Consider the following 49,259-nt stretch of genomic DNA (forward strand, 5'->3'; position numbering starts at 1 on the left):
GCGGCTTTCCTTACATCTCTGTCAGTGGACTCCGTATAGGGTCCGAGCTGTGCCAGTGTTAATGTTTTGCCGTCGAACTCGATTTGTGCTGATGCGACAAGTTTGGCGTATTCAGAAGTCAGCTTATTCTCTTGTTGAAGAAGTGGAAGAACTTCCGGTGAAAATGACTTGATGGCATTATCAGCCAATGCAAATAGTTGTGATCCCCATTTTTCCTCAAGTTCCTTCCGGAAAGGCGTAACGATCAAATCCTTATAGAAGGCGGTCCCAAGCTCTTGAAATTCTGGTCCGATTTCATCGAAATACTCCCGTTCATTTTGATAAAACGCATCGTTTGTATCGATGGATGAACGGATATACGCCAAGTTCGCCTGTGTGGAGTAATTGCTTCCGATTGCATTCATCTTTTCAATAATTTCATTTTGCTCTTCAAAGGAGCTTGCGGAGCGGAAGTGCTCCAGTAACTCATTGAACTCCTTTTTAATACTGCTCATGTCTGGTCTTTTGTACTCGAACTCTTCAAATTTAAGCATCCTCATACCCCCACTAATTAATGTGAATAAAATTCACTATCTTCATTGTTCATGAATCAATCAGAAAATGCAAAAGTTAAGTAGATGATTGATTAAGTTTTTTTGAAAAGACATTTATTGAATGATGTACACTAGTTTGTTGTAATATGATAAGGACTAACTTATATGTAAGGGTGAGCAAATTGGAAATTATTGAATATAGTATGGGAGAACTGATTGATCCGACGGGCATACTGTCAGGAAGACGCTTTGAATTCCGTGTATATGTAAAGTTCGATGAGGAAGATGAACTTTATACTGAGCAGGGGACTGGAATCAGAGTCATCTACGCAATAGATGGGGACGAAGCGAAAATTGTATCGTATAATTTGTTCGACCGGGCGACCGATGAAATACTTGATTTTAGTCTTGAAGACGACGAGGAAGCCATATTATCCGCTTTTTGTGAAGAACATGTAGAAGAATGAAAAGCGGAGCCGATATGTTGGCTCCGCTTTTTATAGGATATAGACAATCAGAATTTAAAACGGTTCACTTCTTTTTGCAAGTTTTCGGCCAATCCGGCGAGTGTTTGGGAGCTGGTTGAAATTTCTTCGTTAACCGCCAGTTGTTCTTCGGTAGCTGCACTTGTTTCTTGTGCTGTGAAAGAGGCGGATTCGGCAAGTTTCCGGACTTGTTGTGATGAATTTGCAATTGTATCAGTCATGGATCGGATTTGCTCGATTGCCTCCGACACAGTTGTGACATTGTCGTTCACTGCATTGACAGAGTGCTCTATCTCAATGAAAGTTTGTAATGAATGAGCTGTGGCGGATAAACCGTCCTTAACACTGTTGCTACCTGAATTGATGGCATCTACGGCTTTTTTAGTTGCATCTTGTATAGAATGGATCATGACGCCGATATCAGCGGCGGATGATTTGGACTGTTCTGCCAGATTTCTTACTTCATCAGCAACCACCGCAAAACCTTTCCCATGCTCTCCGGCGCGCGCTGCCTCGATTGCTGCATTCAGTGCGAGTAAATTCGTTTGTTCCGAAATAGCGGTGATCAGCGAAGTGACTTGCTGAATTTCCGCAGACTGCTTTGCCATTGATTGAATAATTACAGCTGCCTCTTGAATAATCGTATCCGTATGTGACATTTGCCCCGACAAGCTTTCGACAGTAGAAGAGCCTGCATCTACATGGGCGATAACTGTTTCCATAGCCTTCAGCATAGTTGTGTTGCTGTCTGCAATTTGATTTACATCACCCGTCAATTGGATAACAGAATTGACCGTATCATTAACGAGTTCGGATTGCTCCTCGCTATCCTTCATATTCTTTTCGGAAGCAGAAGCGACCATTTCAGATGAAGCCAAACTCTCCTCTGAACTGGCTGATAATTGTTCCGCCTGAGCCGCTAGTTGATGGGATGAAAAGCGGATTTGTTCTAAGAGATTTTTTAAATCATCAGTCATTTTGTTGAAAGCTGCTGCCATAATCCCGACTTCATCTTTACTCCGTATTGTAATATGCTCTATGGACAAATCTCCAGCAGCTATTTGCTTCATTGCCGCGGTCATTCTTTTCACAGGGTTACCAATGCTTTGACTGATCCTATAGGCAACAAGGAGTGAAATCAAAACGGCTGCACCAATGAAAATGAATGTCAGAAGATGAATGAAATTTATCATTGTCGATAGTTCATCTCTGGAATTTTGCATCCCAATCTTTTGGTTTTCTTTTAATTGCTCTGCCTTTTCCATCAATTGTAAATTCACGCTGTTTGCTTCCCTTAATAGGTTGCGATTTTGCGTGTCATTTGCCCTCATAAGACTGTAGCTCAGCTTATCTACCATTTCGCTGAACTCCATATGTAAATCTCTGATTTCCTCAACAACTTCACTGTTTTGCCCACTTTTAAAAGCATCATCCAACTGATTTATCAAATCGGTTGCATTTGCAGTAGATTCATCCCTTTGATGAACGAATTCGGAAGTTTTAAAAAGAACGTAACTGCTAATGGCAATATATCTCTCTTTTTGCGCACTGATCAGTTCATCCGATAAATTCACTTTACGAGCTCGATCTTCAATCAATAAGGAGTATTCATCGTTTATTTTCTTTGTGGCAAAGAAAGATGCTCCCCCCATAACGAGCATAATGGCAAGTAAAACAGAGAATCCTGCCCAAATCTTTTTTGAAATTGAAAAACTCATGTCCTTAGTCCCCCTAAAATACATTCTCTCAGACCTTATAACCTATTATACTAGTTTGAGAAAATAATACTATATAAAGATTATAAAAATTAAGCGCTTTCAAATATTTAATTTGAAAAACGCAATATTTTTCATAATGTAAATATTTAAAGCGTCGAATCATATTATGTGTTTTTTATTGAAAAATAGTAGATAATGTGTAGAGTAGATAGGTAAGGAATACTGATGAAGTTTTTCCTATTCATCCTAAAGTCAAAGAAAATTGGAGTGTGTTTATAGATGAACAATGAAATCGTCGATATTACGATTATTGGTGGGGGACCAACAGGGTTATTTGCTTCTTTCTATGCGGGGATGCGTGAAATGTCGGTCAAAATCATTGATAGCCTTCCGCAGCTTGGTGGTCAGCTGATTGAGTTATACCCGGATAAATATATTTACGATGTTGGGGGCTTTCCCAAAATATTGGCGAAAGATTTAGTTGCAAATCTTGTTACACAGGCACACTATGCCAAGCCGGAAATCTTACTTGGAGAAACTGCAATTTCAGCTACTCGCGATGGGGACCATTTTATCTTGAAAACGGATAAAGGTACACATTTGACGCGCACAATCCTTTTGACTGCTGGAATTGGTGCATTCCAACCTCGTAAAATCGGATTGGCTGAAGAGGTCGATTTCGAGGAAAAGACATTACATTACGGAATTAAAGATCTATCTCTTTTCAAAGATAAAGAAGTGCTTGTATGTGGCGGCGGCGATTCTGCTGTTGACTGGGCTTTGATGCTGGAAGATATTGCATCTACTGTGTCGCTTGTCCATAGACGCGAACGGTTTACGGCTCATGAAACGAGTGTGAACCAATTGATGTCTTCGAAAGTGAACGTACTAACTTCACGTGCCGTGAAGTCGATTGTAGGAGAAGATGGCGTTGTAAGAGAAGTTGTTATTGCACAAAAGGACAGTCAGGAAGAGACATTGTCTGTCGATCATGTCATTGTCAACTATGGCAATATTTCTTCTCTAGGAGCTATTAAAGAATGGGGACTTGAAATGGATCGCAACTCAATCATTGTCAATTCCCGGATGGAAACGAATATAGAAGGAATCTATGCAGCAGGCGATGTTACAAGTTATGACGGCAAAGTGAAGCTCATCGCTGTCGGTTTAGGGGAAGCGCCAACTGCGATCAATCATGCAAAAGCCTTCATCGATCCGAAAGCAAGGCTTCAACCGTTGCACAGTACAAGCGTCTTCAATTAAAAAAAAGCTCCGGGTGCCAAAGTCGACAGGCACCCGGAGCTTTTTCATAATCCAGCTCCGGGCGCCAGAGTCTCGGGTCATAAGTCAAAGCAACTGTGTGGCAAAGAGCGCCACTCCGTATCTTCGCATTATGCCTGTCGATTCTAGTCAGGCGCCCTGCGCTTTTTCTATTATAATGAAAACGAAATAGCTATTATGATCAGCACCGGTACAAAAATGATCAGGTAACCAATTGGATTTCCAAAATTCATTGTCCAACCGATTCCGAACCTTTTTTCTACAAAGATAGATGGATCATTTTTATTCACATAGAAGACGCCGGCTTTCCAATATACGTCATCGTCAGAGTCAGTGACGCCAGTGATTGCTTCTTCCTCAATCTCCGGCTGAATACGGGAACCTCCTTGGCCAACTTTAAATGCGTAAATTGCGGTTGCCAGCAGTAGAATGACCAGAAACCCTAAAGGCGCTGCCAGCATGAGAAATGGACCACCTATATCCCCGTGAATCGTTGTCAGTTGAAGGAATCCAATTAAAATAGTCATTAACAACGATGTCAAAAACATAAACCAGCTTGTATATTTCCTGAAAGACATTTGTTGGATGCGTGACGAATTCCTTCTAGCGGCATTCAGTTTAACACCGGATTTCTTCGTAAAGACATTAAATGCCACCATCATCCCTTGTGTAACGAGTAAAATGAGTAATAGAGCGATGACGGAAAAAGGGCTTTTCTCGGTGAATGCATCCGGTTGTCCGCTTGGCCCCCAATGGGTTGGAATCTGATCCGGCATTGCAGGATAGTGGATCGCCGTATATGCTATCAGACCTATTGTTACAACAACCGGCAAAGCGAAGATGATCGACGGTAGCATTTCGTCATTAGATTGTCTCGTTAAATCGGCCACCCGAACCATCTTAAGGTTCTCTCCCCATTTCATCTCACGCTTTCTTTTTGTCGTTTGGATATGAAAATATAAGTAGAGAACCATACTTGAAATAAGAAGCACGAGCTGAATGATCAACCCCATGACTCCAATTTGCTCCTCGCCTAAATGCTCATTAAGTCCCCTCAATGTAAAGATCAGTAAGCCGACCAAGCCTAATATAACAATAATAGATGAATAGATCTTTTTATAGTTGGCCAGGTTCTTATCGCCACTATGTCCTTCCGGTATAGTTACCCCAAAAGCAATCGTTTTCTTTAAAAGGAAGGGGATAGAGGCTTGGATAATTGTAATGAATAGAATGATTGCAAAGAAAATAGCAACGAGCATTTTCATCCCTCCGAAATCTCTGTAATAATTGAATTTACGATTGACGAAATTTGGTCTTTATCCATCCCATAAACGATAGATTCCGCTATAAGAGGCTTCACCATTTGTTTAATATACTCAATTTGCAATTCGTTCGGTCCGGTGCTTGGTATAATATTAACGACGGCTCCAGACTTCGGAATGATTTGAATTATATTTTTCCGTTCAAGTTCGTGATAAGCCTTATTCACTGTATGCATGTTGACACCAAGATCTGATGCCAAGGAACGGACAGATGGCAAACTGTCGGAAGGTTTCATAGTACCGGTAGCAATCAATTCCATTAATTGATTGACCAATTGAGTATAAATCGGAATTTCGGAAGTTGGTTCGATTTGAATGAACAAAGTCAGCCCTCCAATCTGTTCTAATGACATTATAACAAAATAAAATTATAAAGGATAGAAAAACCCTTGAATAATTCATTCAAGGGTGAGTTCTCATAATTCAGCTACGGTAACGAATTGATAGCCTTCGTTTTCTAAATAGGTAAGAACTGCATCAAGGCCATCTGCGGTCGATTGATGGATATCGTGCATAAGAACGATGCTTCCATCCTTTGTATGCTCTTTCACATTTTGAAGCAACTTCTGAGGGTTGCGATGCTTCCAATCAAGTGTGTCGACGTCCCATAATACGATCTGTAAATTCGACTGTGCACGTACCTTATCATTTACTGCGCCATATGGCGGTCTGAACGCCTCGATTTTTTCGCCGGTAACCTTTTCGATAATCGCTGATGTATTATTGATTTCTTTAATGATCCGTTCGGTGTCTAATTTTGTTAAATCAGCGTGATTCCATGTATGGTTCCCTAATTCGTGACCTGCTTCTTGTATTTCTTTGACAATCTCAGGATAATACTCAACCCGGCTTCCTAACATGAAAAATGTTGCTTTCGCATTATGTTTTTCAAGTGTCTCCAAGATTTGTCTTGTCACCTTTGGATCTGGACCATCATCGAATGTTAACGCCACTTTTTTACTGGATGGTACAGTTTCATTGGAGTCCGAGGAACTCTCATTTTGGATTGGATCTTCTGATTCAGCGTCGACATCATCGGTCGTATCGTTCTTTTCTGCACCCGTGGAGTCCGTTTCTTCTGTGGAATTCTCAATCTTAGTATCATCAGTCTTATCATCAACTTGTTTAAATACGTCTACTAAAAGATGTTCTATTTTAGCAGTAGGAATAGAAATGATAGGAGGGCCGATTTCGCTATCCGCAATCGTATGTTCATCAAAGTAAAAGATCATCGACTCATCAGTGATCGCATAGTTTCTAAAGTTTTTCCAAAGCGGTTTTGTATATAATTCGACGTCTTTAGATAGAAGATGATCTTGCAAAGTACTATCATCTTCGATCGCTTTTTGAACGATAGCAGATAGTTCATTCAATCGATGGCTGTTACCATCGAGTAAATCGAAAATTGTATAGCTTTCTCCTGTTTCTGGATTTAGATGGAAGGAACGTATTTCTGTTTGTCCTTTTGGCGAATCACTGAAATTACTATTGTTAACGAGAACAAAAGAATAATTTCCTGATGAATGAGTAAGTGTTTCATAGGAGATATTCAATTCACCTTTTGTTTTCTCATCAAATGTTTTTTTACTATTCATGATTTCTGAATACCCTTTTTGGGCATTCGTTATGTAATCAGTGATTTTTTCATTAAAAGTGCTATGTGTACTTTGGGGATATTGAATGGCAAATGGTGCAATATCGTCATTCGATGTTTTTGTTATGATTTTAATCCCTGGATAATTCGAGTCTATCTCTTCGGTCTCCAATGGAGGAGCGGATGGTCTTTCATCAGGAGATGAGGCAGTATGTTTGTCGGGTGATAAAATCAAAAGAATCGCGGCACCAGTCAATAGAATGATTGTTAAAGAAAATGTGATGTCGATCCAGATGGACCGTGTTTTGTGGCGTTTATTTTTCATATTACGGAGCTCCCTCTATATTTTGTTCTAAACATGTATTTCCGGTGAAAGCCTATCTATTTTGTTAGACGGGGATAGTATGGAGATAGTTTCAGATTCTCAAAAAAAATGTCGAAACTTATATATCCATAGTATACACCATCATTGTTAAGAAACAATTAGATGGGTAAAAAAGGATTATGATTATATGAAATATTTTTTGAGAATTGGATGGAAGATAATTCGATTAATCTCTTTTGCGTTGTGAAGTTTTGTGATATAATGTCTGATGCCCGGATCTTGCAAATACGGGTGAGCTGTTAAGTGTTTACAATCGAATATTGTAAAACCGATCAAGCTGTTAATTCTACTGCAAAGAAAACAAACAGAAGGTGGTCGAAGAAATGGAAAAAGGAGCATATCGGGTATTGTTGTACTATAAATACGTACACATTGAAGACCCAGACACATTTGCTGCCGAACATTTGGCATTTTGTAAGGAACTTGGATTAAAAGGACGTATTCTTGTGGGGGCGGAAGGCATCAATGGTACATGTTCAGGTACAGTTGAACAGACTGATGCTTACATGGATATGATGCATAACGATGAACGCTTCAAAGACCTTTGGTTCAAAATCGATGAGGCGGATGGACATGCGTTTAAGAAAATGCATGTACGTCATAGAAAAGAAATCGTAAACTTAAGCCTTGAAGAGGACATCAATCCATTGGAATTGACTGGTCAATATTTGAAGCCTGAAGAATTCCTAAAAGCGATGCAAGATGAAAACACAGTCGTATTTGATACGAGAAACGATTATGAATATGATCTTGGACATTTCAGAGGAGCAATTCGTCCGGATATTGAGAACTTCCGTGATCTTCCTGAATGGGTCCGTGATAATAAAGAACTGTTTGAAGGCAAAAAAGTTCTGGCATACTGCACAGGTGGAATCCGTTGTGAGAAATTCACAGGTTGGATGAAACGTGAAGGATTTGATGACGTTGCTCATTTACAAGGTGGAATTGTCACTTATGGTAAAGATCCGGTTGCCAAAGGTCAGCTATGGGATGGTCAATGTTACGTATTCGACGAAAGGATTGCTGTTCCTGTGAATCAGGTTGAGCATGTTGTCGTCGGTAAAGATCATTTCGACGGAACGCCTTGCGAGCGCTATGTAAACTGTGCGAATCCTGAATGTAATAAAAAAATCCTAAGCTCTGAAGAAAACGAACGTTTGTATATGAGAAGCTGTTCGGACGAGTGCCGTACACATCCGCGCAACCGTTATTTTGTTGAAATGAATATGACGGTGGAAGAATTCGATGCGCGTATGGAAGAGATTGAACGTCGTCGAAACGAAGAAAAAGTAGCAAACTAATAAAAACGTCAGCGTATTATAAACGCTGACGTTTTTATTTTTTGTATTGGTGTCGATAAGAGAAGTAATAGGCAAGTAAGCCGGAAATTTGAAAAGAGCCGATGGATAGTGATACGAAGAGTGTCTGTATACATATGAAGGAAAAATAAAAATTGCCGCACTATATTTAAAATGGATGCCGGCAATCGGTAAATGGTATACTACTATCATTGAAACGATATTGGAGGAACTGGATGTATGGAATGGAAAAACATTTATCGTGGATTCCTAATGGGAATCAGCGACTTGATTCCTGGAGTGAGCGGGGGAACGATTGCGTTCATTCTTGGTATATACGATCGGTTATTAACGGCAATCAGTGGGTTTTTCAGCCGCGACTGGAAAAAGCATATTGGATTTTTACTGCCGCTAGGTATCGGAATCGGCTTAACATTATTGCTTTTCAGTAAAGTGATCGACTTTCTATTGAAAAATTATCCGCAGCCGACACAATTTTTCTTTCTAGGTTTGATCATTGGTGTAATCCCGTTTATTTCAAAACAGGCGGGTGTAAAAAAGAACTTTAAATTGGGACATTTTATTTTATTGCTCATTGTTGGAGCAGCATTAGCTTCGACCGCTTTCATAAAACCTGCTGATTCATCAGTCATTACATCATTAACTATGCAAAATACGTTGGGACTGTTTTTTGCTGGCTGGTTAGGCAGTATGGCGATGCTGCTGCCCGGAGTAAGCGGATCATTCATCCTGCTTCTGCTTGGTGTCTATTCCACAGCCATCAATGCACTGTCGACATTGAATATACCAATCATCATTGTAATTGGTGCGGGGGTAATTGTCGGTTTCATCGTCAGCAGTAGGGTAATCCATTTTCTATTGGAACGTTTCACCCATGCCACTTTCGCTGCTATTATAGGTTTGATCATTGGTTCAGTGTTCGTCATCTATCCGGGGATTCCAGAAAGCGGTACTCCGTTTGTGATGAGCGTCATCGCACTCATCACAGGTTTGATTGTCGCAAATATATTTAATGCTGCAAGCCCGTCATCTAAATAAAAGCAGTAATGATGACGATCCAGTAAATATGAAGACTTATGACGAAGACATATACAGCCACTGCGGCCACGATAAAGTATCTCAGATATTTGGACGGCTTACAAAAATGCATGAGAGTGAACAGAAGTGCTGGTAGACTTATCTTTACAAAATAGAAGATTACGATGTTTGCTTCGTATATATAGCGCATGATCGGGTTCGATTCTGAAATATGCCCATAACGGATTCCAAAATCAGTAAAAACCGCATCGATCAAGCATAAACAAAATAGAAGAAAACATGTGTTCAATAATCGGTCTTTAGAGGTTGGAAGAGTTTTAGTCGTCTCCATCTCACCACTCCTAGTCATATAAGCTTTGTAACTGTTAGGATATGGAGGAAGGGAAGAATTTATTCTAGCTTGGATAAATTTTCGAATTGAACATATTGAATAGAAAAACGCCAACGACAGGGTCCCTAGGGGAAGCCTGTGTTGGCGTTTTTAAGTTCATATTATTTTACCGTTTCTTGTACTAAAACATCACTCATCGGAATGCCGAGTGCTTCCGCAACGCCTTCTCCGTAAGCTGGATCGGCAAGGTAGCAGTGGTGGATATGTCTGCATTTGATTTCCTTCGGTGCGTCGCCAAGGTTGCGAGCAGTATTTCCGAACAGTCTTTCTTTCTGATCATCGTCCAACAGGTTGAACAATTTACCAGGTTGTGTGAAGTAATCATCGTCATCTTCACGGAAATCCCAATTAGTTGCATCTCCGTATATTTTTAGTGGCGGCTCTCTAAAGTCCGGTTGCTCTTTCCATTCCCCGAAGCTGTTCGGTTCATAAGAAGTTCTGCTTCCATGGTTACCATCTACGCGCATCGCTCCATCGCGGTGGAAGCTATGGAATGGGCATTTTGGTGCGTTGACAGGGATTTGGTGATGATTGACACCAAGACGATAACGCTGCGCATCACCATACGAGAACAATCTTGCCTGTAGCATTTTATCCGGGGAGAAACCGATACCTGGCACGATGGCTGCAGGAGTGAAAGCAGCCTGTTCAACTTCTGCAAAGTAGTTCTCCGGATTGCGATTCAACTCAAACTCTCCAACTTCAATGAGAGGGAAGTCACCTTTATACCAAACTTTCGTTAAATCAAATGGATTGTAAGGCATATTTAGAGCTTGTTCTTCTGTCATTACTTGGATATACATCTTCCATTTTGGGAAGTTGCCATCATCAATGTTGTCCAATAGATCGCGTTGGTGTGTTTCACGATCAGTACCGATCAATTCCGTTGCTTGTTCGTCTGTAAGGTTATCGATGCCTTGCTGGGAGCGGAAATGGAACTTGACCCAAACGCGCTCGTTATCAGCATTGATCATGCTGTACGTATGGCTTCCGAAACCATGCATATGTCGATATGATTTTGGGATTCCACGGTCGCTCATAATAATTGTCACTTGGTGCAATGCTTCAGGAAGGGAAGTCCAAAAATCCCAGTTGTTTGTTGCGCTTCTCATATTCGTACGTGGATCACGTTTAACTGCGTGATTCAAGTCAGGAAATTGAAGAGGATCTCTAAAGAAGAAGACGGGCGTATTGTTTCCAACTAAATCCCAGTTTCCTTCCTCTGTATAAAATTTAAGGGCGAAGCCACGGATATCTCGTTCTGCATCAGCTGCACCACGTTCACCGGCAACTGTTGAAAAGCGAGCAAACATTTCTGTTTGTTTTCCAACTTCGGAGAATAATTTTGCCCTTGTGTATTTTGTAATATCATTCGTTACAGTAAATGTTCCGTAAGCGCCAGATCCTTTTGCGTGCATACGGCGTTCTGGAATAACTTCGCGATCGAAATGAGCCAATTTCTCAATTAGCCATACATCCTGTAAGAGAACGGGACCTCTTGGGCCTGCTGTTATTGAGTTCTGGTTGTCGACTACGGGAGCACCTGCTGCTGTAGTCAACCGTCTTTGAGAATGATTATCATTGTTTGTCATTGATAATGCCTCCTTGATTAATAGTCTTTATATCTTCCATAATTACTATAGCATATGTATTTTAGGAATTCTACTGTTAATTATAATCATTATCGATAAATAATTGATATCGTATTATTAAGGTTATTTTTAGCAGAATAAATCAAATAGGTAGAAATTATTGAAGATATGAAAAAGCTGTTCTGTGATTGGCAGTAAAAAAACGGATTGCCTCATTGCGCAATAATCGCACATGGACAATCCGTTTTATCAAACTATGAATTAAAAGGGCAGTATAAGTAGATAACCGAGGGAAAGGAAAACCAAGGAGGATACTGTAGTGCCGATAACGGCAAAAAACAGATACCTTTTTACTTCGATTTCAGCACTCCCGGATAAATAACAAATTAAATGCCTCATGCCAGGAATGAAATAACCAAGTGTAATTGCCCAAGAACCGTACTTATCAAACCAACGATCGACAAGTTGCATTCTCTTTGGGGGTAGACTAATCCATTTTCCATATTTCATTAATAAAGGTTTTCCAATCTTTCGCCCAAGTATATAGGTGAAAACCGTTCCGGACATGACACCTAAAATGGTCGTGATGAATGCAATGAAGAAATTGAAAGTGCCAATTGCTGATAAATGCCCAATGAATGCTACTACAAATTCATCGGGTAATGGCAAACCGAAAATACCAAGTGCTAAAAAGAAGTAAACCGCAAAATATCCGTAGTGTAAAACAAATTCGTTGAACTGCAACATTTCAATTCCTCGCTCTTTTGAAGAAGATTTCCCTAGTCTTAGCTGCGGGGAGCAAGCTTCCATTCTCCAACTGACTGCCCCAATTTCACCTCAGTGTTCGTCGGGATGGTTGGTTTGAAAGAAAGATTTTTCTCTAGTAATAATATGACGGTCGAACCGAAGGAAAAGTATCCGAATTGCTCACCTTTCCTGCATTCCGTAGAAGAATCGAGAATGTGGATGCTATTGACATTGAGCGCACCTACTTTAATCATCGCCATTCTACCATTCATAGTGGAAATTTCGGAAATAAGCCGGTAGTTCGTCGCAAAAGGTTGATTACCTAAACGTAATCCTAGATTGTTCACCGGAAACGAAGTTGTTCCAAGTGCGTAGCGGGCTAACGACGTTCCATCATATGGATAATGAAAATGATGATAATGGCTCGGTGAAAGGTAAAACACATAAAAGAAACCGCCTTCGTACTGATTTGCTCTCTTTTCATCTCCCAAAATTTGTTTTATACTATATAGATGATCTTTAATATAGAAAGTCTGTCCCGCTTCGATTGTGCCCGACGCACTGACATATCCGTCAACAGGGGATATAAGTGTGTTTGGTTGCGAATCTATCGTCCGTGAACCTTTTTTTAAGTTCCGCGTAAAATAGGCTTGAAGGCTTCTATAATGATCTATCGGAAATTCAGCTTCTTCCTCATTAATGCGATAAGTGCTGGCAAAAGGCTTGATCAGTTTCCGGCTAAGGCGGGAGCTTGTGATGGACTTTAGCAATGATGAAGATACAGGATGTCCGGTCAGTTCTACAAAGTACTTAAATACAGCTTTTTTCATTAAATCAGTCTCCAATGCTTTATAATAAATACCCATACTAGATGGAGGGAATACGATGTTCTTATCAAGATACTTTGATTATACTAAAATTAAAGGCCAATTGGCGAATGCAATTACATTAACTAACCTTAGCTTTGGGATCATAGCAATTATCCTTATTTCACGTGAACTCAGTCATATGAGTTTAGTCTTCATTTTTCTAGCTGCACTTTTCGACCGTTTTGACGGCATGGCGGCACGACATTTCCACTCCGAATCCATGTTTGGCAAGGAATTGGATTCATTAAGTGATTTAGTATCATTTGGCGTTGCACCTGCGCTTTTGATTTACATGACGGATTTGTCGGAAATGCTATGGGTCGGAATTGCTGCAACTGTATTCTACATCCTTGCGGGGGCCGTTCGTCTCGCGCGTTATAATGTCAAGGAATTTGACGGAGCTTTTTACGGTGTACCTATTACAGTAGCAGGCGTACTCTTAACATTATGCTACTTCCTGAGCCCATACATCGGACCACAGTTTTTTGTCATCATCATGATCATCCTCGGCTTAGCAATGGTAAGCAACATCCGAATTGCTAAAGTTTGATTTATTAATGGAAATTGCAGTAGCTTGCATTAGGATTGGAGCGGAAAGCGTCCGCCTGAAGTGGAAATCCGGTTTGTGATTTATTAATTTTATATTATAACATCTTTACATGGTTAATTTGTTTTTGTATAATAAATCTTGTCTTAAATGGAGACGTACCCAAGAGGCTGAAGGGGGCTGACTCGAAATCAGCTAGGGCGTTCACGCGTCGCGGGGGTTCAAATCCTCTCGTCTCCGTATACTTTAAAGCTCTCAACTGCAATTTATTGCATTGAGAGCTTTTTTAGTACTTTCCTTTGGTGACTTGGACAAATGTCTGTTATTCTATAAGAAAGCATTTGTTGAAAGGATGAGTACATTGTCAGGTCCTGCATTGAAACAGTTGCAAGCACATCGGGCCATCCATGAAGGCGGATTATCCGGTGCAGTCAGCAAAACAGAATTACTAATCGAAACATTACAAAAAGGTGATATGAAATTGGCGGATCGAGCGGCTGATGAATTGATCGAATACTGGAAGTCCAGAGTAATCAGCCACGCCGACGCAGAAGAACAAGGACTCTATAAAGACATCAGGACCGAAAACCCTGAACTGGAAGAAGCCATTGTCCAATTAACTCGAGATCATGATTTACTAAGAATCATTGTGAAAGACATCGAAGAGCTCCGTGAAACGGAAAAGATCAGTCCGACAGTTTTACAGAAGTTCTATGCATTATTAGTTGTCAATGAAATACATAGCCGCGACGAGGAACGACTGCTGCTAGAGTAGAAAAAGAGAAAAGCGCCGCAGTTTGGTGCTTTTTTCTATGATTAAATAGATGAGGTGATTCCGATAGAAAAAACAGTTTCCGTCTTATCCACCTATTTTGGATTTTCTTCTTTTCGCATTGGCCAGGAACAGGCAATCAACAATGTGTTGGAAGGGAAAGATACACTTTGCGTTATGCCGACAGGTGGCGGGAAGTCGATTTGTTATCAAGTACCAGCTCTGGTCATGGAGGGGACTGTCCTAGTTATTTCCCCGTTAATATCTCTGATGAAGGACCAGGTGGACGCGCTCCATCAAATCGGCATACCGGCAGCATATATTAATAGCACATTATCAACGGAAGAATACTTCGGTACGATGGAAAATGCAATTGAAGGCAGATATCAGTTGCTATATGTTGCCCCCGAACGTTTTGAATCCCAATCCTTCATTCAACAATTAAACCGAATGGACATCCCGATGATTGCAATTGATGAAGCCCATTGTATTTCTCAGTGGGGACATGATTTCAGACCGAGCTACCGGATGTTGAATCGAGTAATTGATTCATTCGGAAGAAGGCCTGTCGTATTGGCGTTGACTGCAACAGCGACACCTGCTGTTCGTGACGATATTTGCAATCAATTGCGCATTGAAAGTGAACATACCGTCATGACGGGATTCGAGCGAAGTAATCTTACCTTTTCCGTTATTAAAGGACAAGACAGGGAAAAGTTTGTGAAAGATTATGTGAAGAAAAATGAAGGCGAGGCTGGGATTATTTATGCGGCTACCCGTAAAGCCGTAGACCAGGTTCATGCGATGCTGGAACGTACAGGGGTGAAAGCGGCGAAATATCATGCCGGCCTTTCAGACGTCTTACGGCAATCGGAACAGGACCGATTCTTAATGGATGAAGCAACTGTCATGGTAGCGACAAATGCATTTGGAATGGGAATCGATAAAAGTAATATTCGATACGTTATCCATTATCAAATGCCGAAGAATATGGAAAGTTATTATCAGGAAGCGGGGCGTGCCGGAAGGGATGGACTTGATAGTGAATGTACACTTTTATTTTCATCTCAAGATGTAATCACGCAGCGTTTTCTGATCGATCAGTCACAGGACAGTCAAAGAATTCCGGCTGAACTTGAAAAACTACAATCGATGATCGATTATTGCCATACAGAATCCTGTCTGCAAAAATTCATTATCTCTTATTTTGGTGAAAATGATGTTCAGGATTGCAGTCGTTGTGCAAATTGCACGGATACGAGAGAACGTTTTGAAGTGACCGTTGACGTTCAAAAAGTATTATCATGTGTCATCCGGATGGGGCAACGTTTCGGCAAGACAATGATAGCACAAGTTCTGACGGGCTCCCGCAATAAGAAAGTGATGGAATTCGGTTTTGATAAATTGACGACCTATGGATTGATGAAAGAGCGAAATGCCAAAGATGTGTCCGATTTTATCGAATTCATCATTTCTGAAAATTATTTAGGAGTCGAAAATGGTCAATTTCCAATTATATACGTAACCGAACAAGGGAAAGACGTACTGACTGGTGTTGTGAAAGTGTATCGAAAAGGGACTGTTGAAACAAAACAGATTGCGAAGGACGATCCGTTGTTCAATCAACTGCGCGCCCTTCGTATGAAACTTGCTCAAGATGCAGGTGTCCCTCCATTTGTCGTCTTTTCAGACAAGACTTTACGAGATATGGCTGCGAAAATGCCTGTTACGGAAGAAGCGTTTTTGGAAGTGAACGGTGTAGGGGCTGCGAAGTTGGAAAGATACGGCGAAGTTTTCATGGATGAAATCAAGTCATATTCCGCACAGTTGGCTTAATCTATAAAGCAGGTGGAGGAATTGTTTTAAATTCCTCCACCTGCTTTTTGAAAATGGTTCAATCAAGATCACTCTGTCAATTGCAGACTTCTTTTCATTCCTAGAATCGTATAAAGTGCTACAAACAATAGAATAATGCCTGTGAGCATGAATCCTCCTTTGAACGTCAAATCCAAATAACCGATTAAGCTGGAACCGGCAACAACGCCAATTGAGAAGAATGCATAAAAATAGCCATAAGCCTTCCCGCGAAACTCGGGAGAAGATGAATCAATGAGCAAAGAATTGATGGACGGGAAGAGGAATGAAAAACCGACTCCGTAAAGTCCCATTGCTATATAAAGGTGCAATAATTCCGAAACTTGGCTTAGGATCAACATACTAACGCCCATCATAGAAATTCCGAAAGCTAACGTGATCATCGGACGGACCTTGTCAAAGATCCGGTTGACCGGCAAAAGGAAAATTAGTATGGCAACGACACCAAATGTGCTAAGCAACATGCCGGTTGTTTTTGTATCAAAACCAAGCGTTTCAACTTTCAAAGGAAGGACTAAAGCCAATACCCCTTGAGAAAACATTAGAAAGAAGGCACCTGCAAATGCCCGCACCATACCGGGGTGTTGGAAAAGATACCGCACTCTGAAATGCTTACCTTGTTTGGAATGGTGCTTTTTCACGTATGTAAATGAACGTAACATGAAGAAAGCCGAAATGGCTAAGATGAACATAATCACACCATTCACCGACATAATAAACGGCGTGCTCGTTTTTGTAGCGACAATACCGCTATATGCAGGTCCTACAATTGCTGCCAAGCCGACGAATGCACCTGAAATTGCAACACTCCTGCCCCTTTTCGATTCTTCTGCACGGTTTGCCAGAAATGTGAAAGCTGCCGGAACAATAAGTCCTTCCATGAAACCATGTACAAACCGGATGCCAAGAAGGGAAATGGGTCCAATGGCCAGTGTGTAAAGAAGAAGTGACGCTCCTGAGGCGAATAGGCCAACCAAAAGAATGATGAAAGGTCCTTTTCGATCTGTCAAAAAACCTGAAATGACGTTCCCGATCGTATTGGAAAACGAATACATACCAACAGCCAAACCGGTCATGAAAGAAGAAGCACCTAAAGAAAAAGCAAAGGGACTCATGATCGGCAACTGTGAAAATAAATCAAAGAACGAAAAAAAGACGATTAAATAGACGAAAACACGCATGCAATATCCTCATTTCAATTCAAAATCAATCTGATTCTACTTTACCATTTATATCGAAATTGGCAAAAGGACAGATTGTGAACAAAAGAATAATTAGCAATATCATAGTAGAAACGATAAAATGTAGGAATACTTTTACGAAAGGGATGGTGGCAAAAATGGACTCGAAAATTAAAATAGGGATCGTTGGCTACGGAAATTTGGGAAAGGGAGTCGAATCTGCAATTTCTCAAAATGATGATATGGAACTTTTAGGCGTTTTCACTAGAAGAACTCCTTCTGAACTAAGTGTGAAAAGTGGCGTTCCTGTATTGTCGTTAAATGATATTCATAGTTATGAGAATGATATCGACGTGTTAATCCTATGCGGGGGTTCAAAAAATGATTTGCCGGAACAAGGACCGGAGCTTTCTAAATCATTCAATACAGTTGATAGCTTTGATACACATGCAAAAATTCCTGAGTATTTTGATGCTGTAGATGCATCAGCAAAACCGAATGGGAAAACGGCAATCATATCGGTCGGCTGGGATCCGGGTTTATTTTCCATCAATCGTCTATATGGTGAATCAATTCTTCCGAATGGAGCAACGTATACATTTTGGGGGAAAGGGTTAAGTCAAGGCCACTCTGATGCTGTTAGGAGAATCAATGGTGTAAAAGGGGCAGTGCAGTATACCATCCCTGTTGAAGCTGCGGTTGATAAAGTGAGAAATGGATCACTGCCACAGCTGACAACGAGAGAAAAACATACACGGGAATGTTTTGTCGTTTTAGAAGAAGGAGCTGATGCAACCACCGTGGAGCAAGCTATCGTGACGATGCCTGACTACTTTTCAGATTATGATACGACAGTCCATTTTATAAGCGAGGCTCAATTAAAAGAAGAACATAGTGCTATGCCGCATGGCGGTTTCGTCATTCGAAGCGGAAAATCTGGGGAAGACAGCAATCAAGTGATGGAATTCGCACTGAAATTGGAAAGCAATCCCGAATTTACATCAAGCGTTCTAGTTGCATATGCAAGGGCTGCTTACAAAATGAATAAAAACGGTGAAGTCGGTGCTAAAACGGTCTTTGATGTCGCGCCGGGATTACTATCTCCAAAAAGTAGCCAACAGCTTCGCAAAGAAATTTTATGAAATTCTTTCAAATAAATATTCTTTCATTTATACTGAAAATGTAGTTTATTTAGGAGGGCGAAATGAATGGCGAAAATGGATGACACACTATTAATGTTGAAAGACTTGACGGACGCGAAAGGGATAGCTGGCAATGAACGTGAACCCCGGGAAGTCATGAAGAAATATATCGAGCCGTTTGCGGATGAAATCGATTACGACGGACTCGGTTCTTTGATTGCCAAAAAAACTGGGGAATCCGAAGGGCCAAAAGTGATGGTGACAGGCCATTTGGACGAAGTCGGTTTCATGGTGTCTAAGATTGACGACAAAGGCTTCATCTCCTTCCAAACTGTCGGAGGATGGTGGTCCCAAGTCATGCTTGCTCAACGCGTGACGATCGTAACACGCAGTGGGGATACTGTAACAGGTGTTATCGGTTCAAAACCTCCACATATCTTGACTCCGGAAGCTCGTAAAAAGCCGGTTGATATTAAAGATATGTTCATCGACATTGGGGCTACTTCTAAAGAAGAAGCAATGGAATGGGGAGTCAAGCCGGGCGATATGGTCGTTCCGCACTTTGAATTCACAGTTATGAACAATGACAAATATTTACTTGCAAAAGCGTGGGACAACCGAATTGGCTGCGCAATCGCGATTGATGTCATGAAAGCATTGAAAGATGAAAAACACCCGAATATTGTTTTTGGTGTCGGCGCAGTTCAAGAAGAAATCGGATTGCGAGGAGCAAAAACCGTTGCCGCTAAAGTAAAACCGGATATCGGCTTTGCGGTCGATGTAGGTGTTGCAGGCGACACTCCAGGAGTAACAGCTAAGGAATCGTCGAGCAAAATGGGCGATGGCCCGCAAATCCTTCTTTACGATGCTTCAATGGTGTCCCATAAAGGCTTGCGCGATCTTGTCGTTGACACAGCTGAAGAACATGGCATTCCTTATCAATTTGATGTTATCCCAGGTGGCGGAACCGACGCTGGATCCATTCATGTGAGCGGAAATGGTGTTCCATCCCTAGCAATTTGCATTGCAACACGCTATATCCATTCACATGCAGCAATGTTGCATAGAGACGATTACGAAAATGCAGTAAAACTGATCGTTGAAGTCATTAAAAAGCTTGACCGTGAAACTGTAAACCGTATTACATTTGAATAATCTATACTTGCTAAACCGTACCCTGAATAAAAGGTGTACGGTTTTTTTGTTTAGCAATCTCCATATTGGTGAAATGTATAGTTGATTGAAGCGGAAGGCGGCGACTCCTGCGGGAACAGCATGAGCTGAAGACCCCGCAACGAAGCGAAGCGGAGTGAGGAGGCTGAGGCCATGCCCGCGGAAAGCGTCCGCCTGGAGCGGAAATCAACGGTGTTATTTAAAGTTCAATGTTTTTTAGTTAAATTCATATTAATTCATTTGACTTTATATTTATGCATGAATATACTTATCCTAACATCACATTATGAAGAATGGAGATGACTGATATGGTGAAAATGCATTTATCGGCAGTGAATATCGGACGCAATATAGAGGATCAATTAAAAGGTCGAGACATGTTAACGTTACTTGACTATTCGAGCGAAGAGATTGCTTATTTATTGCATAAGGCGATCATTATGAAAAAGGACGCTCAAGCAGGTAAAATGCCCCCCATTTTGCCGGGAAAAACACTCGGCATGATTTTTGAAAAACATTCTACAAGAACAAGGATTTCGTTTGAAGTAGGGATGACTCAACTTGGTGGCCACCCGATGTTCATGAATGCGAAAGATTTACAGATTGGTCGCGGGGAATCGATTTATGATACCGGAAATGTATTGTCCGAATACTTGGATGGGGTCATGATTCGTGCTAAGTCGCATGAAACCGTGCAAGAACTAGCGAAGCATTCATCCATTCCGATCATTAATGGATTAACGGATCTTTTCCATCCGTGCCAAGCGCTTGCAGATTTATTGACAATGATTGAAGTGAAAGGATCTGTTGCCGGAAAGAAGCTTGCGTATGTAGGTGATGGCAATAACGTGGCGCATTCATTAGTTATCGGAGCAGCCAATATGGGGATGCATGTAGCAGTTGCGACTCCCGTCGGATTTGAATTTAACAAAGACCTTTTTAGGATGGCACAAAAAATTGCTAAGGCAAACGGGGGATCCGTTATGCAGACGAACAATCCCGTTGAAGCTGTTGAAAATGCCGATGCGATTTATACGGATGTCTGGACGAGCATGGGACAGGAAGAAGAAGCCGCACTTCGTTTAGAAGCTTTTAAAGAATTTCAAATCAATGACAAACTGGTCAGCCATGCGAAAAATGACTATATGTTCTTACATTGTCTGCCTGCCCATCGCGAAGAAGAAGTTACAGCTTCCATCATCGACGGCCCGAATTCATATGTATTCCAACAGGCAGGCAACCGTTTGCACGCGCAGAAAGCGGTATTAGCTGCACTTTTATAAAACAAAATAAAAAAGCCGCCCAAGATGGGTGGCTTTTCAATTCATCCAATTTAAGCTCTTGAGAATGCCTGAGCAAGTTCACCGGTGATTTTAGATTTTTCCTGCTCGTCCGCGCTGGACCAAAGTTTTTCGAAAAACACACCGAGTCCGGGCAATAAATGCTCTTCACCGCGCTGTAATGCATCCTCCACGACGTTGCGAATATCATCCGCCGAGTTATTCGTCATGTTTGCCGTAATTGCATCACGTATTTGGAAATTCATAATATCATCCTCCTGCATTCATTTTGTACACAATGATCGCCAACTATACGGACATTTGTTACACTGAGAAGAAAAAGGATGTCAATGAATACATGAAAAGAATCGAATCAACTCAAAATGCACTCGTAAAACATTGGAAAAAACTTGTAACATCGAAGAAAGACCGCGATAAATCGGAAGAATTCATCGTGGAAGGCTTCCATCTTGTGGAAGAAGCATTAAAATCCCAAGGCACAATCCTTCATTTGATTGTCAAGGAAGATATTGAAATACCTGAAGGATGGAATACAGAAAACATACAGATGATTGAAGTGACAAAGGCGGTTGCAAAAGAACTGGTTGAAACAGAACAATCACAAGGCATCTTTGCTCACTGCAGACAACCTGAGTATTCGGAAGGTTTATCGGATAACTGGAAAAAGTATTTATTCATCGATGCAGTCCAAGATCCCGGCAATATCGGAACGATGATCAGAACTGCGGATGCCGCAGGAATGGATGCTGTCATACTTGGAAAAGGCTGTGCGGATTCTTATAATCCTAAAACTGTCCGTTCTGCCCAAGGCTCTCATTTCCATATTCCTGTCATTAAAGGGGAACTTGGCGATTGGATCGCCAAGGTGAAAACAGCAGACATTAAGATTATCGGAACTGGTTTGGAAAATGCCGTCAATCATTATCATGTTGGTCCGTTAAAAGAATTTGCATTAATTGTTGGAAATGAAGGAAGCGGTGTAGCTGCCGAATACCTTTCAACAGCCGATGAAGTCGTAAAAATACCGTTATATGGCAGTGCGGAATCACTAAATGTGGCGATTGCCGCCGGAATTCTTCTTTACACTTTTGGTCAGCAGTAACACATGTTGATGTCTTTTGGAAAATCGGGTATAGTAATAATGAATATAACTTTAGAAAAGCTTTGACCGGGAAAAGTAAACAGTTTGCATCCGACAGGAAATTTGCGCCTTGACTGAGAGTGCGAATGGGAAAAAGGCTGTTGAAGTTCACCCCGAGAGCTGCCGCTTAGACCAGTTATGACTGTAAAGGCGCGCCGGTAGAGGGCCGTTATTCCATAATGAAGTGATTATGCGTATTGTTGCATAATAATCAGGGTGGTACCGCGAACTCGTCCTCGTCCCTTTTTTTAGGGGCGGGGATTTTTTATTTTCGAAAGGAGAATGACGATGGAACAGCAATTGCAGCAATTGAAAGAAGAAGCATTGACAAAAATCCAAGATGCGTCAACCGTCAAAGAATTAAACGACGTACGTGTCGCTTACCTTGGTAAAAAAGGACCGATCACTGATTTATTAAAAGGGATGGGAAAACTTCCGGCAGAAGAACGTCCTAAAATGGGGGCATTGGTAAATGTCGTCCGGGAAGTAGTAACTGAATCATTAGAAGCAAGAATGACATTGCTTGAAGAAGAAGCCATCAACGCCCAACTGGCAAAAGAAGCAATCGATGTAACATTACCGGGGCGTCCCATCCAAACAGGCAACCATCACCCATTAACTCGTGTCGTCGAGGAAATCGAAGACTTTTTCATCAGCATGGGCTATGAAATTGCAGAAGGTCCCGAAGTCGAAAAGGATTACTACAACTTCGAAGCGCTCAACTTGCCGAAAGGACACCCAGCACGTGATATGCAGGATTCCTTCTATATTTCGGAAGAAGTATTGCTTCGTACACATACATCTCCTGTACAAGCGCGGACGATGGAAGCAAAAGGCGGGGAAGCAATCAAAATCATCTGCCCAGGCAAAGTTTATCGACGGGACAATGATGACGCAACACATTCACATCAATTCACCCAAATTGAAGGCCTTGTCGTAGGCGAAAATATTAAAATGAGCGACTTGAAAGGCACTTTGGATTTATTCGCAAAGAAAATGTTCGGTGCAGACCGTGAAATCCGCTTGCGTCCTAGCTTCTTCCCGTTCACTGAGCCGTCTGTCGAAATGGATATTTCATGTTTCAAATGTGGCGGAGACGGCTGCAATGTGTGTAAGAAAACTGGTTGGATCGAGATTTTAGGGGCTGGTATGGTGCATCCGAATGTATTGCAGATGGCTGGCTATGACCCAGCGGCTGTAACAGGGTTTGCGTTCGGAATGGGGCCGGAACGGATTGCGATGCTGAAAAATGGCGTGGAAGACATCCGCCATTTTTATACAAATGATGTTCGTTTCATATCACAATTCCATCGGTCGGAAGCGTAAGGAGGAGAAGACATGTTAGTATCTACGAAATGGTTGAATGAGTATGTAAATATAAATGGAATAAACCCTGCAGATCTTGCAGAGAAAATAACACGTTCCGGAATCGAAGTAGATTCCATTATCGATCGGTCGCATGGCATGACGAATGTAGTTGTCGGATACGTAAAAGAATGTGTAAAACATCCTGAAGCCGACAAACTTAATATTTGCCAAGTTGATGTTGGGGAAGAAACAACGCAAATCATTTGTGGAGCTCCGAATATCGCACAAGGACAGAAAGTCATTGTGGCTCGACCGGGTGCTGTTCTTCCAGGTGGCATGAAAATAAAAAAAGCGAAACTCCGCGGTGAAGAATCGAATGGGATGATCTGTTCCCTTCAAGAGCTTGGCATCGAAGGAAAGCTTGTCGCTAAAGCATACGCTGAAGGGATCTATGTATTGCCACAAGACACGATTCCGGGTGAAAATGCACTTCCATTGCTTGGTCTGGATGACACTGTACTGGAATTCGATTTGACTCCTAACCGTTCAGATGCATTGAGCATGTTAGGCGTAGCTTATGAAGTAGGCGCGATTTTATCACAAGGGATTGCACTTCCAAAAATCGACTTTACAGAATCTGCGGAAAAAGCGGAAGACAAGTTGAAGCTGCGCGTTGATGCTCCTGCTGATAATCCGATGTACGTAGCAAAAGTCGTCAAAAACATTAAGGTTGCCGAGTCTCCGCTCTGGTTGCAAAATTATTTGATGGCAGCAGGCGTCCGTCCTCATAATAATGTTGTGGATATTACGAACTACGTTTTAATGGAATACGGCCAACCGCTTCACGCATTCGATTATGATCGACTTGGAACTGGCGAAATCGTCGTCCGTCATGCTGAAGAAGGGGAAAAGATTACGACATTGGATGATACGGAACGTACGTTAAATTCGCATAACTTAGTCATTACAAATGGCAAAGAGCCTGTAGCGATTGCCGGCGTCATGGGTGGAGCGAACTCGGAAGTTCATAACGGAACGACTACTGTTGTAATCGAATCGGCATATTTTGCACCGGCTTCGGTTAGACAGACTTCCAAAGAAGTTGGGTTGCGAAGTGATGCGAGCACACGCTTTGAAAAAGGTGTCGATCCAAACCGTGTCCAAGAGGCTGCTGAACGCGCTGCACAGCTAATGGCAGAACTTGCAGGCGGTGAAGTGCTATCAGGTTCAGTTATCGTTGACGAGCTTGACAAGACAGCCGAACGCATTACCATCTCACCGGACTACATCAATAGCCGCCTTGGCATGAAAATTTCGATGGATGACATGCTTTCCATTTTGGAGCGACTTAAGATTCCAACAGAAGCAATCAACGGTCAACTCGTCATTGAAGCGCCTACCAGAAGACAAGATCTACGGATCAAAGAAGATATCATTGAAGAAGTTGCCCGTATGTATGGATATGATGAAATTCCGAAAACACTCCCAGTGTCTGAATCCACTCCTGGAGGGTTGACGCCATATCAGGCTAAACGCCGCATCGTCCGCCAATTCCTTGAAGGGGCAGGACTATACCAGGCAATCACGTATTCATTGACATCGAAAGAGCAGTCACAGGCGTATGCTTTAGAGACGGCTCCAGTGACAGAATTGCTTATGCCGATGAGCGAGGAACGCAGCATTCTTCGTCAAAGCCTTATTCCGCATCTTTTGGATGCCACTACGTACAATGTCGCACGTCGAATCGATTCAGTAGCATTGTATGAAACAGGTTCTGTTTTCCTTGGGGAAGAAGAGGATGGATTGCCGCGGGAAGTAGAACATGTCGCTGCCGTTTTGACTGGCAAATGGGTCGACCATGCATGGCAAGGTGAAACGAAAAAAGTGGACTTCTTCGTTATGAAGGGGATCGTCGAAGGGATGATGGAGCGTCTCGGCCTTCTCGATGGATTAGCATTCGAACAGGCTGCTATCGACGGCATGCATCCGGGACGTACAGCAAACATTTTTCTTAATGGCGAGCGTATAGGTCTAGTTGGTCAAATCCATCCGACGGAACAGAAGAAACGTGATTTGAAAGAAACGTATGTGATGGAGTTAAATCTAGAACGGATCCTTTCTGTTGATACAGACGAACTCCTCTATGCTCCAGTTCCAAGATTCCCATCGATTTCCCGCGATATCGCGCTTGTTGTTGACAGTGGGACTTCTGCCGGCACGCTTGAAGCGATTATTCGCAAGGCGGGCGGGAAACTATTGAAAGACGTAAAGCTTTTCGACTTATACGAAGGGAATAATGTCGAAGAAGGCAAAAAATCACTCGCTTTCTCTATGACATACTTCGATCCGGAACGTACATTGACAGACGAAGAAGTCGTCAAAGCGCATGAAAAAGTATTGAACGCATTGACGAACGACGCAGACGCACAACTTCGTGGTTAATAAATATAGCTAACAAAAGGTCGCTTAGGAGAGTTCGCATCTCCATAAGCGACCTTTTATTTTTGTTTTTTTAAGTCGGCGATCTTTTTCGCCTTCTGTGCATTTGCAAAATGCCACTTCGTCATTGATTTCAAACTATCCTCACCGCTTTTTAATAAAATCTTCGCGGCAGCCTCATCGACAATTTTTCCAGCACCTTTCGGAAGAGCTACGCCTGCAATCAAACTTAACCGATCCATTTCCTCTAGAAATGCCACTCTCGCAATAATGGACGCTGCCGCCACAGCTACATGCAGTCCTTCCGCCTTCGTTGAAAACAGGACATTCTCCCGAATGATTTCCCGTGCGTTCTTAATATGATTATAATAAATCCCTCGTTCTGCAAATTGGTCGATCAAAATATAATCGGGTTTTATGCCATTCATCTTCCGTAATACATGCTTTAATGCCTGATTATGAAGCAGTGCTTTTATTTTGCCTTGCGACCATCCCTTTGCTTGCACTTCATTGTACTTTTCATTCGTTAAGGTAAGGACGCTGTGAATCAGTACAGCTTGCAAATCGGGAGCAATTTTACGCATATAATCATCAGTCAACTGCTTCGAATCCTTTACGCCTAATTCACGGACAAGCTCAATCTGCTCGGAGCTGACAAAGCAGGCTGCCACTGTCACGGGGCCGAAGAAATCACCGGTACCGGTCTCATCCGAGCCGATAACCGATAACTCGGAAAAACGGTCGGGCAAAGTCTCTCCTTTGGGAGTGGATTTTTTAGCCTCTGGCAGCCCATCAACGACTCCCCAAATCGATGCTTCACGCAACGCCCCTCCACCTTGAAAAAGTACCTTCCCGGATTTGTATGCCGTAATTGCAGCATCAGGCAGTTTTGCAGCAAACACAACCCCAGGTGCATTTCTTGATACTTTAAAAGCTGCGTAATGGGACATCAATTTCGCCATCTTTGCATTATCCAATTGAAGCACACTTTGGCTCATAAACTTCATCCTCTCCATCAAACGTATCTTTACTCATTGTACAATAATCCAAGATACCTGCATTAATTTATATAGACAACTCATCAAGAACACCTCCTTCTCTTTTCAACTAAATCGATTTCATGGTATGATTGAGTACAGAGTTTTTACATGGGAGGTTTCATCATTGGCAGACGAGCAAAAGACGCGCCTTGCAGTTGACATTTATGGACAGACATATACAATTGTCGGCAGTGAAACGAGCAGTCATGTTCGGCTTGTCGCATCGATGGTTGATGAAAGGATGAAGGAAATTAGCGCACGGAACCCATACTTGGACAGTGCGAAAATTGCCGTACTTACTGCTGTAAATAGTGTACACGATTATTTGAAAATGAAAGAACGTATTGAGCAATTGGAAGAAGAATTGAATAAGCTGAAGGGTTGACGGACGTATATGCTGGATTTATTAATCGTATTTCTCCTCTTAGGAGGATTGATCACAGGATTTAGACGTGGGCTAATCTTGCAACTGATCCACATGACTGGCTTCATCATCGCACTTATTGTTGCTTACATATATTACAAACCATTATCCGAAAAGTTTGTTTTATGGATTCCTTATCCCGGCGTTACGGCGGGTTCCAAGTTGAATTGGACAGTAGAGCAGCTAGATCTTGATCAGACATTTTATAGGTTATTAGCTTTTGTTATCATTTTTATTGCAGTGAAGTTTGCCTTGCAACTCATTGCATCCATGTTTGACTTTATTAAATTCCTGCCAGTTTTAGGTTTCGTAGCTCGTTTCGGAGGAGCTGCCTTAGGATTCGTAGAGTTTTATATCCTTATATTCCTAGTACTCTATCTATTGGCGATGCTACCGATTGATTTCATTCAAGAATTGATTGGAAAGTCGATTTTGGCAGATGCAATGTATGAGCATACCCCAATTTTCTCGGAAATGGTGAAAAATTGGTGGTATATTTACACTAAATAATTTGGAATACTTGCGGCTTCCCCCTTGGTTGGAGGGAAGCCTTTTTCAAAGAATACGATCGGAATGAATGGAGGAGTGGTTTAGTATGAATAAAAAAACAATCATTCGCACGTTCGAAAAAATTGCGCTCTATATGGAATTACTAGGGGAGAATCCATTTAAAGTTGGAGCGTTCCGGAAAGCGGCAAATGTTCTGGAACTCGACCCGAGAAGCCTTTCAGAAATGGATGATATTTTAAAACTGAAAGGGATCGGAAAGGGAACGGGAGCTGTCATCATAGACTTGCTTGAAAAAGGCGAATCTGATTTATTGAAAGAACTTGAAATCGAGGTTCCGAGCGGACTCATCCCGTTATTACGGATTCCCGGGCTTGGCGGTAAGAAGATTGCGAAGTTAAGGGAAGCACTTGGAATTGATTCCTTAGATTCGTTGCGGGCTGCTTGTGAGTCACATGAAGTGAGCAAAGTTCCAGGTTTCGGTAAAAAGACAGAGGAGAAGCTCTTGCAGGAAATCGAACTTCTAGGAACGAAAAAGGGGAAGCTGCCGGTTTGGCAGATTGAAACCATTGTAAAATCAATCGAAGCAGAAATGCGGGGAATTTCTGAAATCATTCGTTTTTCCGTAGCGGGAAGTTTTCGTCGTGCCAAGGAAGAAAGCAGCGATGTCGATTTCATTATCGTTACGGATGAACCATCCGTTGTTCGGGAAAAGCTGCTGGAAGTGCTGCCGATTGAAGAAACGGTGGCTGGAGGGGACGCTAAGCTGTCAGTCGTCCTTGATATGGCAGACCTCGTCGATGCAGATTTTCGTTTTGTGACAGAAGCGCAGTTTGCGACGGCATTGCATCATTTTACGGGGTCCAAAGACCATAATGTGAGAATGCGGCAAATCGCTAAGTCGAAAGGAATGAAAATTAGCGAATACGGCGTTGAAACGGAAGATGGGACTGTAAAAACGTTTGACTCAGAAAAAGAGTTCTTCGCTTATTTTGACTTGCCTTTCATTCCCCCTTCCTTGCGAATGGACGGGCGTGAAATCGATCGTGCGGATGAAATTGCCGGTCTCGTAACATTGGAAGATATCCGCGGCGATTTCCATATGCATACGACATGGTCGGACGGCGGATACTCCATCCGGGAAATGGTTGAGGCATGTCGGAAAAAGGGTTACTCCCACATGGTCATTACAGATCATACACACTATTTGAAAGTGGCGAACGGCCTTACACCAGAAAGGATTCGCAACCAGATTTCGGAAATCCGTAAGTTAAACGAAGAATATGATGATATCGAGATTTTCTGCGGAACTGAAATGGATATTTTGCCGGATGGCCGTCTGGATTTTGAGGATGATTTATTACAAGAACTGGATTTTGTCATTGCGTCAATCCATTCGAATTTTAACCAGTCACAAGAGCAGATCATGGAGCGGCTCCATGCGGCAATCAGCAACCCATACGTGAATATAATCGCTCATCCTACGGGACGGATTATCGGACAAAGAGACGGGTATAATCCTGATGTCCCTCAATTGATCGAATGGGCGAAGCAATACAATAAAATACTTGAACTAAACGGCAATCCGCATCGATTTGATCTGGCAATTGAGTACTTGGAAATAGCACAAAAAGCAGATGTTAAAATTGCCATTAATACCGACGCTCATGCAATAGATCAGTTGGAGCATATGGGAATAGGCGTTAAATATGCCCAAAAAGCTTGGTTGAAAAAAGAGACGGTCGTGAATACATGGCCGCTTGAAAAATTTATCCGAGAAATTATACGGAAGTGAAAGGAAGTGTAAGACATTGGAAAACCGTGTCTTAAAAACACTTGAATTTGATAAAATCCGAGACATTGTTGCAACTTACTGTACTTCGTCTGCTGGACGCACATATATGGAAAAATTAGTACCTGTCAGTGATTTCCAAGAGGTTGTCCGTTTGCTTGAAGAGACCGATGAGGGTCTTGCCATTCTTCGTGTTCGTGGAAATGTTCCGATGGGCGGAATCAGTGATATCCGTCCCCATGCAAAACGCGCCCAAATCGGAGGCGTGCTGAGCGCTTATGAATTGATGGAAACTGCCAATACAATACGCGCAAGTCGTATTTTACGACAGTTCATCGAATCGGTGGATGCTGATGAGGATATTGAAATTCCGCATTTTTTAGCAAAGAAGGAATCGTTACCGATACTTACAGTACTCGAACATGAAATAAACGCCGCGATTGACGATAACGGTCGGGTAGTCGACAGTGCTTCGGGCACGCTGAGATCGATCCGGCAAAGCTTGCGAATCCAGGAAGGCCGTGTGCGCGAAAAGCTTGAAGGATATACGCGCGGCCGGAATGCTGCAAAAATGCTGTCAGATTCAATTGTGACCATTCGGAATGACCGGTTTGTCATTCCCGTAAAATCAGAGTATCGATCACATTTCGGAGGAGTCATTCATGATATGTCTTCCTCTGGACAGACTTTATTCATCGAACCCGATGCGGTCGTCCAAGCGAATAATGAAATCCGTAATCTCAAAATGAAAGAGAAGGATGAAATCGAAAAGATTTTGCAAGAATTATCCGTAAAAGTTCAGGCTGTCGCCCATGATCTTTTCGTTTTAGTCGATGTGCTAGCTGAAATCGATATTATCCTTGCCAAATCTAAATTCGGGACAGCCCATAAATGCACAAAGCCCGAAGTGAATAATGAAGGGTATATCCGTCTAGCGAAAGCCCGACACCCATTATTGCCAATTGACCAAGCTGTTGCGAACACGATTGAATTCGGAAAAGAGATTACAACAATCGTCATTACGGGTCCGAACACAGGCGGAAAGACTGTTACATTGAAGACGGTTGGATTATGCACGTTGATGGCTCAAGCCGGTCTGCCAATTCCGGCATTGGATGGTTCGGAAGTTGCGGTCTTCGACTCTGTCTATGCCGATATCGGGGACGAGCAGTCGATTGAACAAAGTCTTAGTACATTTTCATCCCATATGGTGAACATCGTCGATATCCTGAAAAAATTCGATTCACGTTCGCTTCTGATTTTCGACGAACTTGGATCCGGAACCGATCCTCAGGAAGGGGCCGCATTGGCCATTTCCATCTTGGATGAAGTGCATGGGACAGGCGCCAGAGTTATGGCGACGACCCATTATCCGGAATTGAAGGCATACGGGTATAATCGTCCTGGAGTTGCGAATGCAAGCGTTGAATTCGATATAGATACGTTAAGCCCGACCTATCGGCTTTTGATCGGCGTACCGGGCCGAAGCAATGCGTTTGAAATTTCAAGAAGACTTGGCCTGCATGAACACGTCATCAAACGGGCAAAGAAATTCACGGGAACCGACCGTGGAGAGGTCGATTCAATGATCGCTTCCTTAGAGTCAAGCCGTGTCCAATCAGAAAAAGACGCCGAAAAGACACATGCATTGCTCATTGATACTGAAAACTTGAAGCGTGAATTAGAAACGAAGCTTGCTGAATTCGAGGAAATGAAAGAGAAGCTCGTCGACAATGCAAAAGAGAAAGCGAAAAAAATCGTGGACGATGCGCGAGTAGAATCGGAAGCGGTCATATCGGATTTGCGTGCACTCCGTCTCAATGTCGGTGCAAGCGTTAAAGAGCATGAACTGATCGAAGCGAGAAAACGATTGGAAGGCGTCGCACCTAAAGATAAAAAGAAAAAAGTTATTGCAAAAGCTGCTTCGCGTCCACTAGAGGTTGGCGATGAGGTCAAAGTGATCTCGTACGGCCAAAAAGGCACGCTCATCGAAAAAGTGTCTGCAAAGGAATGGATTGTCCAAATTGGGATTTTGAAAATGAAACTGGATGAATCGGTTCTTGAATATACAAAACCGGAGAAAATGAAGGATCCAGTAGTATCGGCCTCTGTCAGAGGAAGAGATTCACACGTCAAATTGGAACTTGATTTACGTGGTGAACGGTACGAAGATGCACTGCACCGGACAGAAAAGTATTTGGACGACGCCCTTTTATCCAACTACCACCAAGTATCAATCATCCACGGAAAAGGGACAGGAGCTTTGCGTCAAGGCGTCCAAACATACTTAAAAAAACACCCGCGCGTAAAAAGCTACCGCTATGGCGAAGCAGGCGAGGGCGGCCACGGCGTCACTGTAGTTGAATTGAAATAAATATTTTTCATTGCGATAATGAAACCTTTTTCGTTTTCATTCGTAAAGGGTAGATTAAACGAATGACAAAAGGAGCCATTCAAATGACAAACACAGGCTTTTGGAGCCATCCCCTCGTCGAAACAGCAGGCTACTTCAGCGTAGTAGTCCTCTGCCTAATACTTTCGATGGTACTTTTCGAAATAGTGACCAAATATAAAAACTGGGAAGAAATCAGGAAGGGAAACGTAGCGGTTGCCTTAGCAACCGGGGGAAAGATTTTTGGAGTAGCGAATATATTCCGCTACTCCATCGAACAGCATAACACCCTCCCGCAAATGATCGGATGGGGATTGTTCGGATTCGTTCTACTGGTTATTGCCTACTTTCTATTCGAATTCCTGACACCTAAGTTTAATATTGATAAGGAAATCGAAAATGATAATCGTTCGGTCGGATTTATTTCATTGACAATTTCTGTCGGACTATCATTTGTAATCGGTGCAAGTATTTCATAGGAGACTTGATATGGAAAGACTATCTAAAATACTACTCGTCGTTTGTGTTCTATTTATCCTAGTAGGAATATACTGGATGTTCACAAATACGCCTTGACTGAAAAATTGCCCAGTCAAGGCATTTTTTCTAGGAAAAAATAGTATTCTATTTGAAAGCGGATTCATTTATCGATATAATAAACAAAGAAGGAATTTTCTAAGTATTGGAATGGGAGAAGGGGGATATACAATGACGGATAAACCATGGCTGGATATGTATCCGGCAGAAATACCGAAAACGATCGACTATGATCGAATTCCATTGCAGGAGTTTTTGACTAAGTCCAGAAATAAGTTTCCTGAAAAAACGGCGATGCATTTCATGGGGAGAAATGTCAGTTATAAAGAGTTCCATGACTCAGCGCTGAAATTCGCAAACTATCTGAAGTCGCTAGGGATTGAAAAAGGGGATCGAGTAGCAATCATGCTTCCGAATTGCCCTCAAAGCGCGATTGCCTACTATGGCATTCTTTACGCAGGGGCCATCGTTGTGCAGACGAATCCGTTATATACGGAAAGAGAGCTAGCCTATCAAATGGCGGACTCTGGTGCAAAAGTAATCATCTCACTCGATATTTTATTTGGCAGGATTTCAAAAGTTGTCAAAGAGACTGAACTGGAACATATTATCATCACGGGCATCAAGGACTATTTACCCTTCCCAAAAAATATTGTGTATCCTTTCATTCAAAAAAAAGAGCACGGAATTGTTGTAAAGGTCGAGCATCGGGGAATGAACCATCTTTTTACTGAAATTATGAAAATAGCAAAGCCGGATCCAGTTTCATACGAATTCAATTTTGATGAGGATATTGCATTACTTCAATATACCGGTGGAACGACTGGCCCGCCTAAAGGCGTCATGTTGACGCATGCCAACCTCATTAGCAACGCGCAGATGTGCAACGCATGGCTCTATAAATGCGAAGATGGTGAAGAGACTATAATGGGGATCCTCCCGTTCTTCCATGTGTATGGAATGACAACTGTCCTAGTTCTCTCTGTCATGCTGGGCAATAAAATGGTCTTGATTCCTAAATTTGATTTTGATACAGCATTGAAAACGATTGATAAGCAAAAACCTACCTTATTCCCTGGGGCGCCGACAATCTATATTGGATTGTTGAACCACCCGCAATTATCCAAATATGATCTTTCATCCATCAAGGCATGCATTAGTGGTTCTGCAGCATTGCCGGTGGAACTTCAGGAAAAGTTTGAGAAAGTTACTGGTGGAAAGCTAGTAGAAGGGTATGGACTGACGGAAACGTCTCCAGTTGCGATTGCGAATTTCGTCTGGGAGGAAAGACGCGTCAAAGGATCAATCGGTGTTCCGTGGCCGGATACGGATGCTTGTATACTAGGGCCGGATTCAGCAGAGCCATTGCCAACCGGCGAGGTCGGAGAGATTGCAGTGAAAGGTCCGCAAGTAATGAAAGGCTATTGGAACCGACCGGAAGATACAGCCGAGACATTCCGAGATGGTTGGCTGTTGACAGGGGATTTAGGCTACATGGACGATGAAGGCCATTTCTATGTTGTTGATCGCAAGAAAGATATGATCATCGCAAGTGGATTCAATATCTACCCGCGTGAAATCGAAGAAGTGCTATACGAACATCCAGCTGTTGTTGAATGTGTTGTAGCAGGCGTTCCTGATCCTTACCGTGGGGAAACAGTAAAAGCTTATATTGTTCTAAAAGAAGGAGAAACAGTATCAGAAGAAGAATTAAATAAATATTGCAGAGAACAATTAGCATCGTTTAAAGTACCGAGGAAATATGAATTCCGCAAAGAACTACCAAAAACAGCGGTAGGAAAAATATTGCGTCGTACTCTTGTAGAGGAAGAGAAGAAGAAAATGCAGCAAGAAGTGAAAACTTCGTAAACGAAAGACTTGACGACAATCGAATAAACGATTAATATGAAAATATGAATGAACAGTCATTCATATTTTCTTCTTTTTGGTGGTGAAAATATTGAAACGCGATAAACCTAAATATAAGCAGATTGTGGATGCAGCTGTCATCGTTATTGCTGAAAACGGCTATCACCAGGCTCAAGTGTCGAAAATTGCGAAAGAAGCAGGTGTGGCTGACGGAACGATCTATCTTTACTTCAAGAATAAGGAGGAAATCCTTATCTCGGTTTTTCGGGAAAAGATGGGCGACTTCGTTGAAATCGTTAAAAATGCAATAAAGAAAGAGATTACAGCTACGGAAAAGCTTTATGAAATGATCGACAGCCATTTCCGTTGGCTTCATGGCGATCGCCACCTTGCCATTGTAACCCAATTGGAATTGCGGCAATCCAACAAAGACCTTCGGTACAGAATCAACGAGGTGCTCAAGGAATACTTGGTGTTGCTCGATTCTATTTTAAAAGAAGGAATTGAAAAAGGCGAATTTGACGAGAAGATCGATATCCGACTGGCCCGTCAAATGGTTTTCGGAACGATTGACGAAACAATAACGTCTTGGGTAATGAATGACCAAAAGTATGATTTATTGAAATTAGCACCTGAAGTCCATCGCCTTATATTGAATGGCATGAAATCCTAAAAATTAATTTCAGTTGTCCGTAACATAAGGCGAAGACGTATCTTGTATTTCCGGAAAGGATGGGGTCGAATGGAATTCTTGAAGTTTGCCATTGAAGATGGCGTCGCTTCCGTATCAATCAATAGACCGCCTGCGAATGCGTTATCAAGTGGTCTAATCCAGGAAATCGACAAAATGCTTGATAAAGTAGAAAATGACGATTCAGTTAGAGTCATCGTTCTTCACGGTGATGGAAAATTCTTTTCGGCAGGAGCCGATATAAAGGAATTTACAACAGTTACATCAGGAGAACAATTCTCTGAGCTAGCTTCTGCAGGTCAAAAAGTCTTCGAAAGACTTGAAAGTTTTCATAAACCGGTCATCGCTGCAATTCATGGAGCTGCTTTAGGAGGGGGACTTGAGCTTGCAATGGGCTGCCATATCCGTTTCGTAACGGAAAAGGCGAAACTGGGTTTACCTGAGTTGCAACTTGGTCTTATACCTGGTTTTGCCGGTACCCAACGATTGCCTCGGTATGTCGGGGTTGCAAAAGCTGCGGAAATGTTATTGACGAGCGACCCGATCAGCGGGGAAGAAGCCGTCCGATTCGGACTCGCAAATCATGCATTCACCGAAGATGAGCTACTCCCGAAAACAATGGAACTAGCAAAAAAGATTGCGAAAAAGAGTCCAATAGCAATGAAAGCTGCTCTTAGCATGCTTCAATATACAAAGCACCAGTCTTTCCATGATGGCGTTAAAGCTGAAGCTGATTCTTTCGGAGAAGTCTTCGTTTCAGAGGATGCCAAAGAGGGAATTCAAGCATTCATTGAAAAAAGGGAACCACAATTTAAAGGGAATTAAAAAGTCGAGGAGGTCTCTACTATGAACATTTATGCATTAGTAAAAAGGACATTTGATACTGAGGAGAAAATCGCTGTTTCGGGCGGTAAGATCGTTGAAGACGGAGCGGAATTCATCATCAACCCATATGACGAATATGCAATTGAAGAGGCGATTCAAGTTCGTGATGCAAACGGCGGTGAAGTGACTGTCGTAACAATCGGAGACGAAGAAGCGGAAAAACAACTTCGCACCGCTTTGGCGATGGGTGCTGATAAAGCCGTTCTTATCAACACTGAAGATGATCTTGATGAGATGGACGAGTTTACTGCAGCAAAAATCATTGCAGAATACTTGAAAGACAAAGATGCAGATTTAATCCTTGCTGGGAACGTCGCAATCGATGGCGGTTCTGGTCAAGTAGGACCACGAGTTGCGGAACTTTTAGGCATCAATTACGTGACAACGATTACAAACCTTGAAATCGATGGCACTTCAGTAAAAATCGTACGAGATGTTGAAGGGGATTCCGAAACGATCGAAACATCGTTGCCATTGTTAGTCACTGCACAACAAGGATTGAACGAACCTCGTTATCCATCTTTACCAGGCATCATGAAGGCGAAGAAAAAGCCGCTTGAAGAGCTGGAACTAGACGATTTAGATATCGATGAAGATGACGTAGAAGCAAAAACGGAAACAATTGAAGTCTATCTTCCGCCGCAAAAAGCTGCTGGTCGCGTCCTTGAAGGCGACCTATCCGACCAAGTGAAAGAACTTGTTGAACTTCTGAACAAAGAAGCGAAAGTGCTTTAATTTGAATTTCATATCGTAACGGGAGGGACTCTATATGTCTAAAAAAGTGTTAGTACTTGGTGAAGCTCGAGAAGGAGCATTGCGTAACGTTTCTTTTGAAGCGATTGCTGCAGCTAAAACAATATCTGGCGGTGGAGAAATCGTCGGTCTATTATTCGGAGATTCAGTCCAATCTTTAGGAGAAGAAATGATCAAATTTGGTGCGGACCGTGTCATCACAGTTGAACATCCGCATTTGAAACATTATACATCAGACGGCTTCAGCCAGGCATTCATGGCTGTTTACGAACAGGAAAACCCTGAAGCCATCGTCTTTGGCCACACTGCATTAGGAAAAGATCTATCACCGAAGATTGCTAGTAAGCTAGCTTCAGGATTGATCTCTGACGTAACGGCAATCGAAGGAGAAGGGGACGATGCAGTATTCATCCGTCCAATCTATTCCGGTAAAGCATTCGAAAAAGTGAAAAGTAAAGAAGGTCTTCTTTTCATCACAGTTCGTCCGAACAACATCGCTTCACTTGAAAAAGACGATAGCCGTTCAGGTGATGTTTCATCGATCTCTGTCGATATTACAAATCTTCGCTCAGTCATTAGCGAAGTTGTCCGTAAATCTACAGAAGGCGTCGATTTGTCAGAAGCGAAAGTTGTTGTCGCTGGCGGACGCGGTGTGAAAAGCGCAGATGGCTTCGCACCACTTGAAGAATTGGCAAACCTGCTTGGCGGCGCTGTAGGCGCTTCCCGTGGAGCATGCGATGCTGACTACTGCGACTACTCATTACAAATCGGTCAAACTGGTAAAGTCGTAACACCTGACCTATACATCGCAGCAGGTATCTCAGGCGCCATCCAACATATGGCGGGGATGTCCAACTCAAAAGTAATCGTCGCCATCAACAAAGACCCAGAAGCAAACATCTTCAAAGTAGCAGACTACGGCATCGTAGGCGACCTATTCGAAGTCATCCCAATGATGATCGAAGAAATCAAGAAAATCAAAACTAATTAATTATTTTCTGGGCCCCTAGTAATCTATTAGGGGTCTAATTTATTTGTAGTTAAATAGCACTCCTGATTAGAGGATTCAGTTGCTTGGAGTGGAAAGCGGCGACTCCGGTGGGATTTAGCGCGAATGGTGAGACCCCGCAGGAGCGAAGCGACGAGGAGGCTCACCCGCGCCCCACGGAAAGCGTCCGCCTGGAACGGATAGCAACTGCCTTGTATAGCAGGACATATCATTAGGAGCAGATATTTCGCTCGTGCTAACCCATCATGCTATAATGCAATCATAGTTGGATTTACTAAAGGAGGAAATTACTAATGGCGATACTTCATGCTACTGACCAAGACTTTAAAGACCAAACTAAAGAAGGCTTAGTCCTCGTTGACTTCTGGGCAACATGGTGCGGACCTTGTAAAATGATTGCTCCTGTATTAGAAGAACTCGACGGCGACCTTAACGGAAAAGCGAAAATCGTAAAAGTCGATGTCGACGAAAACCAAGCAACTGCTGGTGAATACGGCATCATGTCAATTCCGACACTCGTTCTTTTCAAAGACGGCGAAATCGTCGACAAAGTTGTCGGTTTCCAACCGAAAGAACAACTTGCAGAACTGATCGAAAAACACGCGTAAGAATTCATTAGAAACCGGGAACCTTAACAGGAACCCGGTTTTTTAGTAGGTGAGAATGATGAATGAAATGATAGAACATAAATTATCGCTGCTCCCCGATTTACCCGGCTGTTATTTGATGAAAGATCGGCAAGGCACCATCATTTACGTGGGGAAAGCAAAAATCCTTAAAAACAGGGTCCGCAGCTATTTCACTGGATCGCATGATGCGAAGACGCAGCGTCTTGTCGGAGAAATAGTAGACTTTGAATATATCGTTACGTCTTCCGATATAGAGGCACTCATATTGGAATTGAACCTCATCAAACAACATGATCCAAAATATAATATCATGCTGAAAGATGATAAGACGTATCCGTACTTGAAAATTACCGCGGAACGGCATCCTAAACTAATTGTGACTAGACAATTAAAAAAAGATAAAGGAAAGTATTTTGGACCTTATCCGAATGCGACAGCGGCTCATGAAACGAAGAAACTCCTCGACCGTTTATATCCATATAGGAAGTGCCAAAAACTTCCGGATCGAGTTTGTTTATACTACCATTTAGGACAATGCCTGGCTCCATGCGTGAATGATATACCTATGGAAACGTATAAAGAAATGATAGATGATATCAGTCGCTTTTTGAATGGCGGATACAAAACTGTGAAAAAAGAACTGACCGAGAAAATGGCCGTTGCTGCTGAAAATCTCGAGTTCGAACGGGCAAAAGAGTACCGTGACCAGATTGCGAATATCGAAGCTGTCATGGAAAAACAGACGATGATGATGAATGACTTCACGGATCGTGATGTATTCGGATATGCAGTTGAAAAAGGTTGGATGTGTGTTCAAGTGTTTTTTGTCCGCCAAGGGAAACTGATAGAACGTGAGGTTTCTATATTCCCCCTTTATCAAGAACCGGAAGAAGAAATGCTTACATTCATCGGTCAATTTTACGGAAAGTCGGGTCATTTATTGCCGCGTGAGGTATTATTGCCGGAAGGCGTTGACCAGGAAATTGTCCATCAACTTTTGAATGTGAATGTTTATATTCCTCAGCGTGGGAAGAAGAAGGATCTTGTGAAACTATCCATAAAAAATGCACAAATTTCGTTGCGCGAAAAATTCCAACTTATTGAACGGCAAGAACAAAGGACGATTGGAGCTTGTGAAGAGCTTGGAGAAGCGATGCGTATTTCAACACCTTTACGTATTGAAGCATTTGACAATTCACATACCGGCGGGGTCGATCCGGTCTCTGCGATGGTGTCGTTCGTAGACGGCAGACCGAATCGCAAGGATTATAGGAAGTACAAAACAAGGACAGCCGCTGCACACGATGATTATGGCGCGATGCGTGAAGTGATTAGAAGACGGTATGTTAGGGTATTGAAAGACGATCTCCCCTTACCGGATTTAATTATTATAGATGGCGGTAAAGGACAAATGGAAATTGCCCGTGAAGTGATTGAGGACGAATTGGGGTTATCAATTCCGATCGCTGGACTTGCAAAAGATGATAAGCACCAGACGGCGCAGTTGTTATACGGGAATCCTATTGAGGTAGTGCCTTTGAAAAGGACGAGTGAAGCGTTTTATTTGCTTCAGCGGATTCAAGACGAAGTGCATAGGTTCGTTATAACGTTCCATAGACAACGAAGAGATGCGAATTCGTTGACTTCCGCTTTGGACGAGGTGCCCGGTGTTGGGCCAAAACGGAAAAAGCAGCTCTTGAAGCATTTTGGCTCAATGAAAAAAATTCGGGAAGCTACAGTCGATGAGTTGAATGAAGCGGGTCTACCTGTGAAAATTGCCGAAACGGTGAGTGAATACTTTAAAAAAGAAGAATTAAAATAAGGGCCCATCCTAAAGATGAGCCCATTTCGGTTGCTTGCATTAAATTGTTGTCTTCAAGTCCCATTTAACTTGGAATCGAATTTGGTTTTCTTTAAGAACTTTTTCTCCATAACATTCCGTTAGATAACCGTTGAGTTTTTGGAATTGTTCAGCGATGAACCCCGCCTCCAGCTGATAGGATCTGTTTTCAATCAAAGTTCGATCTTCAACGTGTAATAGAAATATCGCTTCGTCTTTTGAAATTTTCCCGGAAGTAAGTAGGCCCCAACCAGCCTCGGCGAAAAAGGCAGGCAGTTCATCTATGGAGAAAATGGGGAATTTCCGGGCGACTTCTTTCCCCGCCCAGTATAGGATATCATCTTCATGCTTGCCAAGGATATTAGGCAACACATGATCTCTTATAATTTCATAACCTAATCGGGTGGGGCTATCGATTATATGTTTATCCAAAGATTATGCAGTCCTTTCGGGGAAATCCGAATATTTGATGAACCTTTCGAAGATGTCCCGAAAAGTTCACATCATCTTGACCTCCTCAAAAGCGAGGAGTACAATGAACATGTTATCTTATTGTACCATGAAGAGGTATGTCGTCAACGGTCTTCATTTTGTATAAAACGTGACGACCATTTCTGACATACCTCACTAATAAGGGAGGGTAAAAGACTTGTCGAGAGAATCAGATTTTTACTTGCGCCGACTGCATTCATTGCTCGGAGTTATTCCGGTTGGGTTGTTCGTTACTCAACACTTGGTCGTCAACCATTTTGCAACGCGCGGTGAAGAAGCATTCAACACAGCATCCAATTTCATGGGGAACTTGCCGTTCGTCCTGTTTTTGGAATGGTTCATTATCTATATTCCATTAATGTTCCATGCGTTTTATGGCGTGTACATAGCTTTCACTGCGAAAAATAATGTCAAGCGCTACGGCACATTCCGTAACTGGATGTTCCTATTGCAACGTGTGACGGGAGTATTCCTCGTTATCTTCATTGCTTGGCATATTTATGAAACGAGAATTCAAAAGGCACTTGGCGCAGAAGTTGACTTCGATATGATGGCTAACATCCTGTCGAATCCATTCATGCTTGCGTTTTATATTGTCGGTGTCCTTTCTGCCACATTCCACTTGGCAAATGGCCTTTGGTCATTCGCTGTCACTTGGGGAATTGCGCAGTCACCAAATTCACAAAAAATCGTATCTTACATTACAATTTTAGCATTCCTAGTACTTTCGGTAATTGGCGTACAAGCGCTATTGGCATTCGTTGTCTGATAGCTCGATGAACTGCGTTACAAGAACATGTAAAATTTGAGGAGTGAAACAATAATGGCAAAAGGCAGATTGATTGTCGTCGGCGGTGGTCTTGCAGGCTTGATGGCAACTATCAAAGCTGCGGAAGAAGGAGTCGCTGTTGACCTATTCTCGCTCGTTCCGGTTAAACGCTCCCACTCCGTTTGTGCACAAGGCGGCATAAATGGTGCAGTGAATACAAAAGGTGAAGGCGACTCGCCGTATATCCACTTTGATGACACTGTATATGGAGGGGACTTCCTAGCGAATCAGCCGCCAGTTAAGGCGATGACAGAAGCAGCACCTGGAATCATCAGCTTATTGGATCGGATGGGTGTTACATTTAACCGTACACCAGAGGGACTCTTAGATTTCCGTCGTTTTGGTGGTACATTGCATCACCGTACAGCATTCGCTGGCGCAACGACTGGCCAACAGCTTCTATATGCATTGGACGAGCAAGTCCGCCGTCATGAAGTGGCTGGACTCGTTCAGAAATACGAACATTGGGAATTCCTAGGAGTCATTTTGGATGATGAAGGAATTTGCCGTGGAATCAAAGCACAAAACATGAAAAGCATGGAAATCAAAGCATTCCCTGGTGACGCAGTTATCATGGCTACTGGCGGCCCTGGAATTATCTTTGGTAAATCTACGAACTCAGTCATTAACACTGGTTCGGCTGCTTCCATCGTTTATCAGCAAGGTGCGAAATATGCAAACGGTGAGTTCATCCAAATTCATCCGACGGCAATTCCTGGAGACGATAAGCTTCGTCTGATGAGTGAATCAGCTCGTGGTGAAGGTGGACGTATTTGGACATATAAAGACGGTAAACCTTGGTACTTCCTAGAGGAGAAATATCCTGCTTACGGAAACTTGGTTCCCCGGGACGTTGCGACTCGTGAAATCTTTGATGTGTGCGTAAACCAAAGATTGGGCATCAACGGCGAAAATATGGTGTACTTAGATCTTTCTCATAAAGATCCACATGAGCTTGATATTAAACTTGGCGGAATCATCGAGATCTATGAGAAATTCACAGGCGATGATCCACGCAAATTGCCAATGAAAATTTTCCCGGCTGTCCACTATTCAATGGGCGGACTTTGGGTTGACTACGAACAGCATACAAGCATTCCTGGATTATTTGCAGCAGGTGAATGTGATTACTCCCAACATGGTGCGAACCGTCTTGGAGCTAACTCGCTTCTTTCCGCGATTTATGGCGGAATGCTTGCAGGTCCGGAAGCTGTTAAATATATGCGCGGTGTAAAACGAACAGCAGACGAACTGCCTTCTACACTTTTCGATGCAGCAATCAAGGACGAGCAGCAGAAGTGGGATGCAACGTTGAAAATGGATGGAACCGAGAATGCTTACATGCTTCATAGAGAACTCGGCGAAATCATGACTGAAAACGTAACGGTCGTCCGTTATAATGACAAACTTCAAGAAACGGATAATAAAATCCAAGAGCTTCTTGAGCGTTATGAAAACATTAGCGTTACCGATACGCAACTGTGGTCGAACCAAGGTGCGACTTTCACACGCCAATTGAAAAACATGCTTTATTTGGCTCGCGTTATCACATTAGGAGCGCTTAATCGTAATGAAAGCCGCGGCGCACATTACAAACCGGACTTCCCGAATCGTGATGATGAAAACTTCTTGAAAACGACAATTGCAGAATTTGACGGAAAATCTGCACCGATCCTTTCATATGAAGATGTGGATGTATCCTTGATTCCACCGCGTAAACGTGACTATTCCGCGAAGGGAGATTGACACAAATGAGTGAGCAAACAGCTGTCCAAGAGCAGCAAGTTGCAAGTAAAACAGTAAAGTTTGAAATTCAACGACAAGATACTCCTGATTCAAAACCATATTGGGAAAGCTTTTCAATCCCTTATAGACCGAATATGAACGTCATTTCCGCTCTTATGGAAATCCGTCGTAATCCGGTGAATGCCGATGGCAAAAAGACGACGCCGGTAAACTGGGATATGAACTGCCTTGAAGAAGTATGTGGCGCTTGTTCCATGGTGATCAATGGCCGTCCTCGTCAATCTTGTACAGCATTGGTTGATCAGTTGACGCAACCTATTCGCCTTGAGCCGATGAGAACGTTCCCTGTCGTCCGTGACCTCGTTGTCGACCGCGAGTTCATGTTCGACTCCTTAAAGCGAATCAAAGCTTGGATTCCAATTGATGGAACATACGATTTAGGAGAAGGGCCACGTATGCCTGAACGTAAACGTCAATGGACTTACGAATTATCCAAATGTATGACATGCGGTGTTTGTCTTGAAGCATGTCCTAACGTGAACGATAAATCGAACTTTATCGGACCGGCATTGTTGTCTCAAGTCCGTCTGTTCAACGCGCATCCAACAGGGGCGATGAACAAAGACGAAAGACTGCAAACAATTATGTCCGATGGCGGTATCGGTGAATGTGGTAACTCTCAAAACTGTGTTGTCGCATGTCCGAAAGGCATTCCGTTGACAACATCCATCGCAGCGATGAACCGCGCTACGACTGTTCAAATGTTCAAGAACTTCTTCGGAAGTGACCATATGGTTGACTGATTGATTTCAGTTCATTTACCCACTCTGCATATACTTGCAGAGTGGGTTTTATTTTGTTGTGTAGGGCAAGTCAAGAAGCAGTTGGAAAAGGCTATTGATGTTTAATAGTACTTTGCTATAATAAAAGAATGAATGTTCATTCATTTGAAGGGGAGTGGGGATGTTGAGAATTGGATATATTGAGGATTTAGAGAAATGGGCTGAAGAGTTCACCTTTTCAGTGCCAGTATCTGTCCGTTTTTCAGAAACGGATATGTATGGGCATTTAAACAATACAGTAACGTTCACTTATTTTGAATATGCTAGAATTGAATTTTTAAAACAAGTTGGCCATATGGCGGATTGGCTAGATCCAAAAGGTACGACAATTCCTGTAGTGGCGGATCTGCAATGTGATTACATGAAACAAGTTTTTTTTGATGAAAAACTGTCGATTTTTGTTAAAGCAGCGTCGGTTGGCAATAGTTCTGTAGACATTCATTACATGGCGAAAAACGCAAAAGAGAAAATCGTTTTTACGGGAAGAGGCTCGATTGTTCAAATTGATCGGACAACCGGTAAATCTGTTCCGTGGAGCGACGAGCAAAAATCGGCATTTTCCATATAAAATGATGAACGAGCCGGCACAGCCTAAACCATCTTCACATATTGTAAAGTGAACGTGGATAGGAGGGGGCGCGTCTTGACAGGAGAAATGAAAAACCGTTCTTTGCTGACAGCAAGGGAGCGAGAAATCTTTCATCTATTAGTGGATGATCATACGACGAAAGAAATCGCAGGACGGCTCGGCATTAGCGAAAAAACCGTCCGGAATCATATTTCTAATACCATTCAAAAATTAGGAGTATCCGGTAGGGCACAAGCGATTGTCGAATTATTGCGATTAGGGGAGCTGAAACTGAATTAGGCAATTGTCTTTGTCGTTCCATTTTTGAACGTCAAAGTTGAAGGCTGGACGTATAACCAGGCAGACTCAATTCCCTGAAATTCAGTGTTTACTTAGGACTCACTTAAAAAATAGTTGCGTTCTATGTTGAAAAAGGTGACAATAAGTAGATAGTATTCGTTTTCAGGGAGCTGGTATACGTGACGGAATACAATGGAGTAAATGTTGACGGGGCCGAAAACGTTGAAAAGGAACTTCGGTATATATCCGGGATTATTAAACAGCAAGGCCGAAAAATCTTAAAAAATTATACAATCACACCACCCCAATTCATCGCGCTCCAATGGTTATTTGAGCACGGTGATATGACGATCGGGGATTTATCCAATAAAATGTATCTGGCGTTCAGTACAACGACGGATCTTGTCGATCGCATGGAAAATAATAAGCTCGTCAAGAGGATTCGCGACGAACATGATCGCAGAGTCGTTCGTATACACTTATTGGGTGAAGGTGAACGTATTATTGAAGAAGTGATTGATAAACGTCAACAATATTTGAATACGATTCTTGAAGATTTTACAGAAGTAGAAATAAAAGAGCTTTCCCGTTTAATGACAAAACTGCATAAAGAGATGATCAAGGATTGAAAACACCGTATGATGCACCAATCGGGGTAATTGATTCCGGTGTCGGCGGATTAACCGTCGTGAAGGAAATGATTCGTTTTTTACCCGAAGAAACAATAATTTATATAGGCGATGATGCGCGTTGTCCGTACGGGCCACGTTCGGTCGAAGAAGTGAAGAAATTCACGATGGAGATGGCTGTGGCACTTTCTGATATGGGGATAAAAATGCTTGTAGTAGCATGCAACACAGCTACCGCGGTTGCCCTTGATGATTTGCGCAAGCATTTTCCTTTTCCGATTCTAGGCGTTATTGAACCGGGGGCGAGGGCTGCTGCTCTTGTATCGGCTACTCGAAAGATTGCCGTTTTAGGCACAGTTGGAACAATTCGTAGCGGCGCTTACGAAAATGCCATTTCCGCCATTGCGGCTGACACGGAGATTTTCCCGCTTGCTTGTCCGGAATTCGTTCCTCTCGTTGAAAGTGGTCAATATAAACGAATGGATATTAGCCCGATTATGAAAAAATCTTTAGAGCCGATTGCCAAATCGAAATTTGACACGGCGATATTAGGCTGTACGCATTATCCGCTTCTACTTAACCATATCCAAGAGCAATTACCGAAGAACGTTACAATTGTATCTTCAGCATATGAAACAGTCATGGATGTGGAAAGGACTTTAGCAGACCTTGGCATTGCCAACAACATTGGTAAAAAGAGTGAACCTATTTTCTTTACAACAGGGAAGTTGGAAGATTTTATCTCAATCGCATCCGATTGGCTTAAAATTGAAAGTCCCGATGTCAGACATATTGTTCTTTAAAGCCCGGAAGCCAATATAGGCATCCGGGTTTTTGCTTTGATGAAAATGTGTATGGTAAGATGGATGCTGAATTTAACTAGTGGAGGGTATCCGAAAATGAGACATGATGGAAGAACTGCAGAAATGGGAAGGCCGGTTACGATTGAAAAGGATTATCTAATACATCCAGAAGGGTCTGTTTTGATTTCAGTCGGAAACACAAAGGTTATTTGTACGGCAACCATTGAGGAAAGGGTTCCACCGTTTCTTAGAGGGAGTGGACAAGGCTGGGTGACTGCGGAATATTCGATGCTTCCCCGAGCGACTGGCCAAAGGACGCAAAGGGAATCCTCGCGCGGAAAAGTTGGCGGCAGGACGATGGAAATCCAACGCTTAATTGGACGAGCGATGCGTGCTGTGACAGATTTAACAGCACTCGGCGAAAGGACTGTCTGGATCGATTGTGATGTTATCCAAGCGGATGGAGGAACACGAACCGCTTCGATTACTGGGGCATTTGTTGCAATGTGCATAGCTGTTTCGAAATTGACGGCAGAAAAGGGATTGAAGAGTTTCCCAATCCGCGATTTTCTTGCGGCAATCAGCGTAGGGAAAACGGAAGACGGAATGCTTATCCTGGACTTGGATTACCCAGAAGACTCCGAAGCGGCAGTCGATATGAACGTTGTCATGACGGGTGCAGGTGAATTTGTCGAATTACAGGGAACAGGAGAAGAAGCGACATTCACAAGGCAGGAAATGAATGATCTTGTCGAACTCGCTGAATTGGGCATAGGGCGCCTTATCGAAATCCAACGTGAAGTGCTTGGCGATATTGCTATGAACATCGGACGGAAGGAAGGCGAGCAATCATGAAAAAGGTGCTCATCGCTACAAACAACAAAGGGAAAGCAAAAGACTTTGAAGCACTTTTCAAACCGTTCGGCATCGAAGTTTTAACACTTAATGATATCGAACAAGACATCGATGTAGAAGAAACAGGAGTGACGTTTGAAGAAAATGCCATCCTGAAGGCTGAAACGGTTTCAAAACTATTGGGTGTCATGGTGATTTCGGATGACAGCGGGCTCGAAATCGATAAGCTCAACGGCGCTCCAGGCGTCTATTCAGCGCGTTATGCCGGTTCTTTGAAGAGTGATGAGGCAAATATCGAGAAAGTGCTAACAGAGCTTCAGGGAGTGCCTGAGACGGAACGTACGGCGCGTTTCCGATGCGTCCTTGCTGTGGCGGGTCCGAATCAGAAGACCGTAACATTTTCGGGCAGCTGTGAGGGAAGAATCCTCACTGGAAAAAGGGGCACTAACGGTTTCGGCTATGACCCGATTTTTTATTTGCCGCAAATGGATCGTGCGATGGCTGAATTGTCACCTGAAGAAAAAGGTCAGATTTCGCACCGTGGGGCAGCTCTGCAGCAACTGAAAGAGCATTTGCCACAGTTGATGGACTCGTTCGGTGATTCCCAATGAAGATCATTGTGATGAGCGATTCGCATGGTGATAAGGAGACGGTGAAAGCCGTTTCCGCGTTGCCGGCGGATGCTCTATTTCATTGTGGGGATAGTGAGCTGTTGGCGGAAGATCCGTTATTGAGTGGCATGCATATAGTAAGAGGGAATTGCGATAGGGACGTTGGGTTTCCGAAATCCCTTATCGTTGAGGTAGGAGGCAAAAGGGTAGTGATGGTCCATGGCCATGAACATGATTGCAAAAGGACACTATTGCCGTTGTATTATACTGCCCGTGAACATCAGGCAGACATCGTGCTTTTCGGCCACTCCCATTTGTATGGTGCGGAAATGAAAGATGGCATCCTATTCCTCAATCCTGGCAGCACCTTGCTTCCACGGGCAGGCAATGAACCGACATTCGCGGAAATTGAATGGGATCATGACGAAGCAGGTTATAAAATTTCGTTTAAAAATCTTAGATTAGAAATCATTGATTCGACAGAATTAAAAAATATCGCAAATTAGCGTTGACTTTTCCAATAACCCTGCCTATAATAATATTTGTCGTTGGCAATCGTTGGTTGCTAATTACTTGTCTCAGTAGCTCAGTAGGATAGAGCAACAGCCTTCTAAGCTGTGGGTCGGGGGTTCGAATCCCTCCTGGGACGTTTGAATAATGTGGAAGTGCGGTCATAAATGCTGAAGAACATTCAGTGTTTATGACCGTTTTTACATATAGTAGATTCGGTATATGCGTGCATGTTGTTCATTTAAGCGTCTTTACTGGCTTTTATGCGCAATTATGACCTTTTATGATTATTTTATTTGATTTATGCGCTTCTAAAGGCATTTATGCGTAATTGGGAGAAGATGCTGCTGATGTAGAAGTTTATTGTAAGGGATCAGTTTATTTCCATTCCTATAGGGAAATCTTAGGGGGAAGAATCGAAAATTACAAGTCGTCTCTAAGGATTGAAGCGGAAGGCGGCGACTCCTGGGGGATAAGCGGGACAGGTGAGACCCCGCAGGTAGCAAAGCGTAGCTGCGCGGACGAGGAGGCTCACCGCCCGCCCCCCCCCCCC

General features: G+C 42.6%; 48 protein-coding genes, 2 tRNA genes and 1 other annotated feature (1 of these 51 only partly in view). Of the genes, 37 read left to right on the forward strand and 13 right to left on the reverse strand.

The window, feature by feature from the left end; translation table 11 throughout:
• A protein-coding gene (locus SLU01_RS02820; protein WP_147055125.1) for a M3 family oligoendopeptidase crosses the window boundary here: on the reverse strand, positions 1–533 show its 5' portion. It extends 1,165 nt beyond the left edge of the window; only the first 533 of its 1,698 coding nucleotides appear in the window; it begins with the start codon at positions 531–533; the stop codon falls past the left edge of the window.
• 173 nt (positions 534–706) lie between these two features.
• Here SLU01_RS02820 and SLU01_RS02825 point away from each other — a divergent pair, with 173 nt between their 5' ends.
• Positions 707–1,000: a DUF6509 family protein gene (locus SLU01_RS02825; RefSeq protein ID WP_308507714.1), complete on the forward strand. Its 294-nt coding sequence runs from the start codon at positions 707–709 to the stop codon at positions 998–1,000.
• Positions 1,001–1,047: 47 nt separating this feature from the next.
• Here the strand turns inward: SLU01_RS02825 and SLU01_RS02830 are convergent, their stop codons facing one another.
• Positions 1,048–2,736 carry a methyl-accepting chemotaxis protein gene (locus SLU01_RS02830; protein ID WP_170232558.1) on the reverse strand — a complete coding sequence of 563 codons (1,689 nt, stop codon included), beginning with the start codon at positions 2,734–2,736 and terminating at the stop codon, positions 1,048–1,050.
• Positions 2,737–3,015: 279 nt separating this feature from the next.
• Here SLU01_RS02830 and SLU01_RS02835 point away from each other — a divergent pair, with 279 nt between their 5' ends.
• Positions 3,016–3,999 (forward strand): NAD(P)/FAD-dependent oxidoreductase, encoded by a 984-nt coding sequence (locus SLU01_RS02835; protein WP_147055131.1) that lies wholly within the window; start codon positions 3,016–3,018, stop codon positions 3,997–3,999.
• Between the two features lie 170 nt (positions 4,000–4,169).
• Here SLU01_RS02835 and SLU01_RS02840 read toward each other — a convergent pair whose 3' ends face one another.
• The 3 genes from SLU01_RS02840 to SLU01_RS18165 all read right to left on the reverse strand — a co-directional run bounded on the left by SLU01_RS02840 (position 4,170) and on the right by SLU01_RS18165 (position 7,258).
• A complete protein-coding gene (locus tag SLU01_RS02840) occupies positions 4,170–5,276 on the reverse strand; it encodes a DUF1648 domain-containing protein (RefSeq protein WP_147055133.1) in 1,107 nt (368 codons plus the stop codon).
• 2 nt (positions 5,277–5,278) lie between these two features.
• Positions 5,279–5,662, reverse strand: coding sequence for a GntR family transcriptional regulator (locus SLU01_RS02845; protein ID WP_147055135.1), 384 nt, complete (start codon positions 5,660–5,662; stop codon positions 5,279–5,281).
• Positions 5,663–5,755: 93 nt separating this feature from the next.
• The gene (locus tag SLU01_RS18165) at positions 5,756–7,258 is read right to left on the reverse strand and encodes a polysaccharide deacetylase family protein (RefSeq protein ID WP_246110849.1); all 1,503 of its coding nucleotides are present in this window, start codon (positions 7,256–7,258) and stop codon (positions 5,756–5,758) included.
• Between the two features lie 383 nt (positions 7,259–7,641).
• On the opposite strand from SLU01_RS18165, the gene trhO reads away from it, so the two are divergent.
• The gene (trhO, locus tag SLU01_RS02855; RefSeq protein ID WP_147055137.1) at positions 7,642–8,619 is read left to right on the forward strand and encodes an oxygen-dependent tRNA uridine(34) hydroxylase TrhO; all 978 of its coding nucleotides are present in this window, start codon (positions 7,642–7,644) and stop codon (positions 8,617–8,619) included.
• 237 nt (positions 8,620–8,856) lie between these two features.
• On the forward strand, positions 8,857–9,675 hold the full coding sequence (locus SLU01_RS02860) for a DUF368 domain-containing protein (protein ID WP_147055139.1): 819 nt from the start codon (positions 8,857–8,859) through the stop codon (positions 9,673–9,675).
• Here SLU01_RS02860 and SLU01_RS18425 read toward each other — a convergent pair.
• The 4 genes from SLU01_RS18425 to SLU01_RS02875 all read right to left on the reverse strand — a co-directional run bounded on the left by SLU01_RS18425 (position 9,668) and on the right by SLU01_RS02875 (position 13,235).
• Entirely contained in the window at positions 9,668–10,024 is a 357-nt protein-coding gene (locus SLU01_RS18425) for a DUF5658 family protein (protein ID WP_373866385.1), read from the reverse strand. The genes SLU01_RS02860 and SLU01_RS18425 overlap by 8 nt on opposite strands.
• Positions 10,025–10,167: 143 nt before the next feature.
• Positions 10,168–11,658: a catalase gene (locus SLU01_RS02865; RefSeq protein ID WP_147055141.1), complete on the reverse strand. Its 1,491-nt coding sequence runs from the start codon at positions 11,656–11,658 to the stop codon at positions 10,168–10,170.
• A 261-nt stretch (positions 11,659–11,919) separates the two neighbouring features.
• Entirely contained in the window at positions 11,920–12,405 is a 486-nt protein-coding gene (locus SLU01_RS02870) for a DedA family protein (protein WP_147055143.1), read from the reverse strand.
• 38 nt (positions 12,406–12,443) lie between these two features.
• A complete protein-coding gene (locus SLU01_RS02875) occupies positions 12,444–13,235 on the reverse strand; it encodes a phosphatidylserine decarboxylase (RefSeq protein ID WP_170232559.1) in 792 nt (263 codons plus the stop codon).
• A 55-nt stretch (positions 13,236–13,290) separates the two neighbouring features.
• On the opposite strand from SLU01_RS02875, the gene pssA reads away from it, so the two are divergent.
• The 4 genes from pssA (at position 13,291) to recQ (ending at position 16,429) form a co-directional block, all read left to right on the forward strand.
• Complete coding sequence (pssA, locus tag SLU01_RS02880; RefSeq protein ID WP_147055147.1) at positions 13,291–13,824, forward strand: CDP-diacylglycerol--serine O-phosphatidyltransferase; 534 nt, start codon at positions 13,291–13,293, stop codon at positions 13,822–13,824.
• 149 nt (positions 13,825–13,973) lie between these two features.
• Positions 13,974–14,061 (forward strand) — tRNA-Ser (locus tag SLU01_RS02885).
• A 112-nt stretch (positions 14,062–14,173) separates the two neighbouring features.
• Positions 14,174–14,596: a hemerythrin domain-containing protein gene (locus SLU01_RS02890; RefSeq protein WP_308507715.1), complete on the forward strand. Its 423-nt coding sequence runs from the start codon at positions 14,174–14,176 to the stop codon at positions 14,594–14,596.
• Positions 14,597–14,650: 54 nt separating this feature from the next.
• Complete coding sequence (gene recQ, locus SLU01_RS02895) at positions 14,651–16,429, forward strand: DNA helicase RecQ (protein WP_246110850.1); 1,779 nt, start codon at positions 14,651–14,653, stop codon at positions 16,427–16,429.
• Between the two features lie 68 nt (positions 16,430–16,497).
• On the opposite strand, the gene SLU01_RS02900 is transcribed toward recQ, so the two are convergent.
• Positions 16,498–17,649 carry an MFS transporter gene (locus SLU01_RS02900; RefSeq protein ID WP_147055149.1) on the reverse strand — a complete coding sequence of 384 codons (1,152 nt, stop codon included), beginning with the start codon at positions 17,647–17,649 and terminating at the stop codon, positions 16,498–16,500.
• A gap of 158 nt (positions 17,650–17,807) precedes the next feature.
• Here SLU01_RS02900 and SLU01_RS02905 point away from each other — a divergent pair, with 158 nt between their 5' ends.
• From SLU01_RS02905 to argF, 3 genes are all read left to right on the forward strand, one after another.
• Positions 17,808–18,791, forward strand: coding sequence for a diaminopimelate dehydrogenase (locus SLU01_RS02905; protein WP_147055229.1), 984 nt, complete (start codon positions 17,808–17,810; stop codon positions 18,789–18,791).
• Positions 18,792–18,857: 66 nt separating this feature from the next.
• Complete coding sequence (locus SLU01_RS02910) at positions 18,858–19,946, forward strand: M42 family metallopeptidase (protein ID WP_147055151.1); 1,089 nt, start codon at positions 18,858–18,860, stop codon at positions 19,944–19,946.
• A 326-nt stretch (positions 19,947–20,272) separates the two neighbouring features.
• Positions 20,273–21,247 (forward strand): ornithine carbamoyltransferase, encoded by a 975-nt coding sequence (gene argF / locus SLU01_RS02915; RefSeq protein ID WP_147055153.1) that lies wholly within the window; start codon positions 20,273–20,275, stop codon positions 21,245–21,247.
• 50 nt (positions 21,248–21,297) lie between these two features.
• Here argF and sspI read toward each other — a convergent pair whose 3' ends face one another.
• Positions 21,298–21,510 (reverse strand): small acid-soluble spore protein SspI, encoded by a 213-nt coding sequence (gene sspI, locus SLU01_RS02920; RefSeq protein ID WP_147055155.1) that lies wholly within the window; start codon positions 21,508–21,510, stop codon positions 21,298–21,300.
• A 92-nt stretch (positions 21,511–21,602) separates the two neighbouring features.
• Here sspI and SLU01_RS02925 point away from each other — a divergent pair, with 92 nt between their 5' ends.
• From SLU01_RS02925 to pheT, 3 genes are all read left to right on the forward strand, one after another.
• Complete coding sequence (locus SLU01_RS02925; RefSeq protein WP_147055158.1) at positions 21,603–22,367, forward strand: TrmH family RNA methyltransferase; 765 nt, start codon at positions 21,603–21,605, stop codon at positions 22,365–22,367.
• Positions 22,368–22,420: 53 nt separating this feature from the next.
• Positions 22,421–22,653, forward strand: a binding site (T-box leader).
• A 41-nt stretch (positions 22,654–22,694) separates the two neighbouring features.
• Positions 22,695–23,732 carry a phenylalanine--tRNA ligase subunit alpha gene (pheS, locus tag SLU01_RS02930; protein ID WP_147055160.1) on the forward strand — a complete coding sequence of 346 codons (1,038 nt, stop codon included), beginning with the start codon at positions 22,695–22,697 and terminating at the stop codon, positions 23,730–23,732.
• A 12-nt stretch (positions 23,733–23,744) separates the two neighbouring features.
• Entirely contained in the window at positions 23,745–26,156 is a 2,412-nt protein-coding gene (gene pheT / locus SLU01_RS02935; protein ID WP_147055162.1) for a phenylalanine--tRNA ligase subunit beta, read from the forward strand.
• Positions 26,157–26,212: 56 nt separating this feature from the next.
• Here the strand turns inward: pheT and rnhC are convergent, their stop codons facing one another.
• Positions 26,213–27,151, reverse strand: a complete 939-nt coding sequence (rnhC, locus tag SLU01_RS02940) for a ribonuclease HIII (RefSeq protein ID WP_147055164.1) — start codon at positions 27,149–27,151, stop codon at positions 26,213–26,215.
• Between the two features lie 166 nt (positions 27,152–27,317).
• Here rnhC and zapA point away from each other — a divergent pair, with 166 nt between their 5' ends.
• The 12 genes from zapA (at position 27,318) to uvrC (ending at position 40,503) form a co-directional block, all read left to right on the forward strand.
• Positions 27,318–27,578: a cell division protein ZapA gene (zapA, locus tag SLU01_RS02945; protein WP_147055166.1), complete on the forward strand. Its 261-nt coding sequence runs from the start codon at positions 27,318–27,320 to the stop codon at positions 27,576–27,578.
• A gap of 9 nt (positions 27,579–27,587) precedes the next feature.
• Complete coding sequence (locus tag SLU01_RS02950; protein WP_147055168.1) at positions 27,588–28,127, forward strand: CvpA family protein; 540 nt, start codon at positions 27,588–27,590, stop codon at positions 28,125–28,127.
• Between the two features lie 85 nt (positions 28,128–28,212).
• Positions 28,213–29,919, forward strand: coding sequence for a DNA polymerase/3'-5' exonuclease PolX (gene polX / locus SLU01_RS02955; RefSeq protein WP_147055170.1), 1,707 nt, complete (start codon positions 28,213–28,215; stop codon positions 29,917–29,919).
• Positions 29,920–29,935: 16 nt separating this feature from the next.
• Positions 29,936–32,290, forward strand: a complete 2,355-nt coding sequence (locus tag SLU01_RS02960; RefSeq protein ID WP_147055172.1) for an endonuclease MutS2 — start codon at positions 29,936–29,938, stop codon at positions 32,288–32,290.
• A gap of 83 nt (positions 32,291–32,373) precedes the next feature.
• Positions 32,374–32,787 carry a DUF350 domain-containing protein gene (locus tag SLU01_RS02965; RefSeq protein WP_147055174.1) on the forward strand — a complete coding sequence of 138 codons (414 nt, stop codon included), beginning with the start codon at positions 32,374–32,376 and terminating at the stop codon, positions 32,785–32,787.
• Positions 32,788–33,016: 229 nt separating this feature from the next.
• A complete protein-coding gene (locus tag SLU01_RS02970) occupies positions 33,017–34,714 on the forward strand; it encodes a long-chain-fatty-acid--CoA ligase (RefSeq protein ID WP_147055176.1) in 1,698 nt (565 codons plus the stop codon).
• 91 nt (positions 34,715–34,805) lie between these two features.
• The gene (fadR, locus tag SLU01_RS02975; RefSeq protein WP_147055178.1) at positions 34,806–35,387 is read left to right on the forward strand and encodes a fatty acid metabolism transcriptional regulator FadR; all 582 of its coding nucleotides are present in this window, start codon (positions 34,806–34,808) and stop codon (positions 35,385–35,387) included.
• 69 nt (positions 35,388–35,456) lie between these two features.
• Positions 35,457–36,230: an enoyl-CoA hydratase gene (locus SLU01_RS02980; RefSeq protein ID WP_147055180.1), complete on the forward strand. Its 774-nt coding sequence runs from the start codon at positions 35,457–35,459 to the stop codon at positions 36,228–36,230.
• Positions 36,231–36,251: 21 nt separating this feature from the next.
• Complete coding sequence (locus tag SLU01_RS02985; protein ID WP_147055182.1) at positions 36,252–37,025, forward strand: electron transfer flavoprotein subunit beta/FixA family protein; 774 nt, start codon at positions 36,252–36,254, stop codon at positions 37,023–37,025.
• A gap of 34 nt (positions 37,026–37,059) precedes the next feature.
• Positions 37,060–38,034 (forward strand): electron transfer flavoprotein subunit alpha/FixB family protein, encoded by a 975-nt coding sequence (locus SLU01_RS02990; RefSeq protein ID WP_147055184.1) that lies wholly within the window; start codon positions 37,060–37,062, stop codon positions 38,032–38,034.
• A gap of 311 nt (positions 38,035–38,345) precedes the next feature.
• On the forward strand, positions 38,346–38,660 hold the full coding sequence (gene trxA / locus SLU01_RS02995) for a thioredoxin (protein WP_147055186.1): 315 nt from the start codon (positions 38,346–38,348) through the stop codon (positions 38,658–38,660).
• Positions 38,661–38,718: 58 nt separating this feature from the next.
• The gene (uvrC, locus tag SLU01_RS03000; protein ID WP_174842606.1) at positions 38,719–40,503 is read left to right on the forward strand and encodes an excinuclease ABC subunit UvrC; all 1,785 of its coding nucleotides are present in this window, start codon (positions 38,719–38,721) and stop codon (positions 40,501–40,503) included.
• A gap of 39 nt (positions 40,504–40,542) precedes the next feature.
• Here uvrC and SLU01_RS03005 read toward each other — a convergent pair whose 3' ends face one another.
• Positions 40,543–40,953 carry a YslB family protein gene (locus tag SLU01_RS03005; RefSeq protein WP_246110851.1) on the reverse strand — a complete coding sequence of 137 codons (411 nt, stop codon included), beginning with the start codon at positions 40,951–40,953 and terminating at the stop codon, positions 40,543–40,545.
• A 217-nt stretch (positions 40,954–41,170) separates the two neighbouring features.
• On the opposite strand from SLU01_RS03005, the gene SLU01_RS03010 reads away from it, so the two are divergent.
• The 11 genes from SLU01_RS03010 to SLU01_RS03060 all read left to right on the forward strand — a co-directional run bounded on the left by SLU01_RS03010 (position 41,171) and on the right by SLU01_RS03060 (position 48,845).
• On the forward strand, positions 41,171–41,782 hold the full coding sequence (locus tag SLU01_RS03010; RefSeq protein WP_147055188.1) for a succinate dehydrogenase cytochrome b558 subunit: 612 nt from the start codon (positions 41,171–41,173) through the stop codon (positions 41,780–41,782).
• Positions 41,783–41,836: 54 nt separating this feature from the next.
• Positions 41,837–43,588: a succinate dehydrogenase flavoprotein subunit gene (gene sdhA / locus SLU01_RS03015; RefSeq protein ID WP_147055190.1), complete on the forward strand. Its 1,752-nt coding sequence runs from the start codon at positions 41,837–41,839 to the stop codon at positions 43,586–43,588.
• Positions 43,589–43,593: 5 nt separating this feature from the next.
• The gene (gene sdhB, locus SLU01_RS03020) at positions 43,594–44,391 is read left to right on the forward strand and encodes a succinate dehydrogenase iron-sulfur subunit (protein WP_147055192.1); all 798 of its coding nucleotides are present in this window, start codon (positions 43,594–43,596) and stop codon (positions 44,389–44,391) included.
• A gap of 160 nt (positions 44,392–44,551) precedes the next feature.
• Complete coding sequence (locus SLU01_RS03025; RefSeq protein WP_147055194.1) at positions 44,552–44,998, forward strand: acyl-CoA thioesterase; 447 nt, start codon at positions 44,552–44,554, stop codon at positions 44,996–44,998.
• Positions 44,999–45,085: 87 nt separating this feature from the next.
• Complete coding sequence (locus SLU01_RS03030; RefSeq protein ID WP_060204861.1) at positions 45,086–45,298, forward strand: helix-turn-helix domain-containing protein; 213 nt, start codon at positions 45,086–45,088, stop codon at positions 45,296–45,298.
• 179 nt (positions 45,299–45,477) lie between these two features.
• Positions 45,478–45,927: a MarR family winged helix-turn-helix transcriptional regulator gene (locus tag SLU01_RS03035; protein WP_147055197.1), complete on the forward strand. Its 450-nt coding sequence runs from the start codon at positions 45,478–45,480 to the stop codon at positions 45,925–45,927.
• The gene (gene racE, locus SLU01_RS03040) at positions 45,924–46,730 is read left to right on the forward strand and encodes a glutamate racemase (protein ID WP_147055199.1); all 807 of its coding nucleotides are present in this window, start codon (positions 45,924–45,926) and stop codon (positions 46,728–46,730) included. The genes SLU01_RS03035 and racE overlap by 4 nt, the downstream gene beginning before the upstream one ends.
• A gap of 96 nt (positions 46,731–46,826) precedes the next feature.
• Positions 46,827–47,585: a ribonuclease PH gene (rph, locus tag SLU01_RS03045; RefSeq protein ID WP_147055201.1), complete on the forward strand. Its 759-nt coding sequence runs from the start codon at positions 46,827–46,829 to the stop codon at positions 47,583–47,585.
• The gene (locus SLU01_RS03050; RefSeq protein ID WP_147055203.1) at positions 47,582–48,196 is read left to right on the forward strand and encodes an XTP/dITP diphosphatase; all 615 of its coding nucleotides are present in this window, start codon (positions 47,582–47,584) and stop codon (positions 48,194–48,196) included. Before rph ends, SLU01_RS03050 begins: the two co-directional genes overlap by 4 nt.
• Positions 48,193–48,702, forward strand: a complete 510-nt coding sequence (locus SLU01_RS03055) for a metallophosphoesterase (protein ID WP_147055205.1) — start codon at positions 48,193–48,195, stop codon at positions 48,700–48,702. The genes SLU01_RS03050 and SLU01_RS03055 overlap by 4 nt, the downstream gene beginning before the upstream one ends.
• A gap of 69 nt (positions 48,703–48,771) precedes the next feature.
• Positions 48,772–48,845: transfer RNA gene (locus SLU01_RS03060), tRNA-Arg, on the forward strand.
• Positions 48,846–49,259: the final 414 nt, after the last annotated feature.

This window comes from Sporosarcina luteola, assembly GCF_007991495.1.
GTDB lineage: Bacteria > Bacillota > Bacilli > Bacillales_A > Planococcaceae > Sporosarcina > Sporosarcina luteola.

Coding starts and splice junctions, on each gene's coding strand:
- SLU01_RS02830 (WP_170232558.1), bottom strand. CDS start 2,736: ATGAGTTTTTCAATTTCAAAAAAGATTTGGGCAGGATTCTCTGTTTTA.
- SLU01_RS02835 (WP_147055131.1), top strand. CDS start 3,016: ATGAACAATGAAATCGTCGATATTACGATTATTGGTGGGGGACCAACA.
- SLU01_RS02840 (WP_147055133.1), bottom strand. CDS start 5,276: ATGCTCGTTGCTATTTTCTTTGCAATCATTCTATTCATTACAATTATC.
- SLU01_RS18165 (WP_246110849.1), bottom strand. CDS start 7,258: ATGAAAAATAAACGCCACAAAACACGGTCCATCTGGATCGACATCACA.
- trhO (WP_147055137.1), top strand. CDS start 7,642: ATGGAAAAAGGAGCATATCGGGTATTGTTGTACTATAAATACGTACAC.
- SLU01_RS02860 (WP_147055139.1), top strand. CDS start 8,857: ATGGAATGGAAAAACATTTATCGTGGATTCCTAATGGGAATCAGCGAC.
- SLU01_RS18425 (WP_373866385.1), bottom strand. CDS start 10,024: ATGACTAGGAGTGGTGAGATGGAGACGACTAAAACTCTTCCAACCTCT.
- SLU01_RS02865 (WP_147055141.1), bottom strand. CDS start 11,658: ATGACAAACAATGATAATCATTCTCAAAGACGGTTGACTACAGCAGCA.
- SLU01_RS02870 (WP_147055143.1), bottom strand. CDS start 12,405: ATGTTGCAGTTCAACGAATTTGTTTTACACTACGGATATTTTGCGGTT.
- SLU01_RS02875 (WP_170232559.1), bottom strand. CDS start 13,235: ATGAAAAAAGCTGTATTTAAGTACTTTGTAGAACTGACCGGACATCCT.
- pssA (WP_147055147.1), top strand. CDS start 13,291: ATGTTCTTATCAAGATACTTTGATTATACTAAAATTAAAGGCCAATTG.
- SLU01_RS02890 (WP_308507715.1), top strand. CDS start 14,174: ATGAGTACATTGTCAGGTCCTGCATTGAAACAGTTGCAAGCACATCGG.
- SLU01_RS02900 (WP_147055149.1), bottom strand. CDS start 17,649: ATGCGTGTTTTCGTCTATTTAATCGTCTTTTTTTCGTTCTTTGATTTA.
- SLU01_RS02905 (WP_147055229.1), top strand. CDS start 17,808: ATGGACTCGAAAATTAAAATAGGGATCGTTGGCTACGGAAATTTGGGA.
- SLU01_RS02910 (WP_147055151.1), top strand. CDS start 18,858: ATGGCGAAAATGGATGACACACTATTAATGTTGAAAGACTTGACGGAC.
- argF (WP_147055153.1), top strand. CDS start 20,273: ATGGTGAAAATGCATTTATCGGCAGTGAATATCGGACGCAATATAGAG.
- sspI (WP_147055155.1), bottom strand. CDS start 21,510: ATGAATTTCCAAATACGTGATGCAATTACGGCAAACATGACGAATAAC.
- SLU01_RS02925 (WP_147055158.1), top strand. CDS start 21,603: ATGAAAAGAATCGAATCAACTCAAAATGCACTCGTAAAACATTGGAAA.
- pheS (WP_147055160.1), top strand. CDS start 22,695: ATGGAACAGCAATTGCAGCAATTGAAAGAAGAAGCATTGACAAAAATC.
- pheT (WP_147055162.1), top strand. CDS start 23,745: ATGTTAGTATCTACGAAATGGTTGAATGAGTATGTAAATATAAATGGA.
- rnhC (WP_147055164.1), bottom strand. CDS start 27,151: ATGAGCCAAAGTGTGCTTCAATTGGATAATGCAAAGATGGCGAAATTG.
- SLU01_RS02950 (WP_147055168.1), top strand. CDS start 27,588: ATGCTGGATTTATTAATCGTATTTCTCCTCTTAGGAGGATTGATCACA.
- polX (WP_147055170.1), top strand. CDS start 28,213: ATGAATAAAAAAACAATCATTCGCACGTTCGAAAAAATTGCGCTCTAT.
- SLU01_RS02965 (WP_147055174.1), top strand. CDS start 32,374: ATGACAAACACAGGCTTTTGGAGCCATCCCCTCGTCGAAACAGCAGGC.
- SLU01_RS02970 (WP_147055176.1), top strand. CDS start 33,017: ATGACGGATAAACCATGGCTGGATATGTATCCGGCAGAAATACCGAAA.
- SLU01_RS02980 (WP_147055180.1), top strand. CDS start 35,457: ATGGAATTCTTGAAGTTTGCCATTGAAGATGGCGTCGCTTCCGTATCA.
- SLU01_RS02985 (WP_147055182.1), top strand. CDS start 36,252: ATGAACATTTATGCATTAGTAAAAAGGACATTTGATACTGAGGAGAAA.
- SLU01_RS02990 (WP_147055184.1), top strand. CDS start 37,060: ATGTCTAAAAAAGTGTTAGTACTTGGTGAAGCTCGAGAAGGAGCATTG.
- trxA (WP_147055186.1), top strand. CDS start 38,346: ATGGCGATACTTCATGCTACTGACCAAGACTTTAAAGACCAAACTAAA.
- uvrC (WP_174842606.1), top strand. CDS start 38,719: ATGAATGAAATGATAGAACATAAATTATCGCTGCTCCCCGATTTACCC.
- sdhA (WP_147055190.1), top strand. CDS start 41,837: ATGGCAAAAGGCAGATTGATTGTCGTCGGCGGTGGTCTTGCAGGCTTG.
- sdhB (WP_147055192.1), top strand. CDS start 43,594: ATGAGTGAGCAAACAGCTGTCCAAGAGCAGCAAGTTGCAAGTAAAACA.
- SLU01_RS03025 (WP_147055194.1), top strand. CDS start 44,552: ATGTTGAGAATTGGATATATTGAGGATTTAGAGAAATGGGCTGAAGAG.
- SLU01_RS03030 (WP_060204861.1), top strand. CDS start 45,086: ATGAAAAACCGTTCTTTGCTGACAGCAAGGGAGCGAGAAATCTTTCAT.
- rph (WP_147055201.1), top strand. CDS start 46,827: ATGAGACATGATGGAAGAACTGCAGAAATGGGAAGGCCGGTTACGATT.
- SLU01_RS03050 (WP_147055203.1), top strand. CDS start 47,582: ATGAAAAAGGTGCTCATCGCTACAAACAACAAAGGGAAAGCAAAAGAC.
- SLU01_RS03055 (WP_147055205.1), top strand. CDS start 48,193: ATGAAGATCATTGTGATGAGCGATTCGCATGGTGATAAGGAGACGGTG.